This is a genomic window from Achromobacter ruhlandii (genome assembly GCF_902859695.1).
GTDB lineage: Bacteria > Pseudomonadota > Gammaproteobacteria > Burkholderiales > Burkholderiaceae_B > Achromobacter > Achromobacter ruhlandii.
The window spans coordinates 1-54,745 of the sequence record NZ_CADIJL010000021.1 but is presented as its reverse complement, the minus strand read 5'-3'; the positions used below and the strand labels follow the sequence as shown (position 1 = coordinate 54,745).

The following is a 54,745-nucleotide window of genomic DNA, read 5'->3' as shown; positions in this document are numbered from 1 at the left end:
GCGGCATTGGCCAGCACCCGGCGCGAGATGCGGTTCAGGCCGGCCACGTCGGTCACCGAGTACATCATCGCGATGTCCGACGGCCCGACGTAGGGCGCGACGTTGCCCGACGCCATGGTCGAGACCATCAGCTTGGGCACGCCGATGGGCAGCGCGCGCATCGCCGGGGTGATCAATGCGGTGCCGCCGGAGCCGCCCAGGCCCAGCAAGGCGCCGATGTCGGGGTTGGCGGCGGCATAGTGTTCGAATGCCAGCGCCATGGCAGCGATGGCGCTGCCCCGGTCGCCCGTGAACACGGCCTGCTCGCCCTGCGGGTGGCTGCGCGCCACTTCCCGTGCCTGCACTTGCGCCGCGCTGGCCGCGCCGGTGGTGGACACGTCCACCGAAACCACGTCCAGGCCTTCGCGCCTGAGCAGCTCGACCACGTACTCGGCCTCGTGGCCCTTGGTGTCGTAGGTGGCGGCCACGAAAACCCGCCGATTCGAATGCGTCATGACTCCTCCGCGGGCGGCTACACTCGGTGCGCGCCTCGATATATGTGCCGGGCGCGAGCCCTGTAGAATCAAGAAATGAGACGAAAGAATCATACTGAGACGCCTGTCTCACGTCAAACCACGAACGCCGCGCGCAAGGCGGCCGCCGCCCCGGCGCGCCTGATCGCGCCCGCCAGCCGCCAGGCCGCCGCCAGCGGCGAACCGCCGCACGGGCCGCGCGCGCGCATGCGCAAGATCCTGCTGGACGCCGCGCAGCGCCTGATGGCGCAAGGCATCACGCCGTCGGTGGCCGAGCTGGCCGAGCATGCCCAGGTGTCGCGCGCCACCGCCTACCGCTACTTTCCCAGCCAGAGCGCGTTGATCGCGGCCGTGGTCGACGAGAGCCTGGGGCCGATCCTGGCCTGGGACTCGACCGCGCCGGACGCCGCCACCCGCGTCGACGAACTGCTGCGCTTCGCCTACCCGCGCCTGCAGGCGCACGAAGCGTCGCTACGCGCCGCCATCCAGGTCTCGCTGCAGCAGCACGCCGAAGCCAGCGCCGGCCGCGCCGGCAACCAGCCGCGGCTGGTGCGCGGCCACCGCATCGACATCCTCAAGCGCGCCATCGCGCCGCTGGCCGGCACGCTCACGCCGGCGCAGCAGGATCGCGTGGCGCAGGCGCTGTCGCTGGTCTATGGCACCGAAGTGTTCCTGGTGCTCAAGGACATCTGGGGCCTGGACCAGACAGCGGTCACCGAGGTCGCGCGCTGGACCGCCAGCGCCATCATCCGGCAGGCGCTGGCCGAGGCGGCCGCCACGCCGGCGGCCGATCCGCGCAAGCGCTGACCGCCGCCGCGCCGTCGGGGCGCATCCGCCCCGTCTCTCTGTCATTCCCACGTCACCCGCGCGCTTCATAGTGCGGGCCTTCGCGGCGCCGCCTCCTCGCGGCCCGCATGACGCTGGAGCATTGAATGCAGTTCGAAGTAACCCGCCTGCGGCGGGCCCTGATGCCGTTGTCGCTGGCTTGCGTAACCCTGCTGAGCGCCTGCGGCGGCAGCGATGATGACGAAGACACGCCCGCCGTCACGCCACCGCCTCCGGTCGTGACCGACCCCGCGCCGCCGGCACGCACGGGGGCCTGGAGCGCCGGCGACCTGCATGTGCACACGATCCAGTCCGACGACGCCCAGACCACGCTGGAAAGCGTGCTGGACCAGGCCTTCGACCGCTACCAGCTGGACTGGGCCGCGCTTTCGAACCACCTGCGCATGTCCGTGCGCGACAACACCGGCGCCAACATTCCCGGCGGCTCGATCCCGTTCTCGGCCGGCATGGCGCGCTATGAAGTGCCGTTCATCAAGCAGGCGCAGGCGGCGGGCCGCTACGCCGGCAAGATCATCTTCTCGTCGTTCGAGTGGGACATGCCCACGCACGACCACGTCAACATCGGCATCGGCACCAACGACCCGCTATCCGACAAGTCGCTGCGCGCCGTGGCGGAATTCGAATATCTGTACACCAACAAGGCCGCCAACCTGTTCGATCCGCAGTTGGTATCGGACCTGGCCGGCCAGACGCGCGCCTACACCACGCACGCCGATTCGCTGACAGCGCTGAAGTGGCTGCGCGACAAGCACCCCGACAGCTACATGCTGCTGAACCACCCGTCGCGCTACGCCGGCAAGTACACCATCGGCCAGTTGCGCGAGATGCACGACCTGGCGCCGTCGATCTTCTTCGCCATCGAGGGCATGGTCGGCAACCAGATGGAACCCGACCGCGGCGGCTATGCCGAGGCCTACACGGCCGACAAGCTGCCCAACCGCACCTACGGCGGCGTCGACTACCTGGTGGCCAAGCTGGGCGGCACCTGGGACGCGCTGCTGGGCGAAGGCCGCCACATCTGGACCGTGGCCGATTCGGACTTCCATTTCCGCGTCAACGCCACCGGCCAGTACAGCAGCGGCTACGCGCCGGGCGAGTACGCCAAGACCTACGTCTGGAAGGATGGCAAGGACATGGCGGCGGTGGTCGCGGGCCTGAAGAGCGGCCGCATGTTCGGCGTCTTCGGCGACCTGATCGACGCGCTCGAATTCCAGGCGCAGGGCGCCTCGGGCACGGCCCGGATGGGCGGCGAACTGACGGCGGCCAAGGGCGAGCAGGTGGAGGTCACCATCCGCTTTCGCAGCCCCGCCAGCAACCACTACGAGTATCCGATCGAAAGCGGCAACCCCACCTACGTCAAGCCGACCGTGCACCATGTCGACCTGATCGTGGGCGATGTCGGCGCCCGCGCCGCCGCCGGCACGCCGGCATACGACAACGCCACCAATCCGAGCACCCGCGTGCTGGGCCGCTACACCAGCAAGGACTGGACCGTGGACAAGGACGGCTACAACGTCATCAAGGTCAAGCTGACCGCCGACAAGAGCCAGTATCTGCGCCTGCGCGGCACCAACCTGGCGCCGGACGTGGCGGGCGAGACCGCCAACGGCGAACCGTTGCCGGACGCCAAGGTCGATCTGGCCGATAACGCGGCCCGCTTCAACGCCATCAACGCGCGCAATTACAACGACCTGTGGTTCTATTCGAACCCGGTGTTCGTCACCGTCAAACAGTAAGACGGCCTGCGCCGGCGCGGCATTTCGAGCCGCGCCGGCCCGATCCGAGACGCGACCGGCATGGATGCTCTTTTATAAGTCACAGTTATTTTGTTGACCGGCCACCCCTCAATTGCTACATATGAGGACGCAACTGCACTTGGTTCCTGATTATTCTCATCGGAGGATTTTTATGAGCAAGCGAATTGTTGTCGTGGGGGGCGGGGTCGGCGGCACCATGCTGGCCAACCAACTGGTCCACAAGCTGTACCCCGAAGTGTCGGCAGGCAAGGTCAGCATCATGTTGCTGTCCGATTCGCCGGATCATTACTACAAGCCGGCCTTCATGTATGTGGCGTTCAACCTGTTTTTCCAGGAAGAACTCAAGCGTCCCGAACGGTCCCTGCTGCGGCCCGAGATCGATTTCCGCGTCGACAAGGTGACGCGCTTCGATTTCGATGCCCAGCAACTGCACACCCGCGGCGGCAAGCGCCACGGCTACGACTATCTCGTGATCGCGACCGGCTGCGTGCCCGCGCCGGAGCGCATCGAAGGGCTGCGGGAAGCGGGCGACCATTTCTACCAGTACGAGCCGGCGCGGCAGCTCGCCAGCCGCCTGTCCACGATCGAACGCGGCCGCGTGTTCGTCAGCGTCACCTTTCCCAAGACGCCGAATGTGCCGCACCAGTGCGGCATCGCGCCGATCGAGACCACGCTGATGCTGGACGACTATCTGCGCCGACGCGGCGTGCGCGACCGGGTGGAGATCGTCTACACCTACCCCACCACCTCGCAACTGCTGCGCAACTGCCTGTTCCTGCAAAAGCCCACCTGCGAAGTGCTGCCGGCCATCTTCGAGCAACGCGGCATCCGGTTCCAGCGCGGTTTCACGCTGGCGAAGGTGGACCCCGATCGCCGCATTGCCTACTCGGAGGAAGGCGTCGAGCAGCCGTTCGACATCCTCATGGCCACGCCGCCGATACGCGCGGTCGACGCGGTGCTGGAATCGGGCGCTTCGCAGGCGCCCGACAACGAGGGCTGGCTGCCCACCGATCACGAAACCATGCAGGTCTATGGCCTGCGCAATGTGTACGTGATCGGCGACACCGTGGACCTGCCGGTGAGCAAGGCCGGCGGCTCGTGCCACAACCAGGCGCCCGTCATCGCCAACAACATCGCCGGCGAGATCCGGCTGGGCCATCCCTGCAGCGCCTATGACGGCCGCGTCCAGGCCGTGGCGCAGATGGGCCTGAACGCGGGCATGCCGCTCTGGTATGACTACACCCACGACGTGCGGCCGACGCCGCCGACCAAGCTGGGCGGACTGCTGCGGCATGGTTTCAACCGGGGCCTGTACTGGTCCGTCGCCAGGGGAATGCTATGAACGCACCGCACGACAACAGCCTGTCCAACGCAGGCCAAGGCGACGCCCTGCTTGATGCGCCACCCGCGGCGGCTGGCAACGATGCGCTGGCGCAGCTCGCCGGCAAGCTGCAACCGCTGGCCGACAGCGGCCGGCTGGACAATCTGGTCGACCTGCTGGCGCTGGCGTCCGACCTGGTCGACCTGCTCGATGCCCCCATGGTGGAAAAGCTCGGCACGCTGTCGGAGCAGGCCACGGGCGCGGCCTGGACCCTGTCCAACGCCTGGCGCGCGGCCCACGCGCAAGGGTTGCAAGAGGCGCGCCCCCCGGGCCTGGGCGGACTGTTCCAGCTCTCGCGCGACGAGGACACGCGGCGCGGGCTGGCGCTGGTGCTGCGGACGCTGCAAGGCCTGGGCCGTCAGGTGGGCGATCAACGGCGGGACTACGCCCCTTCCTGATGCCGTTGGCGGGGCCGCCCGCGCGGCCCCCGCTGTCCAAAACAAAGCCCCGCAAGCGCTTGCCTGCGGGGCTTTTGGGGTGCGCGCCGGGGATGGACGACGCGACCGGGTTTACTGCAACGTGCGCGTGAACACGAACTTGCCGTCGCGCCAATCCACCGGCACCACGTCGCGCGGACCGAACTGGCCTTCCAGGATCAGCCGGGCGACCGGGTTCTCGATCTGCTGCTGGATGGTGCGCTTGAGCGGACGCGCCCCGAACACCGGATCGAAACCGTCGCGGGCCAGTTCGGCCAGCGCGGGCTCGGTCACTTCCAGCCGCATCTCCTGCTTTTCCAGGCGCTCGGCCAGGCGGCGCAGCTGGATGCGGGCGATGGACTCGATGTGCTGCGCTTCCAGTGCGTGGAACACCACCACTTCGTCGATGCGGTTCAGGAACTCGGGCCGCAGCGTCTGCTTGAGTTCGCCCCAGACCACTTCCTTGACCACGTCGTACGGCTGGCCGGCCAGCGTCTGGATATGCTGCGAACCCAGGTTCGACGTCATCACGATGACGGTGTTGCGGAAGTCCACCGTGCGGCCCTGGCCGTCGGTCAGGCGGCCGTCGTCCAGCACCTGCAGCAGCACGTTGAAGACGTCCGGGTGCGCCTTTTCGACTTCATCGAGCAGCACCACGCTGTACGGCTTGCGGCGCACGGCCTCGGTCAGGTAGCCGCCCTCTTCGTAGCCCACGTATCCGGGCGGCGCGCCGATCAGCCGCGCCACCGAGTGCTTCTCCATGAATTCGCTCATGTCGATGCGGATCATGTGCTCTTCGGAGTCGAACAGGAACTCGGCCAGCGCGCGCGTCAGCTCGGTCTTGCCCACGCCGGTGGGGCCCAGGAACAGGAACGAACCGTACGGGCGCGAGGGATCCGCCAGGCCCGCGCGCGAACGGCGGATGGCATCGGACACCAGGCGCACGGCCTCGTCCTGCCCAACCACGCGCTTGTGCAGGTATTCCTCCATGTGCAGCAGCTTTTCGCGTTCGCCCTGCATCATCTTGGACACCGGGATGCCGGTGGCGCGCGACACGACTTCGGCGATTTCCTCGGCGCCGACACGCGTGCGCAAGAGGCGCGGACGGCCTTCGCCGCCTTCGGCCTCCTCGGCCGCCTCGGCGGCGCCCACCTCGGCGGCCTTCAGGCGCGCTTCCAGGTCGGGCAGCTTGCCGTACTGCAGCTCGGCCAGCTTGTCGAACTGGCCCTTGCGTTGCAGCTCCGCCATTTCGGCGCGCACGCTGTCGATCTCTTCCTTGATGGCCTGGGTGCCCTGCACCGCGGCCTTCTCGGCCTTCCAGATTTCCTCGAAGTCGTTGTACTCGCGTTGCAGTTTCTCGAGCTCGTCCTCGATCACGCCCAGGCGGCGCTTGGAGGCGTCGTCGGTTTCCTTCTTGACGGCCTCGCGCTCGATCTTGAGCTGGATGATGCGGCGGTCGAGCTTGTCCATCACTTCCGGCTTGGAATCGATTTCCATGCGGATGCGGGCGCCGGCCTCGTCGATCAGGTCGATCGCCTTGTCGGGCAGGAAGCGGTCGGTGATGTAGCGGTGCGAGAGTTCGGCCGCGGCCACGATGGCCGGGTCGGTGATCTCGACGCCGTGGTGGATCTCATAGCGCTCCTGCAACCCGCGCAGGATGGCGATGGTGGACTCGACATCGGGTTCGTCGACCAGCACCTTCTGGAAGCGGCGTTCGAGCGCGGCGTCCTTTTCGATGTACTTGCGGTATTCGTCCAGCGTGGTGGCGCCGATGCAGTGCAGCTCGCCGCGCGCCAGCGCCGGCTTGAGCATGTTGCCGGCGTCCATCGCGCCCTCGGCCTTGCCGGCGCCGACCATGGTGTGCAGCTCGTCGATGAAGACGATGTTGCTGCCGTCGTCCTGCGACAGTTCCTTGAGCACGGCCTTCAGGCGCTCTTCGAATTCGCCGCGGAACTTGGCGCCGGCCAGCAGCGCGGCCAGGTCGAGCGACAGCACGCGCTTGCCGCGCAGGGTCTCGGGCACTTCGTCGTTGACGATGCGCTGCGCCAGGCCTTCGACGATGGCGGTCTTGCCCACGCCGGGCTCGCCGATCAGGACGGGGTTGTTCTTGGTGCGGCGCTGCAGAATCTGGATGGTGCGGCGGATTTCGTCGTCGCGGCCGATGACCGGGTCGAGCTTGCCCTGGCGGGCGCGCTCGGTCAGGTCGAGGGTGTACTTGGACAGCGCCTCGCGGTTGGATTCGCCTTCGGCGCCGGAGACGTTCTCGCCGCCGCGCACGGCGTCGATGGCGGCCTCCAGGGCCTTTTTCTGCAGGCCCGCGTCGCGCAGGATGCGGCCGGCCTCGCCCTTGTCGTCGGCCAGGGCCAGCAGGAACAGTTCGCTGGCGATGTAGGTGTCGCCGCGGCGCGCGGCTTCCTTGTCGGTGCGGGTCAGCACGCCCTGCAGGTCGCGGCCGACCTGGACGTTGTCATCGCCCTGCACCTGGGGCAGCGCCTTGAGCGCGGCGTCCAGGGCCGGCTGCAGCCGGTTGACGGCCACGCCGGCGCGCGCCAGCAGGCTGCCGGCGCCGCTGTCCGGGTCGGACAGCAGCGCCGCCAGCACGTGGACGGGCTCGATGTAGGGATGATCGTTGCGGGCGGCCAGACTCTGAGCGTCGGCCAGGGCTTGCTGGAACTTGGTGGTCAGTTTGTCGAATCGCATAATGGTCGTTGGTGGCTTGTTGGTGAGCCTGACCGATACGCGCCGGCGGGCTCGATGACCTGAATATGCGGCCGGATGCGAGAATTTCAATACCTCGTCGGCCGCATGGATTTGGGTCGGTTAACGCATCCGCGTACAGCAACAATCTGTCCCATGAGCATATACGTTTTTGTCTACGGCACGCTACGCGCGGGCGAAATCAATGACCTGGCGCAAGCCGCCGCGCGCCGCGGCCTGCCGCCGGCGCGCCACGTCGGCCCGGCCACGGTGCCCGGCATGCTGGTGGATTTCGGCGACTGGCCCGGATTGCTCCCGGTGACCGATGGCCGGCGGGTGCTGGGCGATATCTACGAGGTCGACCCGGCCCTGGTCGCCCTGATGGATGAGATCGAGGAATACGTCCCCGGCCGCCCCGGCTGCTTCGTGCGCCGGCCGGTGCTGGCCCGGCCGCTGGCGCCTGGCGCCGCCCCGGTGGCCTGCGACTACTACCCCATCGACCCGGCCTGGCGGGGGGCGGCGGCGGACATCGACGGGGACGACTGGATCGCCTATCGGCGCGCCCGCCCGGCCCGATCGCAACCGTAGGAATGCGCTACAAAATGCCGCGTAAGACACCCGTAGTAACAACGGACTACAATGGGTACCTGTCTTCACGCTTTAAGCCCGTCCAGGCTACCCGCCAGGTCTAGGCACTATAAAGGTCATCGTATGCAAAAACGGGTTCCCGTTGCCCCTGATGCCGCCCACTGTTCCACGTGTATGCTGGGCCACGTGTGTGTCCCGGTCGGGATGGCAGCCGCCGAAGTGGAAAAGCTGGACGAACTGGTGAAAGAACGCGTGCGCCTCGAAAAGGGCAAGACGCTGTATTCGCTGGATCATCCCCTGGACGCCGTCTACGGCGTGCGCTTCGGCAGCCTGAAAACGCAGCTCGAAGACGCCACCGGCCAGATCCAGATCACCGGTTTCCACCTGCCCGGCGAGATCGTCGGCATGGACGGCATGCTCGATGGCAAGCACGTCTCGGCCGCCGTGGCCCTGGAAGACTCCGAAGTCTGCGTGATCCGCCTGAACGAAGTCGACCGCGTGGCCACCCACCTGCCCTCGCTGCAGCAGCAGTTCCGCCGCCTGATGAGCCGCGAAATCACGCGCTCGCACCAGATGCTGGCGTCGCTGGGCTCGATGCGTTCCGAACAGCGCCTGGCCGCGTTCCTGCTGAACCTGTCGCAGCGCTATGCGTCGCTGGGCTACTCGTCGACCGAGTTCGTGCTGCGCATGAGCCGCGAGGAAATCGGCAACTTCCTGGGCCTGACCCTGGAGACGGTCAGCCGGCTGTTCTCGCGCTTCGCGCGCGACGGCCTGATCCGCATCAACCAGCGCGAAGTCCGCATCCTGGACCAGCCCGCGCTCAAGCAACTGCTGGGCCACGAGGGCTGCTGACGCCCGCCCGCGCCATGCGCCGCACAGCCGCACCCGGCGCCGCGCAGCCCCATCCGGCTCCGCGCGTGCCGCGCTCGCGCCGAGCCTGGGGCGTGGCGGCGCTGACCCTGGCGGCCCTGCTGCCCCTGGCGGCGCGCGCGCAGACGCCGCTGCCCGACCCCTACGATTACGACGAACCCGCGCCCGCCCCCAAGCGGGTGGTGGTGCCGCGCTGGCAGACGCTGGAACTGGGCAAGCCCGGCCATCGCTACAAGGTGCCGGTCTATGCTAACCGGAACCTGGCGCGCGGCGACCTGCGCGATATCAAGCAGATCGTGATCGTGTTCCATGGGGTCAAGCGCAATGCCGACGCCTATTACGAAACCGTTGCCACGCTGCTGGCGACCAACCCCGCCCGCGCCAACGACACACTGATCCTGGCGCCGCGCTTTGTCGGTTCGATCGACTCGGGCTTCGCCGGCATGGCCGCGTGGCGCAAGGCCAGTTGGGAAGACGGCGAGGACAGCGTGCAGGCCAACGGCCGGCCCGCGCCGGTCAGCTCGTTCCAGGTGATTGACGACCTGCTGCGCAGCCTGGACGACCGCAAGCGCCTGCCGATCCTGGCCGGCATCGTGCTGGCCGGGCATTCCGGCGGCGGCCAGCTGGTGCAGCGCTACGCCGTGCTGAACCAGATCGACGGCCCGTTGCGCCGCGACGGCATCGCGGTGCGCTACGTGATCGCCAACCCCTCGTCATACCTGTATCTGACCCGCGAACGCCCGCGCCCCGACGGCAAGGGCTACGCGCCCTACGAGCGCGGCATCTGCCCCACCTACAACCAGTACAAGTACGGCACCGACAAGCTGCCCGCGTACGCGCAGGAAACCGATGACACGCGCCTGTTCATCCGCTACGCGGCGCGCGACGTGACCTACCTGCTGGGCGGCGCCGACAACAACCCCGAGCACCGCCTGCTGGACAAGACCTGCGGCGCCGAGGCCCAGGGGGCGACGCGGCTGGCGCGCGGCACCGCCTACCTGCAGTACGAGCGCATCGTCGCCGCGCGCGGCAGCCGGCCGGTGACCCTGCATCGCGCCGGCTTCGAAGTGACGGGCATCGGCCACGACAACAAGGGCATGTTCCAATCGGTCTGCGGCGCGCGCGCCTTGTTTGGCGACGACGCCCAGGCGCCCGCCGGCGCGGCGGCCTGCACGGTGATCGAACCGCCGCGCAAGTAAGCGGCGATCCCCGCCGGCGGCGCGGCCGCCGACCCAGCCACGGCACCCGCGCGGCATTGCGCGGACAGTCCGCGGGCAAGGCGCCGCGGGCAATACGCACGGCGAGCCGAACGCAGGCACGGGACCGCAAGCCGCGTGCCTGCCGCCACGGCAATTCTTGACACCAAGCTGAACAAACATCCCGGACAAATGCAGGGGTGCATTTTTGTGCCGGCAGGCGCAAGATAGGCGGGTACCGTCTCCGTGGAAGACAGATATGAGCCAAGCGTATCTCGACATGCCCGACGCCAAACGCCGCATCAAGGCGATCTTCGTCGGCTCCATGGGCAACCTGGTCGAATGGTATGACTTCTACGCCTATACCGCCTTCGCCCTGTACTTCGCCCCCGCCTTCTTCCCCTCGCACGATCCCGTCGTGCAGCAGCTGAACGCCGCCACGCTGTTCGCCGCCGGCTTCATCGTGCGGCCGCTGGGGGGCTGGCTGTTCGGCCACCTGGCCGACCGGCACGGACGCCGATTATCGCTGATGGTCTCGGTGGGCATGATGTGCGTGGGGTCGCTGATCATCGCGGTCACGCCCACCTATGCCTCCATCGGCCTGGCGGCGCCGGCGCTGCTGGCGCTGGCGCGGGTCATCGAGGGCCTGAGCCTGGGCGGCGAATACGGCGCCAGCGCCACCTACCTCACCGAGATCGCCGATCCCGATCATCGCGGCTTCTATTCCAGCTTCCAGTACGTCACGCTGATCGGCGGCCAGCTCTGCGCGATCCTGGTGCTGCTGTTACTGCAGAACGTATTCCTGACGCATGAGCAGCTGGTGGAATGGGGCTGGCGCATTCCCTTCGTGATCGGCGCCATGCTGGCCATCATCACCGCCGTCATGCGGCGCGACATGCCGGAAACCGACTCCTACCGGCAGGCCAGCCAGACCAAGCCCAAGACCAGTTCCCTGCGCGGCCTGCTGCGCTATCCGCGCGAGGTCGCCATCGTGGTGGGCCTGACGGCCGGCGGTACGGCGGCGTTCTACACCTTCACCACCTACATGCAGACCTTCGTGCGGCAGACCGCCGGGTTCTCCGACATCGTCACCACCTACGTGATCGCCGCGTCGCTGATCTTCGCGCTGATCCTGCAGCCGCTGTATGGCGCGCTGTCCGACAGGATCGGCCGCAAGCCGCTGCTGGTGTTCTTCGGCATCGCCGGCGCGCTGCTTACCGTGCCGCTGCTGATGACGCTGTCGCAGACCCGCTCGCCGTTCATCGCCTTCCTGCTGATCTGCGCGGCCTGGATCTTCACGGCCGGCTACACCTCGATCAACGCCGTGGTGAAGGCCGAGCTGTTCCCCACCAATATCCGCGCCACCGGCGTGGCGGTGCCCTACGCCATCACCGTGTCGATCTTCGGCGGCACGGCGCCCGCCATCGCGCTCTGGTTCAAGCAGCAGGGTCACGAGCAGTGGTTCTACTACTACCTGGCGGGCGTGATCTTCATCTCGCTGCTGGTCTACGCGACCATGCGCGACACCAAGCATCAGTCGGCCATGCACCGGCACGACTGACGCCGCACGCGGGGAACGGCCCGCGTGCCCGGCCGCCAGTCCAAAGACGGGCCAGCGGCACGCGCCGGCGGCGTGCGACCGGGCGATGCTGCGCGGGCCGTCAGCCCGGCCGGTGCGCGCTGACGGCGTCCAGCACGCGGGCCGAATACACCATCGCGGCGCCGGCGTTCAAAGCCACCGCCACGCCCAGCGCCTCGCCGATTTCCTCGCGGGTGGCGCCGTGCTTGAGCGCCTGCGCCGAATGCACCGTGATGCAGCCGTCGCAGCGGGTCGTGACCGCCACCGCCAGCGCGATCAATTCGCGCGTCTTGGCATCCAGGTGCGCGGTCTTGGCGCCGGCGGCCGACAGCGCCTGGTAGCCCTTGAGCGTGTCGGGCGTCAGCGCGCCCAGTTCACCGATGCGGCCCATCAGTTCCTTTTGGTAATTCACCCAATCCAGCATGTCCTGCTCCTTGAAAAAAGCGGCGTGGCTGAATGCCTGACGCCATGGAGGCAGTATGCGCGGCCGGGCAGCGATGATTTAGCCGGAAAATCGCGCTTATATGCTTATTCGTATCAACCGCGACTCCGACGGTTGCCGTGCTGTGCCGGGCGGCTGGCGGCTGGCGGCTGGCGGCGGGCGGCTGGCGGCTGGCGGCGGGCGGCTGGCGGCGGGCGGCGGGAAGCGGGAAGCGGGAAGCGGGAAGCGGGAATCGGGAATCGGGAAGCGGAAAGCGGAAAGCGGAAAGCGGAAAGCGGGAAACGGGAAGCGGGAAGCGGAAAGCGGGCAGCGAGCGGAGGACGGACCACGGCCTAGCGCCGCGCACCCGTCAGCGGCCGCGGTGGCGCCGGCGGCGCCGGTTCTAGCGGCGCGGCTTGCAACGACTGGATTTCCAGCGGTGAGCGGGCCTGGGCCACGCAGGGCAGAATCCAGCCTTCTTCCTTCTCGTCGCGCGACAGGCCCGGCCATTCGATGCGGTAGGCGATCTCGCCTTCCAGCATCAGGCACATGCAGGCGCGACAAGTGCCGTTGCGGCAGGAACTGGGCAGCTTGATGCCGGCGGCCTGCGCTGCCGCCAGCAGGGTCGAATCGGCGCCGGCCTCGAACTGCATTCCGGACGGTTGCACCAGGACGGGAAAGACGGGCATGGTCGGCGGGATCGTTCGTCTAGTGAGGGCGGCGGCGCGGGCCGGCCTTCAGGGCGGGCCCGGGAAGACCGCTGTCCGCTCAGGCGGGCTGGTCCTGCCAGTCCAGCTGCCAGGCGCCGGACAGCACGTTCTGCAGCCACAGCGTGCAGGTCAGGGTCTTGGCGTCGGTGACTTCGCCCTTGGCGCAGGCCGCGTACAGGTCTTCGGGCCGGGCGCTGAAGACGTCGAGGAATTCGTCCTGGTCCAGCTGCCGGGGGCCGGCGCGCAGGCCGCGCGCAAAGTAGATGTGGATGATCTCGGTGGAATAGGCGATGGCCAGGTGCAGCGCGCCGGCGCGGGCCCACTGGGTGGCGGTGTAGCCGGTTTCTTCGAGCAGTTCGCGCTTGCCGCAGGCCAGCGGGTCTTCACCCGGATCGAGCTTGCCGGCGGGGAATTCGGTCATGACGCGGCCGATCGGATAGCGGAACTGGCGCTCGAGCAGCACGCGGCCGTCGTCGAGCAACGGGATCACCACCACCGCGCCCGGGTGCACGACGTACTCGCGCGTGGAGGTGTTGCCGTTGGGCAGCCGCACGGTGTCGTTGCGGATCTTGAGGAAGCGGCCATCGTAGGCGGCCTCGGTGGAGACGCGTTCTTCGAACAGATGGGAATCGGACTTGTCGGTCATGGCGCGGCGTGGGAAGGTGCGAGCGCCGCCACGCAAGGCGGCCGGCGCGAAGAGCTTGCAGCTTACCACCGCGCCCGTCATGGCCGCGTCATGGACCTGATGGGCGTGATGGTAATGACGGGCATCATGCCCCCTCCCCCGCGCCTGCGCATCGACGACCTGCGGACCATCGCCGATGCGGCCACCGCGGGCGCGCGACCTGCCTTCGAAGACGCGCACCGCGATCGACGCGCTGGCCGAGGGGGCCGGCGATGCCGGCAATATGACAGGGCGCGGCGCGCAGGCCCAAGCGCCGAGGATCTCGGGGCGGCAGGCTCGCCGCCCCGTGTATCAATCGAACTTGCGGCGGGCGTCCAGCGCCAGGCCGGCGCCGATGCTACCGAACAGGTCGCCTTCGACGCTGCGCGCCTGCGGCACCAGCGCCGAGACGCAATCGCGCAGGCGCGGCACGCGGCTGGAACCGCCGGTGAAGAACACCGTGTCCACGTCGGCGGGGGCGACGCCCGCGTCGCGCAGCAGGACGCCGACGGTCTGCTCGATCTTCTCGATCAGCCGCGCCACGCTAACGTCGAACGACGGCCGCGTCACGTCCACGCCCAGCTCGGGCGCGATGCGCGACAGGTCGATGCGCGCGGCCGGGCCTTCCGACAGCGCGATCTTGGCCTCTTCCACCTGCACCGCCACCCAGTGGCCGGCGCGCTGCTTGACCAGGTTCAGCAACAGGTCGATCTTGTCGCGGTCGCCGGCTTCGGCGCGGATGTAGGCGAAGTGTTCGGCCGCCTTGCGGGTGTAGGCCTGGTTGATGGTGTGCCAGCAGGCCAGGTTGCCGTATTGCGTGGACGGCACGTCCTTGCCGCTGCGCAACTGGCTGCCCAGCCCCAGCAGCGGCATGACGTGCGCCAGGCTGAGCTGCTTGTCGAAGTCCACCCCGCCAATGTGCACGCCGCCGTAGGCCAGGATGTCGTCGCGGCGATCCGGCTTGGCGGCGCGGCCCGGGCCCAGGCGGATCAGCGAGAAGTCGGAGGTGCCGCCGCCGATGTCGATGACCAGCACCAGTTCCTCGCGGTCGATCTGCGACTCGTAGTCGAAGGCCGCCGCCAGCGGCTCGAACTGGAATTCGATGTCGGTGAAGCCGACGCTGCGCGCGATCTCGCCCAGCGTGTCCTGGGCGGTCTGGTCGGCGGCGGGGTTGTCGTCGACGAAAAACACCGGCCGGCCCAGCACGGCGCGGGTGAAGTCGCGGCCGGCGGCGGTCTCGGCGCGGCGCTTGAGTTCGGCGATGAAGCGCGTCAGCAGCACGCGGAACGGGATCGAGCGGCCCTGCACCTCGGTGGAGCCGTCGATCAGCGAGCTGCCCAGCAGGCTTTTCATCGAGCGCATCAGGCGCCCGTCGTAGCCCGCCAGGTAGTCGGAGATGGCCGCGCGGCCGTAACTGACCTCGGCGTCTTCATCGTGGAAGAAGATGGCCGAGGGCAAGGTGGTCTTGCCGTCTTCGAGGGCCAGGAGCGCGCGCTGGTCGGGGCGGCTCCAGCCGACGGTGGAGTTGGAGGTGCCGAAGTCGACGCCGCATGCGGTGGAAATCATGGAAATTCGGGGGCTTGAAAGCAAAACGGCGCACAAGTGTAGCCGCAACCGCCCGAAACGCCATGTCACCCGGGGCGGCGCAGCGCCAGCGTCCCGAATGCCAGGGTGGCAACGGCCGCCAGCAGCCCGCCGCCGAAACCGGCGGCATAGCCCGCCCGGGCGGCCACCCCGGTAAGGAGAGTGACGGAGCCAGGATCCCGAGCCCCGGGCCGGCTCCAGACTGGCCGAGGGCACGGCTCGCCCCTGCCAACCGCCGAGGTCTCGATGGCGATCGCGGGAGTTTTTGCTGGCTGGACGGCCGGGGATCGCTCAAGCCCCGCGTGACGGGCCTCGCCCTGGCCGCCTCATCCGATGACGACGGTCAATACTCGGCACGCACCGTCAGCATGAAATTGCGCGGCTCGCCGTAGTAGTTGGTCCAGCTGGCATCGTTCAGGCGCTGGTAGTAGACGCGGTCGAACAGGTTGTTGGCGTTGAGCGCCACCGTGACGTGCTTGTCGACGCGGTAGGCCACGCGCATGTCGGCCAGCGCGTAGCCGCCCTGGCGCAGCGTGATGGTCTTGGCCACGTTGTAGAAGCCCGATTGCACCTGCACGCCCCCGCCCACGCTCAGGCGCCGCTCCAGCGCCGGCAGGGCGTACTCGGTCCACAGGCGGAAGAGGTGCCTGGGCGTGAAGCTGGCATAGGGTTGGCCGCTGGCGCGCGTGTCCACCAGGTACTTGGTGGTGTTGAAGGTGTAGCCCGCCGCCACCGTCCAGTAGGGCGTGATGGCGCCGGCGGCCTCGGCCTCGAAGCCGCGGCTGCGGACCTCGCCCCCGGCGACCGAGGGGCAGCGTCGGCCCGCGCACACCACCGACGGGTCGGCCTGGGCGCGGTTCTTTTGCTGGATCTGGAACAGCGCCAGGGACACGTTGAGCGCGCCGTCCATCAGTTCGCCCTTGACGCCGGCCTCGGTGTTGGTGCCCGTGACCGGATCGAGCGGCTGGCCGTCGCGATCGAGCTGGTCGATTTGCGGCATGAATACCTGCGCGTAACTGCCATACAGCGACCACTGCCGGTCCAGGTCGACGATCAGGCCGCCATAGGGCGTGAATCTGGCGTTGGTGCGCTGACTCGCTTTGGGCGCTTGCAGCCGGCTCCAGTCCATGCGCGCGCCCAGCACCAGCGTCAGCGGATCGGCCAGCGAGAAGCGGCCCATGCCGTACACGCCCTGCTCCCGGTCGCGATTGATGCTCGCGAACTTGTAGGGGCCGATGTCGTAGTCGGGCACATCGCGCGGATGCCAGTGGAACACGTCCATCGGCATGTTCAACTGAGGGCTGGTGACATCGGCATTCAGGTTCTCGTACGAAGTCCGCAGTGAATTGGCGCCGAACAGCAGCTCGTGGCGCCGCCCGAACAGTTCGACCGGACCGCTGACGTAGGCGTCGACGCTGGTCTGGCTGTTGTCGTACTTGATGCCTCCTCCCGACAGCTTGGCGCCCAGGCCCGTCGCGCGGTCGATCCCGCCGTTGACGGTGAGGTACTTCATCTCGGAATTGGAGCGGAGATGGTCGACACTGAGCCGCGCGCGCCAGCCCTGGCCGAAGCGGTGGTCCAGGTCCGCGAACACGCGCGTCGTGTTCCAGTCGGAACGGCTGCCGGCGGACTCCAGGTTGACCGAGCGCCGCAGCCCGATCGGCGCGCCGTCCTTGTAGCGCGGCAGTCCGCCCATGCTGGGCGGCGGATGCGAGCGCACGCGGCTGTGCAGCAGGCCCGCCGACAGCACGGTGTCCGGGCCCAGATCGACCTCGGCAGTGCCGTAGAACAGGCCGGTCTTCTCGTTCGCGCTTTCATAGAAGAAGCCGCGGTCGGCCATGACCCCGACGACGCGGCCGCGCACGCGGCCGCTGTCGTTCAGCGGCCCGCCCAGGTCGACTTCGGCGCGATAGTTGTCCCAACTGCCGGCGCTGAGTTCTCCGCCGAAGGCGAATTGCCGCTGCCCGCGCTTGCGCACCAGGTTGACGGTGGCCGAGGGATTGCCGGCGCCGTGCAACAGGCCGTTGGCGCCGCGCAGGATTTCGACGCGCTCGTAGATGGCCATGTCTTCCGGCGCGGCGGCGCGGTTGCCCATCATGGCCGGCACGCCGTCCTGCTCGAAGGATTCGATCTGGAAGCCGCGCGCGAAGTAGGCCGTGGTGAGGTGATGGTGCGGCTGCACCGTGATGCCGGTGGCGTGCCGCATGACGTCGTCCAGGGTGTGCAGGTTCTGCTGGCGGATCTGTTCCTGGCCGATCACGGAGATCGATTGGGGCGTCTCGCGCACGCTCAAGGGCAGCTTGCCCAGCGTAGGCTGTTGCGTGGCGCCGGCTTCGCGCTCGCCGCTGACGGTGACCGCGGGCAAGGTGGCGGCGCCCTTGGCCTCCTGGGTGCCTTCGGCCAGCGCCGGCCCCGTCGCCACCGCCAGCCAGAGCGGCCATTGACGCGCCAACCGCGCGCGCCGCGCCTTGTTCCCGAACCTAGAACGCATGGGTACTTCTCCTTCGTTAATACTGAGAATTATTCTCATACATTTTCGAGGAGAAACCGCAACGCGCAGGCGTTTGTAAGACTCTTGCCATGGAAAACACAGAAGCGCGGCCGGCACGCCATAGCGCGGCTCGCCTTCAAGCGCCCGCCCCCGCTTCAGCCCGGGGGCACGGTTCGACGCTTTACTGAGCGGGGGGCGGTTATTACCGTTTTCACCCCGCTCATGCCAACGCGGCGCGGCGCGCGGCGCGGCGCAGCGCCTGGGGCGGCTGGCCGTAGACCCGCAGGAAGGCGCGCCGCATCCGTTCGCTGTCCATGAAACCGACGCGCCGCGCCACGCTGTCGATGCTGTCGTCGCCGGCCTCGATGCAGGCACGCGCCGCCTCGGCGCGGATGCGCTCGACCGCCTTGGCGGGGGTTTCGCCGGTATCGGCCTTGAAGCTGCGCAGGAACTGGCGCGGACTGACGCAGGCCACCTCGGCCAGATGCTCCACCGTCAGGGCCGCGCCCAGGTTGGCGCGGATATGTTCGAGCACCGCGCGCATGCGCTCGCTGTCGGGCGCCAGGTCCTGCAGGGCCGAGAACTGCGACTGGCCGCCCGAGCGGCGGTGATACACCACCATTTCGCGCGCGGTGGCGGCCGCCAGTTCGGCGCCCAGGTCGGCCTCCACCATCGCCAGCGCCAGGTCGATGCCGGCGGTGATACCGGCCGAGGTCCAGGTATCGCCGTCGCGGACATGGATGCGGTCAGGCTCGACCCGCACGCCCGGATGCTCGCGCGCCAGCATTGCGGCATGGCGCCAATGGGTGGTGGCGCGGCGGCCGTCGAGCAGGCCCGCGCCCGCCAGCACCAGGGCGCCGGTGCAGACACTGGCCAGGCGCCGGCCCGCCTGGCGCTGCGCCAGCAGGCGGGCGCGCAGGGCGAGCGTGACGGCGGCGGCGCGCGCGCCCTCCCCGCCAGGCACCACCAGGGTATCGGCGGGCGTGCCGTGCCAGGACACCGTCTGTACGCCGATGCCACAGGAGCTGCGCACCGGGCCGCCGTGTTCGGAGACGACGTGCACCGCATACGCGGGGCCGGCGGCGGTCTGCGCGAAACGGCCGGCGGTCTGGAACACCGCGGCCGGGCCGGACATGTCCAGCAACTGAAAATCGGGCACCAGCAGGAAGGCGACGTGGTGGGTCATGGCGGATGGGAGTTCAGGGTTGGGGCTGGGGTGGGGTTGGGCTGGGCTGAGGTGGGGTGGGGCCGGCGTTGGGGCTAGCGTTCGGGGCTAGCGTTCGGGGTTGGCGTTCGGGGTTGGCGTTCGGGGTTGGCGTTCGGGATTGGCGTTCGGGGTTGGCGTTCGGGATTGGCGTTCGGGATTGGCGTTCGGGATTGGCGTTCGGGATTGGCGTTCGGGATTGGCGTTTTTTGAGGGAATTATGTCATTCACGCCAAAGTCTGCGTCGATACAGTGGGGACTGTCAAACCCCCGCTCTCTTTTTCTTCCCATGCCCTCCTCGCCCTCGCCCGCCACGGGCCGCCGCAACGCCCGCATCCTGGCCGTGTGCCAGGGCCTGTTCATCGCGGCCATCTCCATCGACCTGACCCTGACCGCGCTGACCGGCCACATGCTGGCGCCGGACAAGGCGCTGTCCACGCTGCCGTTCGCGCTGATCACCGTCGCCGGCGCGGTGGTCACCTGGTTCGCTTCGCTGCTGATGCAGCGCATCGGCCGCCGCAACGGTTTCGCGCTGGGCGCCCTGGCTGGCGCGGCGGGCGGCGGCATCTCGGTGTGGGCGGTGTTCCATGCCGATTTCTGGGCGTTCTGCGCGGGCACCGCGCTGGTCGGCGTGTTCCAGGCATTCGCGCAGTACTACCGGCTGGCGGCGGCGGACGCGGTGGAGCCGGCCGCCAAGAGCCGCGCGATCTCGGTGGTGATGACCGGCGGCGTCATCGCCGCGATCGCCGGGCCGGCGCTGGCGGCCTGGAGCCGCGACCTGTTCGCGCCGGTGACGTTTGCCGGCGCCTACCTGATGGTGGCTCTGCTGGCGCTGTTGTCCGCCGCCCTGTTGTTCGGCTTCTACCGCGATACCGAGGCGCCCGTGGCCGCGGGCGAAGTCCAGGGGGGACTGCCGGCGCGCCCGCTGCGCGCGGTGGCGCGCCAGCCGGTGTTCATCGCCGCCCTGGCCAACAACGTGGTGGGATCGGTGTCGATGATGTTCATCATGACGGCCGCGCCGCTGGCGGCGGTGGCGTGCAGCCACAGCATCGGCGACGGCGCCAACATCATGCAGTGGCATCTGGTCGGCATGTATGCGCCCGCCTTTTTCGCCGGCGCGCTGATCCAGCGCTTCGGCCTGCCCAGGGTGCTGGGCGCGGGCATGCTGCTGAACGTGGCCTGCGCGCTGATCGCGATGGCCTCGCCATCGCTGCCGGCGTTCTACGCGGCGCTGTTCTGCCTGGGCGTGGGATGGAATTTCATGTTCGTCGGCGGCACCACGCTGCTGGCGCAGTCGTACCGTCCCTCCGAGCGGGCCCGCGCCCAGGGCGCGGCCGAAATGCTGCGCTACGCGGCCACCGCCATGGCGACGCTGGCGGCCGGTCCGGCGCTGGACGCGTTTGGCTGGGAGGCGCTGAATGCCGCCATGCTGCCGGTGGTGCTGGCCGCCGGCCTGATGACCTGGCACTGGGCGCGCGGATCGGCCAGGGCCGCCACGGCAGCCGGCCCGGCCTGACCAGGCCCTGCCTGCAGCGGGTTGGCCTGACCGAACCCGGCCTGACGCAGCCCTGCCGGGTCAAGCCCGGCGGGCGCGGCGCCTACTGCTGCTGCTGGCGACGCTGTTCCAGTTCACGCAGGCACTGGGCGACGCCGGCCTGCATCTGGGCGTTGGAGACGGCGGCGCGGTCCGATACCTCGCGGCAGCGCACGTATTGCGCCTGGCTCTCGGGCGTGTCGCGGATCACGGCCGGCGCCGAGTTCGGGTCGGGCGTGACGGTCATGCGCAAGGTGGACGGCGGCGACAGGCTGCCGTCCTTGGAGCGCTGGCTGGGATATTGGTATTCCTGCGTGACCGGCGCCGCGTTCTGCGCCTGGGCCGCGCCGCCCAGGCAGGCCAGGGCCAGCAGGACGGCGGTGAACGGGAGTTTCTTCATGACGACCTCTCTTTGTTGAACGCGCCCGGGCCAGGTGCTCCGCCCGGTAACGCGCCGGTCTATCGTAGCCCCGCGCACGGCCGCGGGGCGTGCCAAGACGCTACGCCGCCGGCAAGATTTGTTTCTTGCGGTTTCCCCGCGCGGCTCAACGCGCCGCCGACCGCTGGCGCAAGGGCGCCAGCAGGGACGACAGGCCGTTGTGGTCGAGTTCGTGCATCAGCGCCAGCAGGCGCCCCAGTTCGCCCGGCGGAAAGCCCTTGCGCGCGAACCAGGCCAGGTATGGGCCGGGCAGGTCGGCGATCAGGCGCCCCTGGTACTTGCCGAAAGGCATGGTGCGCGTCACCAGCAACTGCAGCAGTTCCGGATCCATCGGCCGCTACCTCGCTTCGCCAAAGCCAATGTCGGCCGCCGGCACGGCGGCGATCTTCACGCCGAAGCTGGAGATCGACGACAGCGTGGCGTTGTGGTGCGCGCGGATCCGCGCGCCCGCCGCGTGCGGCTTGTCGTGGGTGGTGTGGGCGTCGGCCGCCAGCGTCACCGGATAGCCCAGCGCCGCGGCGCGGCGCACGGTGGTATCGACGCAGAACTCGCTGGCATAGCCGCACACCACCAGATGCGTGGCGCCCGCCCGCGACAAGGCATCGTCCAGGCCGGTGCGCAGGAAGGAATCGGGCGTGGTCTTGCGCACCCGCACATCGCCATCGGCGGGACGCAAACGCGTGTCGAGCTGCCAGCCGGGCTCGCCATGCGCCAGCTTGCCGCCGGGCGCTTCATGCTGCACGTAGATCACCGGCGCGCCGGCGGCGCGGGCGCGCCCGGCCAGGTCATTGATGCGCGCCAGCACGGCGCCGGCATCGGCCGGCTCGGGCGCGGTTTCGAACAGCGCGCGTTGCACATCGATCACAATCAAAGCGGAAGTCATGGTTCTCGCGAAAGGAAATGGCGGCCCGGCCACAGCGGGCGCGCGGCGTGGGAAAGCAAGCCTAGCCGCATTCGGCGCCTACCAGCGGAGGCGGCCAGATGCGCGCGTACATCCAGAAATGGCGCGGCTCGCCGCGCACCTGCCGGTAATGATGCAGCAGCCCTTCGCGGTGGAAGCGACAACGCTCCAGCACGCCGGCCGACGCCGTATTGGTATCCAGCACGGTGGCCTGCACCCGCGCCAGGCCCAGCGTCTGCAAGGCCCACGTGGACACGACTTCGCAGGCCTGCGTGGCGATGCCGCGGCGCCAGTGCGAAGGCGCCAGGTCATAGGCGATTTCGGCGCGGCGCGCGCCCGGCGCGATCTCGTTCAAACCGATGGTGCCGATCAGGCGGTCGTCGGTCTCGACGATGGCCAGCCGCACGCAATGGCTGGCGGCGGGATCGGCATAGCCCTGGATCAGCGCCGCCAGCGCGTCCGGGCCGTCCAGTTGCCAGCTGGTGTGGCGGGTTACGTTGTCGTCGCGCAGGTAGGCATGCCAATCGGCCGCGTCGGTGTCGCGCAGCGGGCGCAGGCGCAGGCCGGCGATACCCAGTTCGGGCGCGCGCCGCGGCCAGTCGGATAGAGGCAGGGACATGAAGAGGGCTACGTGGCAAAGGATGGGCCGGTGCGCTCGCGCCGGCCAGGAACAGCTTAACAGGCCCGCGCCCGTCAAAAATCCAGCCGCCCCTTCAATTCGCTGAAAGGCACCATGATGTGCTCGCGGTAGGCGGGACGCTCGCGCAGGCGGTCGTACCAGGCCCGCACGTGCGCCAGGGGCTCGTGGGCGATGTCCAGCTCGTAGTAGCGGTAGAGCGCGGTGGCGGCGGGGATGTCGGCCAGCGTCAGGGCCTGCCCGCCCAGATAGGGTTGCGTGGCCAGCACCGCGTCGAGCTGGCGCAGGCAGGCATGGGTGGCGGCCAGGCTGCGCGCGATGGCGGGCAGGTCGCGCTGCGCCTCGGGGGTGCGGTAGTAGCCCCAGAACACGCCCGACAGGAAGGCGGGCTGCAACGCCGTCTGCGCCCAGTCCATCCAGCCGTCGGCGCGCGCGCGGCGCGCCGGATCGGCCGGCCAGAAGGCCTCGGCGCCATGGCGCGCGGCCAGGTAACGCAGGATCGCGTGCGACTCCCACACCACCGTGTCGCCATCGCGCAGCAGCGGCACCCGGCCATGCGGGTTCATGCGCAGGAATTCCGGCGTATCGAGCAGGCCGAATTGGCCGCCGGCCGGAATGTGTTCGTAGGCCAGGCCCAGTTCGCCGGCCAGCCAAAGCACTTTCTGCACGTTGAACGAACTGCGCCGGCCCCAGATCGTCGGCTTGGTCATGGCCAGCCCTCCCGTCTCAGCCGGCCACGACGATGCGCGGCTCGCACAGCACCGGGAAGTTCACCGAATTGGCGATGTAGCAGAAATGGTGGGCGCGGGCGTGCAGCGCTTCGGCCAGTCCGGCATCGCCGCCCGCGGCGAGGGTGACCTCGGGCCGCAGCGTGACCGAGGCGAAGGCGCCGCCGCGCTCGGGGTCTTCGCGCATGACGCCGTGGGCGTCGTCGCGGTAGGCCGTGACGATGATGTTCTCGACCGCGCACAGGTGCAGGTACCAGAGCTTGTGGCAGGCCGATAGTGAGGCCACCAGCAGGTCCTCGGGATTCCAGCGCGCCGGGTCGCCGCGGAACGCGGGGTCGGCCGAGCCGGTGATATCGGGCTTGCCCGGCGACTGGATCACGTGGTCGCGGGCATATGCGGTGTAGCTGGCGGTGCCCTTGCCGGTATTGCCGGTCCAGGTCACGCCGACGTCGTAATGGTGTTCGCCTTTCATTGCGGCTTCCTCGCGGCGCGCCACGCCGGCGCGCAAAGATCGCTAGCGTAGCGCATGCGCCACGCGCCGGAAACGGGACGGCGGCGCGCGCTATCCCGGCATGGTGTCCGGATAGGACGGAACGCCCGGCCCATGATCGAGCCACGGCACGTCGTGCGCGGTGTGGATGTGCGCGAGCGGCCGCGCGCCGGGATCGTCGTCCAGCGTCGCCACGCGCAGGATGACCTGCGGCTGCGCCACCCAGTGCGCCATCAGGTGCGCGCCGCAGCGGGTGCAGAAGTGGCGGATCTTGCCGGGCGACGATTCATAGGCGCCCAGCGCGTCCACGCCACGGGTCCAGCGGAAATCCGCGCGCGCCACCCGGGCGGTCGAGGCGAACGCGGCCGCGTGCGCCTTGCGGCAGGTGGCGCAATGGCAATGGACGATCGGCCCGGCCAGGCGCTCCGCCTGGTAGGCCACGGCGCCGCACAGACAGCTTCCTTGCATGATGAGGCTCCTTCGCGCCCACGGCACGATGCCGCGGGCCCGCCGATGAGCGTAGCGCGTGCCTGATTGGCGCGCCGCGCCGATACGGCCAGGATGGCGGGCGGCGGCGGACATGCGCGGCCACGGCGCAAGGCCTGGCCGATCGCCGCAGCCGCGTCAGGCGCCCTGCCCTTGCCGCGCGCCCATCAGCGAGCGCGACAGGCGGCTGGCCGCGGCGAGGATCGGCTCCTTCAACTCATGCAGCACGCTTTCGCCCAGGCGCGAAATCGGCCCCGAGATGCACACCGCCCCCTGCAGCGTCCAATTGATGCCATAGACCGGCGCGGAGATGCTGGAGACCTCGGGATCGCGTTCGCCCAGCGACACCATGTAACCGGCGCGGCGCACCGACTCATAGGGTTCGCCCGGCTCGCCGGAAAAGGCGAGCAGCACGCGGCCGGGGCTGCCCAGCTCCAGCGGCAGGGCCGCGCCCACGCGCACGTGGTGCCGGATCGACCTGGGGCCTTCGACGCGCGCCATGCAGATGCGCTGTTTGCCTTCACGCACGTAGAACGTCGCGCTTTCGCCGGTCGCCGCCGACAGCTCGCGCAGGATCGGCTGGACCACCTCGACGATGTTGAAGGTGGCCTGGTAACACGCGCCCAGCCAGCCGGCGGCGCGCGCCAGGCGCCAGGTGCCGTCGGGCCGCTGCGCCAGGTAGTCGTCCATGGCCAGGGTGCGCGCCAGCCGCAGCACGGTTGAGCGATGGCAGCCGGTGCGCCGGCTCAATTCCGCCAGCGACAGATGCGGATCCTCCACGCCAAAGGCTTCGAGGATGCGCATCGCGCGGCGCACGGCCACCACGCCCTCTTCGCCCGGCGTGTCGGGGGATTCCGGGGTCAGGTCATCGTTCGTCATATGAAACATGTTCCGCTGTATGAACTCGTATTGTATTAGGCGGAACATCCTCCGACAATTCCTTCCATCAAAAACAAACATCGGAGACAAAACATGAAGCCGTTCGCACGCTTGCTGTCGGGCCTGGCCCTGATGTGCATGACCAGCCTGGGCGCCGCCCAGGGCTACCCCGACAAACCCATCCGGCTGATCGTGCCATTCCCGCCCGGGGGCGGCACCGACGTGCTGGCCCGCGAAGCGGCGATCAAGGTGGCCGGCAACACTGGCTGGAACATCGTCACGGAAAACCGCCCCGGCTCGGGCGGCAACATCGGCGTGGACGCCGTCGCCAAGTCGGCGCCGGACGGGTATTCCCTGGTGCTGGGCCAGACCAGCAACCTGGCGATCAACCCGACGCTGTACGCCAAGCTGCCCTACGACCCCGAGAAGGACCTCACCGCCATCGGCCTGGTGGCCGACGCGCCGCTGGTGATCGTGGTGCCGGCCAACTCGCCGCTCAAGACCTTCGAGGACATGATCGCGACGGCCAAGGCCAAGCCGGGGGCATTGAACTTCGCCAGTTCCGGCAATGGCACGGTGGCCCACCTGGCGGCGGTGCAGCTGCAGAACGCGGCGGGCATCCAGCTCACGCACATCCCCTACAAGGGCGCGGCGCAGGCGTCCAACGACCTGATCGGCGGGCAGATCGACATGTACCTGTCTTCCGTGCCGACGCTCATCGGCCACGTGCGCAACGGCAAGATGCGCGCGCTGGCGGTGACCTCGGCGCAGCGCGTGCCCGACATGCCCGACGTGCCCACCATCGCCGAGCGCGGTTTCCCCGGCTTCGAGGCCGTGACCTGGTTCGGTCTGGCCGCGCCGGCCGGCACGCCCAAGGACATCGTGCAGCGCCTGAATGCCGAGTTCAACAAGGCGCTCCAGACGCCGGAGCTGCGCGTCAAGTACCAGGAACAGGGCGCGCGCGTGCTTACCGACACCCCGGAAGCGTTCGCCAAGCTGATCCACGACGACCGCATCCGCTGGGGCAAGATCGTCAAGGACTCGGGCGCGAAGGTGGAGTGATCCGGCCGTGGCTGCCCTCTACGCCTACTCCAGCGGCGACGCCAGGCCGGCCACCGCCGCCCCGCCCGGGGCGTGCGACTGCCACATCCACGCGTATGACGCCCGCTACCCGGCGGTGAAGGGCGCAAGGCTGCTGCCGCCGGACGCGTCCATGGCGCAGTACCGCGCGATCCAGGCCCGCCTTGGCACCCAGCGCGCGGTGCTGGTCACGCCATCGACCTATGGCGCCGACAACCGCGCCATGCTCGATGCGTTGGCCCAACTGGGCGGGCAGGCGCGCGGCGTGGCCGTGATCGACGGCAGCGAAAGTGACGCGCAACTGCAAGCCTTGCACGACGCTGGCGTGCGCGGCATCCGGCTCAATCTCTCGCTGGGGGTGACGAGCCGTGCCGACCAGATCCTGCCGCTGGCGGCGCGGGTCGCCCCGCTGGGCTGGCATGTGCAGTTGCTGATGCCGCCCGAGCGGCTGGCGCAACTGGACAGCCTGCTGTCGGCCCTGCCGGCGCCGATCGTGTTCGATCACATGGCCCGCATCAGCCCGGCGCAGGCCGGCGCGCATCCGGCCCACGCCCTGGTGCTGCGCCTGCTCGGCCAGGGCCGCGCCTGGCTCAAGCTGTCGGGCGGCTACCTCGTCAGCCCGCGCCACAGCATCGAGGATCCCGCGCTGGACGCGCTGGCCCGCGGCTATCTCGACGCCAATCCCGAACGCATCGTCTGGGGCAGCGATTGGCCCCACGCCTCGGCGTCGGCCGGCATGCAGCCCATGCCCGACGACGCGCGCCAGCTCGACCGGCTGGCCGACTGGGCCGGCAGCGCCCGGCTGCGCCAGGTCCTGGTGCACAACCCGGCGGCCCTGTACGGCTTTGCGGCATGAATACCAGAACAACACGGAGACAACCCATGCAGACCTCTTACTCCCTCTCGCGCCGGCGCTTCCTCGCGCTTGGCGCGGCCGTGGCGGCGGGCGCGGCCTTCAGCGCGCGCGCCGCGCAGGATTGGCCCGCCGGCAAGACCATCACCTGGGTAGTGCCCTATCCGGCCGGCGGCAGCACCGACGTGCTGGGCCGCGCCATCGCGCAGCAACTGGATGCGCTGCTGGCCACGCGCGTGATCGTCGACAACCGTCCCGGCGCCACCGGCACCATTGGCGCGGCCCGCGTGGCGCGCGCCGAGCCGGACGGCCTGACGCTGCTGGGCACCTCGATCGGGCCCCAGGCGATCGCGCCGCACGTGCTCGGCAAGCTGACCTATGACCCGGTGGAGGACTTTGCCCCCGTCATCATGATCGGCACCATTCCCCATCTCCTGGTGGTGGGCAAGGACCAGCCCTTCCACACGGTCGCCGACCTGATCACGGCCGCGAAAAAGGCGCCGCAAAGCCTGGCGTATGCCTCGGGCGGCACGGGCACGATCCTGCACATGCAGGGCGAACTGCTGCAGCAAAAGAGCGGCGCGCGGTTCCTGCATGTGCCCTACAAGGGCGACACGCCCGCGCTGCAGGACACGCTGGCCGGGCAAGTGCAATTCGCCTTCATTCCCGCCGCCGCCGCGCTGCCGCATGTGCGGACGGGCGCGCTGCGCGCGCTCGCCGCTACGTCGGCGCAGCGCCTGCCGGCCTTGCCGCAGGTGCCAACCATGGCCGAGGCCGGCTTCAGCGATTTCGTGGTGGAGCAATGGCAGGCCGTGTTCGCCCCCGCCGCCACGCCCGCGCCCATCATCGCCCGGCTCAACGCCGGGATCGGACGCGCCTTGCAGAGCCCGGCGCTGACGGCGCTGGCCGAGCAGCTCGGCATCACGCTGGCCGGCGGCACGCCGCAGGCCCTGGACACCACCCGCAGGGCGGACTTCGACAAATGGGGCAAGGTCATCCGCGATGCCGGCATCAAGCCGGCCTGACCCGCCCTCCCGACTTTCTCTTCTTCACAGGAACACTCATGGCAAACCAGGACATCATCAAGGACTTCCCGCGCGTCGGCGCCGACATCGTGCGCCGCGCGGCGGCACTGCAACCGGCCATCCTGGCCGACGTGGCCGGCCGCCGCGGCGCGCTCAGTGGCCGCATCCGCCCGCTGCACCCCGGCATGAAGCTGGCCGGCACGGCGCTGACGGTGGAAGTGCGCCCCGGTGACAACCTCATGATCCATGCCGCGATTTCGCTGGCCAAGCCGGGCGACGTGCTGGTGATCGACGGCAAGGGCGACCTCAGCTCGGCGCTGATGGGCACCATCATGATGCACGCCTGCCGCAAGCTGGGCATCGCCGGCGTGGTGATGGATGGCGCGGCGCGCGACAGCGTCGAGATCATCGAAATGGACTATCCGGTGTTCGCCGCCGGCACCAACCCGAACGGCCCCACCAAGAACGTGCCCGGCCGCATCGGCCATCCCGTGTCGGTCGGCGGCGTGACCGTGTACCCCGGCGACTTCGTCATCGGCGACGCCGACGGCGTGGTGGTGGTCGAACGCGAGAAAATCGAAGGCCTGCTGCCGGCCGCCGAAAAGAAGGTGCGCGACGAGGCCGCGCGCATCGCCGCGATCCAGGCCGGCGACACCGAGGCCAAGTGGCTGGCGGCCGCGCTGCGCGCCGCCGGCGTGCTCAAGGAAGGGGAATCGCTGTGAACAAGACCGCCACAGGCAAGGCCGCCATCGTCGTGACCGCGGCCGACCTGGCCCCGGAAGCCATCGCGCTGCTGCAGGATTTCAATCTGGTGTTTGCCGGCAAGACGCCCGCCGAAGAGGAAATCGTGTCCTTGTGCCGCGAGCACAACCCGGTCGCCATCATCGTGCGCTATAGCAAGGTGGGCGCCGCCGCCATGGACGCCGCGCCCGCGTTGCGCGTGATTTCCAAGCACGGCAGCGGCACCGACACCATCGACAAGACCGCCGCCGCCCAGCGCGGCATCCAGGTCGTGGCCGCCGTGGGCGTGAACGCCGCCGCCGTGGCGGAACATGCCCTGGCGCTGCTGCTGGCCTGCGCCAAATCGGTCGTGGGCCTGGATGCGCGCATGCGCGCCGGACACTGGGACAAGTCGACGCACAAGAGCCTGGAGCTGGACGGCAAGACCATCGGCCTGGTGGGCCTGGGCGCCATCGGCCGGCGCATGGCCGCCATGGCGCACGGCATGAACATGCGCGTGATCGGCTTCGATCCCTACGCGCGCGATCTGCCCGAATACATCGCCAGCGTGCCGCTGGACGCGATCTGGCGTGAGGCCGACGTGGTGTCGCTGCATTGCCCCCTGACCGACGAGAACCGCGGCATGGTCAACGCGGCGACGCTGGCGCAATGCAAGCCCGGCGTGGTCCTGGTCAACACCGCGCGCGGCGGCCTGGTCGACGAAGACGCGTTGCTGCAGGCGGTGCGCTCGGGCCAGGTGCGCGCCGCCGGCCTGGACAGCTTCGCCGTCGAGCCCATGACGGCCGGCCACCCCTTCCAGCAGGAGCCGCGCATTCTCCTCAGCCCGCACGTCGGCGGGGTGACCAGCGCCGCCTACGTCAACATGGGCGTGGCCGCCGCGCGCAATGCCCTGGACGTGCTGGCCCGCGCGGCCGCCCCCGCCTGAGGAGCCGCGCCATGCCGCAACGATGGAAGCACGCGCCGCCGGACAGCAACTGGGGCGAATTCGGCCCCGACGACCAGCGCGGCCGCATGAACCTGGTGGACCGCGCCAAGGTGCTGCAGGGCATCGCGGAAGTCCGCGAGGGCCTGACGTTCTGCCTGTCGCTGCCGCTGGACGTGCCGGGCGGCATGGCGCTGAACCCGCGGCGCCTGCCGCCGCAACGCTACGCCACGCTGCGCGATGGCAAGAGCGCGGGCGCCCAGGGCTTTTGCTGGTCCTATGCGTCGGAAGATCCGCTGCTCACCGATGTGGTGTGCGACGACGTGCTGCTGATGAATACGCAGTATTCCACGCAGTGGGACAGCCTGGCGCACATGGGCAGCCGGTTCGATGCCGATGGCGACGGGCAGGCCGAGGCGGTGTTCTACAACGGCTTTCGGGCCGGCGCCGAAATCGTGGCGGCCGCGGAGGATCCGCAGGCCGTGGCCGACTGGGCCCGCTTTCCCGGCCCCCGCGCCGGGGCGCTCGGCATCGAGCAACTGGCCGAACATGGGGTGCAGGGCCGCGCCGTGCTGATCGACCTGGAGGCCCATGTCGGCCGCACGCGCACCGCCGTGGGCTACGACGCGCTGATGCGCATCCTGGAGGCCGACGGCGTGGCCATCGAGCCGGGCGACATGGTGTGCCTGCACACCGGCTTCGGCGACACGCTGATGTCGATGAACCGCCAGCCCGATGTCGCGCACCTGCACGCCACCGGCAGCGGCCTGGACGGCGACGATGCGCGCCTGCTGCGCTGGATTGTCGACGCGCGCCTGGCCTGCCTGATTGCCGACAATCCCGCCGTCGAGCTGGTGCGGTCGGTGGCCCTGGGGGGCGCGGCCACGCCGCTGCGCCGCCCGCGCCTGCCGCTGCATGAGCACTGCCTGTTCAAGAACGGCATCCACCTGGGTGAACTGTGGTGGCTGACGCCGCTGGCGCGCTGGCTGCGCGCCAACGGACGCCACCGCTTCCTGCTGACCGCGCCCCCGCTGCGCCTGCCGGGCGCGGCCGGCTCACCGGCCACGCCCATCGCCACGGTCTGAAACGCTGAAAAAAACCAACCAGGCGCAGCCGCCGGCACAGGCGGCGCGCTTTCCACAAGGAGACGATCTCGTGAAACTGTTCCGCCTTTTGCCCCTGGCGCTTGCGTTCTGCGCCAGCGTGGCCGCCGCCGACTACCCCGACCGCGCGCTCAAGCTGGTGGTGCCCTATTCCGCCGGCGGCGCCGCCGATGCCCAGGCCCGCCTGGTGGCCCAGAAGCTGGGCGCGCGCCTGGGCCAGACCGTGGTGGTCGAGAACAAGCCCGGCGCCAGCGGCACCATCGGCGCGGCCAGCGTGGCGCACGCCGCCGCCGACGGCTACACGCTGCTCTACGACGCCACGGCGTTCGCCATCAATCCCTCGCTCTACAAGAAACTCAGCTATGACAGCCGGCGGGATTTCCTGCCGATCTCGCTGATCAGCCTGACGCCCAACCTCCTGGTGGTGCCGACGCAGTCGCCCTACCAGCGCATCGAGGACCTCACGGCCGCCGCGCGCAAGGGCCATCTGACGTTCGGCACGCCCGGCCAGGGCACCGCGCAACACATCGCCGCCGCCTGGTACGCGCAGGGCAACAAGCTGGAGCTCACCCACGTCCCCTACAAGGGCGGCGCGCCGGCGCTGACCGACCTGATGGGCGGCCAGATCGATATGATGTTCAGCAACATGGCGGCGTCCTACCCGCTGGTCAAGAGCGGCAAGCTGCGCGCGCTGGCGGTGACATCGCCCGAGCGCATCGCGGCGCTGCCCGACCTGCCCACCGTCGCGGAGAGCGGCGTGCCGCAGTATTCGGTGTACGAGTGGAATGGCGTGCTGGCGCCGGCCGGCGTGCCGCCCGAGGTGGCCGCGCGCATCGAGCAGGCGCTGCGCGCCACGCTGCAGGACCCGGCGCTGCGCCACAGCCTGCAGGAACTCGGCGCGCAGCCGGTGGGCTCGACCGCCGCCGAATTCCGCGCCTTCATCGACGACCAGATGGAACGTTCGGCCCGCATCCTGGCCGACGCCGGCATCCACAAGGAATGACGCGGCGAGCCAGGGCTCAAGGCCGAATGACACTCCCACCATAAAAACAGAGGAAGACAAATGAATCACCGCAATCGAACCCGCCCCTTCCTGCGCCGCGCCGCGCTGCTTGCCGTGGCCGCCGTGCCGCTGCTGGCGGGCACCGCCGCTCACGCCGCCGACGCCTGGCCTAGCCGCCCCGTGCGGATCGTGGTGCCCTACGGCCCGGGCGGCGCGGTCGACGTGGCCACGCGCAAGGTCGCGCAGATGCTGTCGACGCAGACCGGCCAGAGTTTCGTGGTGGAGAACAAGCCCGGCGCGACCGGCACCATCGGCGTCAGCCAGGTGGCCCGCGCGCCGGCCGATGGCTACACGCTGGTGGCCAACGACACCACCTATTCGCTGCTGCCGCACATCTTCAAGCAACTGCCCTTCGATCCGGCGGCGGACCTGCAGCCGGTCACGGCCTTCATCTTCGCGCCCATGGCGCTGGCGGTGGTGGCCGACAGCCCGTATCGCACGCTCGACGACCTGCTGGCGCGGGCGCGCGCCAAGCCCGACTCGGTGACGTACGGCTCGGGCGGCGCCGGCACCACGCCGCACTTTGCCGCCGAAGGGCTGGCGCGGGCGACGGGCGTGAAATTCATGCACGTGCCGTTCAAGGGCGCCGCCGAAGCCACGCAGGCGGTGCTGGGCAAGGTGATCGACTTCCAGTTCGCCTCGACCACCGGCCTGATGGGGCCGGCGCAGGGCGGACAGTTGCGCCTGCTGGCCGTGAGCGGCGCCAAGCGGCTGGCGGTGCTTCCCGACGTGCCGACATTCGCGCAGGCTGGCGTGAAGGATTTCGGCGTGGTCAACTGGACCGGCCTGTGGGCGCCCAAGGGCACGCCGCCGGAAGTCACCGAGCGCCTGCAACGCGAGGTCGCCAAGGCCATGGCGTCGGAGGAAATGCAGACTTTCGCCACCAAGATGGGCGCCGAGCCGCGCGCCGCCGACGCGGCGGAGTTCGGCCGGATCCTGGCCGACAGCAACGTGATGTGGGGCAACGTGGCCCGCAGCATCGGCTACGACGCCAAATAGACACCGAGGAGACGCCATGTTTTTCCTGCAACCGCCCGAGGTGGCGCCCTTCGAAGCATGGAGCGCCATGCCCGACCCTTTCCGCCGCCTCCAGCGCAGCGACTGGGCCGACGCCAACCGCGCCGGCGCGCCGGTCGATTCGTTCCTGGAAGGCCCGGTGTTCGACCGCCACGGCAATCTGTACGTCACCGACATCCCCTGGGGCCGGGTATTCCGCATCGGGCCCGACCGTCAGTGGACCCTGGTGACCGAATACGACGGCGAACCGAACGGCATGAAGTTCCTGGACGACGACCGACTGCTGATCACGGACTACAAGAATGGCCTGATGGTCCTGGACGTGGGCAGCGGCCAGGTCACGCCCTACCTGGCCCGGCGCAACAGCGAACGCTTCAAGGGCGTGAACGACCTGACCTTCGATGCGCAGGGCAATATCTACTTCACCGACCAGGGCCAGAGCGGCCTGCACGATCCCAGCGGCCGACTGTACCGCTTGCGTCCCGGCGGCCAGCTCGACTGCCTGCTCGACAACATCCCCAGCCCCAATGGCGTGGCGCTGTCGCCGGACGGCAAGGTGCTGTACCTGGCGGTGACGCGCGGCAACTGCGTCTGGCGCGTGCCGCTGATGGCGGACGGCAGCGTCAGCAAGGTGAGCCAGTTCTTCACCTCGTACGGCCCCAGCGGCCCGGACGGCCTGGCGGTGGATCGCGAAGGCAACCTGCTGGTCTGCAATCCGGGGCTGGGCTACGTGTGGCTGCTCAACCCTCGCGCCGAACCGCTGATCGTCTGGCGCAGCCCCAAGGGCATGTCGACCACCAACCTGGCCTTTGGCGGCGAGGATGGCCGCACGCTGTTCTGCACCGAGTCGGTGACGGGCACCATCCTGACCGCGCGCGCGCCCCATCCGGGCCTGCTGGCCGTGGCCCCGCGCTGACGCGCTCCGGGTCCCGGGCCCGGCGGGATTGCGCGCCTGCGCGGCGGGCCCGCCGCGCTTGCCTTTACATCCCGTTTCAGCAAGGATGGGCGTGCGTCCGTATCGTGGGCGCACCGCAACACAGGAGCTCGCCATGATGAAAACCACCTTGACCTGCACCCTGACAGTCGCCCTGCTTGCCGGCTGCGCCCCTTCCCGACACACGGCCGCCGTGCCCGTGGACAACCACACGGCGCGCGACTCGCTGGACTGGCCCGGCAGCTACGAGGGCACCCTGCCCTGCGCCGACTGCCCCGGCATCCGCACCCGGCTGACGCTGATGAAGGACGGCCGCTACGAGCGCACCACGCAATACCTGGATCGCCAGCCGCAGCCTGAAGCGGTGGCCGGCACCTTCAGTTGGGAATCCGACGGCAGCACCATCCGGCTGGACGCCTCCGGCGACAGCCAGCGCTACTTCGTCGCCGAGAACCAGGTGATCATGCTGTACCGCGACGGCACCCGCCCCACCGGTCCGCTGGCGCCGCACTACGTGCTGCGCCGCGCGCAATAGCGCGGCGTCATCGGCCCCGCGCCGGCGGCGGGCCCCGCGCCCTGCCGTCGGCGCCGCCAGCGGCATGCAAGCGCCCCGCTTGCGGCTATTCTTTGGGCTGCACATGCCGCGCCGCCGCGACACCGGCGGCGTCCCCCCGAGGAAGGAAGATCCATGAAGACCGATCACGAACTGCTCGACGCGTTTGCCCCGACGGGCACGCTGCGCGCCTCCATCAACCTGGGCAACCCGATCCTGGCCAACAGCCATCCCGACACCGGCGCGCCCCGCGGCGTGTCGGTCGACCTGGCCACCGAGCTGGCGCGCCGGCTGGATGTAAGGCTGGAACTGGTGGTGTTCAAGTCCGCCGGCGAATCGGTCAACGCGGTCGCCGCCGAGCAGGCCGACGTGGGCTTTTTCGCCATCGATCCGCTGCGCGGCGAGCAGATCGCCTTCACCGCGCCCTATGTGGTGATCGAGGGCGCTTACCTGGTGCGCGACGATTCGCCCATCACCCGCATGGAAGAGGTGGACCGCGCCGGCCAGCGCGTGGTGGTCGGCAAGGGCAGCGCCTATGACCTGTACCTGACGCGCGAAATCAAGCACGCCGAGCTGTTCCGCGCGCCCACCTCGCCCGCGGTGGTCGACACCTTCGTCAAGGAAAACATGGAAGTGGCCGCCGGCGTCAAACAGCAACTGCAAGCCGACGCCCAGCGCCTGGGCGGCCTGCGCCTGCTGGACGGCCACTTCATGCTGATCCGCCAGGCCATGGGCGTGCCCAAGCGCCGTGGCGCCAAGGCCAGCGCCTACCTGGCCGCCTTTGTCGAAGCCATGAAGAAAAGCGGTTTCGTCGCCGAGGCGCTGGCGCGCCACAAGATCCAGGGCGCCGCCGTGGCGCCGCTGGAAGCCGCCCCGCGGTAAGAAAAAGCGAGGCGGCAGCCTCGCTTGATTGCACGCCGCGCGCGCCTTGCAGGCGGCGGGATCACGCGCCACGCCACCGCTTGGCGAGCCGTCGATGACGCCCCGGCATGCGGGCCGTCATCGACGGGAATCGCCACCGGCGTCAGTGGCTGATCATCCAGGGCCGCGCACCGGCGAAGGACTTGGCGCCGTCGGCCGTGGCGCGGGTCCTGCCGGACTTGCGTCCGCCCGCGCAACAACCGCAATTCATGCCGTGCCCGGCACGCGAGCTGCGCGGCTCGTTGGCGCTGCGCTCGTTGGCGGCATGGGCACGGTTGACGGCCGACGACAGCGCCGAGATCGCGGGCGCGCCACCAACGATGCGATTCGACGCCGCGCCGCAGCGCGGACAGTCGGCTGGATCGCGCCATTGCGCCAGCGGCCGCAGCGCCGCGAACTCGCCGCAGTCGGCACAAGCGTAGTCATACATGGGCATGTCGGTCTCCCTGCGCGAACGCTTCAGCGGTCGCGCGACAAGGGCATGTCGACGCCGCCCTTGATGTGCTTGACCGGCCCCGATGCCGAGGGCTGGATGTCGAAATCGAAGATCTCGGTCGGCAGCCACAGCGTGGCGCAGGAGTTGGGGATGTCCACCACCCCGCTGATGTGCCCCTGCACCGGCGCCGTGCCTAGGATCGAGTACGCCTGCGCGCCCGAATAGCCGAACTTCTTCAGGTATTCGATGGCGTTCAGGCAGGCCTGGCGGTAGGCCACGTTCACGTCCAGGTAGTGCTGCTTGCCGCCCTCGTCCACCGAGATGCCCTCGAAGATCAGGAAGTCCTTGTAGGCCGGCGTGATCGGGCTGGGCTTGAAGATCGGGTTGCGGATGGCGTACTTGTCCATGCCGCCCTTGATCAACGTGACGCGCATGTGCACCCAGCCGGCCATCTCGATGGCGCCGCAGAAGGTGATCTCGCCGTCGCCCTGCGAGAAATGCAGGTCGCCCACCGACAGGCCGCCGCCCTTGACGTAGACCGGAAAGAACACCCGCGCCCCGCGCGACAGGTCCTTGATGTCGCAGTTGCCGCCATGCTCGCGCGGCGGCACGGTGCGCGCGCCCTCGGCCGCCGCGCGCTCGCGCTCGGCCCCTTGCAGCGCGCCCATGTGCGCCGTCTTGGGCGCGGGCGGATTGGCCAGCGGCGGCACGCGGTTCGGGTTGGTGTCGATCAGCGCCTGCTCGCGCTGGTTCCAGGTGTCCAGCAGCTTCTTGTCGGGCAGGCAGCCGATCAGGCCGGGATGGATCAGGCCGGCGAAGCTGACGCCCGGGATGTGGCGCGACGAGGTGAACATGCCGTGGAAATCCCAGATGGATTTCTGCGCATGGGGGAAATGGTCGGTGAGAAAACCGCCGCCGTTGTTCTTGCTGAAAAAGCCATTGAAGCCCCACAGGCTATCGGGCTTGGCGCCGATGTCCAGCAGGTCCACCACCAGCAGGTCGCCGGGCTCGGCGCCTTCGACGCCGACGGGGCCGGACAGGAAGTGCACGGTGGACAGGTCGACGTCGCGCACGTCGTCGGCGCTGTCGTCGTTCTTGATGGCGCCGCCGGTCCAGTCGTAGGTTTCCAGGATGAAATCATCGCCGGGCTTGACCCAGACGGCCATCGGGATATCCGGATGCCAGCGGTTGTGGATCTGCTTGTTCTCGTACGGGGACTGGGTCAGGTCGACCTGGATGAGGGTATCGGTCATTCTCTTTCATCTCCAACGCAACGTGTTGATAAAACAGAACTTCAGCCGTGACCTGTACCGCTCAGGGTGGAAACCGGCGGTGCAGGCCATCAAGCTGTCTTGCACGGTAGGCCAGTTTCGGCCGGCCGTAAAGACAACGCTCAAGAAAATGGAACTCCCGCGGGAATCGTGGTTACTCAGATGGATTCAACCCAAGGAGCGAGACATGACGCAAACGAGAATGGACCTTCATCGTTGGCTGGAGGAAATTGGAGGGGAGTTCGGCTGGTCGCCGGTGCTGACGGAAGCAGGTGACTGCGCGTTTCAGGTCGACGAAGGCGTCGACCTCCTGGTGGAATCCCACCCCTTGATAGACAAACACCTGGCCCTGACCGCCACGCTGGGCGCCGCCGACCAGGACATGCCCAGCCGGATGCTGCTCGCCTGCCTGGGGTTGAACGCCACCTTCCAGGTGGATGGCAAGTTCTCCATCGGGTACCGGGCCACCGCCAAGTGCCTGACGCTGCACTCCCGGTTCGCGCCCGAAGCCGCCGACTGGAATGCCGAAGCCTTCGTGCTCGCCTTGACGCACTTCAGCCTGGTTGCAGCGCAAATCGCCCACGGCCTGAAAACCGGAGAGATGTACGCCTTCGGCGGCGCCGCATCCGACGCGCAAGTCGACGCGCCGGTAGCGTCCGCTGCCCCTAATTACGCCTGAAATTCAGTCCCATACAGTCGAAGGAGGTTTCCATGACCATTACCCCGGCGATGAACCTGGTCAAAGACGTGGCCAGCACGACAGTCGGTACCGCAAAGACGGCATCGGCCCCCGAAGGCAGCCTGCAGAAGTATTCCGGTGCGATTTCGACGCTTCTGGCTGGTGTCGGCTCGCTGCTGAACGGCCTGGAGGTCCATCAACAAAAGGTGGGCCCCTTCAAACCCGTCATTCGCGACAGCCTGGCGGGCGTTTCGAGCTTGAAGAATACCCTCGGCGCATTTCCGGCCATCGCCACGATCTTCATCGGCGCCAAGAAGGACGACAAACCCATGGTGACGTTGGGTGCGCTCAATCTCATCTGCGCGAGTGGCTTCTACAATGTGGCGGCGAACTTCGCGACGGACTACTCCAAGGGAATGCTCAACAAGAACATGGCCCATATGGTCAAGAATCTGCCTCCGGTCATGAAGTTCGGGGTGGGCCTGGTCTCGCTGGCCTATTCCACCTACGCGATGATCCCGAACATGCAGCCTCTGACGGCGAAGGCAACAGACAAGTCGAGCAATCACGTGTAACGCACAACGCAATCGCGCATCGGGCGGCGCCAAAGGATCGCCGCCCCCTATCCACCACTGTTGAGGTTGCGCGCAACCTCCGCTTACATTTTGTCCAACCAGAGGACCATCTGGCGCCAATGCGGCTCAATGCGGCGTCTAGACTACCGCGCAGGTGTGGGTCGAAATCGTGTAGACGGCGGCGCGGCATGCGCTCTGGCGACCTTATGCGCGCTGCTGTTCCTGGCGATGACGCTGTGGCTGCTGCACGGCTCGCGCGCCTTCGCCCGCGACCTGCGCTCGGAGATGATCGTGTTCTCCTTCCTGGTGGGCGGCATCTGCACGCTCAACGCGGCGAACTTCGCGCTGATCCTGGATGGCAGCATGCCGGCCTAGGACATACAGAGCCAATTCCAGACGGAGTTCCACATCTGAGTGTCATTCCTGGGCACGGCGCTGCCGCCGACCTTGGTCTGCCTGATCCTGCGCCGCCTCACGGATGAACTGCGCACGATGGCCACGCGCGATCCGCTCACCAGCCTGATGAACCGACGCAGCCTGATGGACGATCTGGAGGCGCACTTCCGCCAGCGCGACATCGGCTATCCGCATCTACGATCGTGGACATCGATCGCTTCAAGCAGATCAACGATACCTAGGGCCACCAGACCGGCTACCTGATCCTCAGTCTGGTGGCGCGGGTGCTGCAGGACACGGTGCGCCAGGGTGATCTGGTGTGCCGTCTTGGCGGGGAAGAGTTCGTGGTTGTGGCGCTAGACAGCGATCGCAAGGGCACCATGCAATTGGCGGAACGGCTGCGCGAGGCGATCACCCACGCCGGTGCCCGGCGACCGCGCGCGGGGGCCGATCCGCTGCACCGCGACCATCGGGGTGTCGCACGGCTTTGCCGGAACGTAGGCGCTGAACGACATCATGCAGCAGGCGGATGCCGCGCTGTATCGCGGCAAGATGTCCGGACGCAATGGCGTGGAATGAGCGGATGAGGCGGCCATGCCGGTCGCGCAAGCACAACCAGCCTGAGGCACCGCCCGCCCGGCCCGCCCGGGGCGGCGACGGCGCGCGCTCCTTTCATGGAGTACCGACCTTTCGGAAGAAGCAATAGACGTGCCGGTACGCATCATCGACCAGATGGCGCGCGCTTGCCACGCCTTCGATACCGGGAACGAACTCCCGAAACCCGCCCTGCACCTCCACCGGGAAGGGGGTGCGCTCGGGCAGATCGTTGTAACCCAGCACCAGCAGGCCCTCGGCCTTGAGCACGGCGTGGCACTGCGTCAACAGGCGACGGAGGTCCGACGGCGTGTCGATACCGAAGCCGAGCAACCCATTTGCAATCACCACGTCGAAGCAGTTCGCGCCATAGTGCGCGGCCATCTCGAGCGCGTCGCCTCGCCAATGCCGCCCCGACCGGCCATAAACCTCGCTGCGTGGCGAGATATCCAACGAATGGAAGTTGGCGCGCAGCAGCCTGGGGTAGTGCCAATTATGCTTGTCCAGGCCGATGAACAGCAGCTCCGATGCCTTGGATTGCACCGCCGCCTGGTGATTCAGGTAGCCAAACACCTGTTTTTCGAGAAAGGCCCGGCTTGGGATGTCAATCCTGAAATCGATCCCGCAGCGCTCGGCCAAGGACGGCGACAGCCTGAAAAGCATCCGTTTGCCAACGTATTTCAACTTGCGCATGACTTTCCCTTTGGTTCGAGGGAAAGCAATATGCTGCGTAGACACGCGCTTGCCTATTGGACCAGTCTGATATGTTGCGCATCGGATTCCGTCGGATGCGGCAGTTATGATGCGCCATTGCATTTCGCGGCCACGCCGCGCCGGAAAACCGTTACCCATGTTCCTGCCCCGCCCCCTGTCCGCCCTGCTCCTGCTTGCCTGTGCCCTGCCGCTGGGCGCCGCCCACGCGGCCAAGGAATGCGTGGCGCGGTTCGACGCCAGCGCCGCCCGCTACCAGGAGGCGGTGAACGTGCAGAAGGGACGCGAGACCGCCAACTGGCAGGAGCTGAACGCGCCGCTGTGCCAGGGTCGGCTGGACCTGCTGGACATGGAGTTCGAGCTGGTCGATGACTACGAGCAATGCGTGCGCGACGGCGGGGAATTTCCCGAGAAGACCGTGCGCGCGATGAAGGACCGGCCCGACAACCTGGCCGCGCTCAAGACCGCCTGGATCAATACCTGCGGCCCCTACATGAAGGAATGAAGGGAGGGTCGCGCAGCGCGGGCCAGGCCCCCGCGATGCGCGGCCGCCGACCGCCTCAGGCCACCGCCGAGGCGGGCCGCGGGAAGAAGATGGCCCGCGCGGGGTCGAAGTCGTAGCGGTCTTCGAACTCGGTCGCGTCGGCGGCCAATGCCAGCACCGAATCGAGGATGAAGTCGGCCTTGGCCTCGGACAGCAGCACGCTGAAATTCAGGCGGACAAAGCCCGGCTTTTCGATTTCGCGGCCATCGAGGATGGCCTGGCGCATGCGCGCCGATTCGGCCTCGTCGATCTCCAGCAGGTTGTGCACGTAAGGCCCGGCGCAGGCGCAGCCGCCGCGGGCCTGGATGCCGAAGCGATCGCTCAGCATGCGCGTGACCAGTTGCTGGTGCACGTAGCCGCCCTGGCCGTCGCGCACGCGGAAGGAGAAGATCGGCAGACGCGGGGCGGTCAACGAGCCCAGCAGTTCCAGGCGGGGATCGCCCTGCCAGCGGGCCAGCGCGCGCCGCACGAAGGCGGCGTTGCGCCGCGCCATCAGGTCGTTGCCCAGCGCTTCCTTGACCAGCAGCACCAGCGCGGCGCGGATGTCGCCGACCACGTTGGGCGTGCCCGCCTCTTCGCGCGCTTCCAGGCTGGCGCTGTAGTCGTGGTGGCTGGGCGAGACGAACTTGACGGTGCCCCCGCCCGGGAAGGTGGGCGTGGTCGGCACGACCGCGTCGCGACGCACGATCAGGATGCCGGACGCGCCGGGCCCGCCGATGAACTTGTGCGGCGAGAACACGATGGCGTCGATCGGCGCATCGGCCGCGGGCGTCATGCGGATGTCCAGGTACGGCGCGCCGCCGGCGTAGTCCCAGATCATCCGGGCGCCGGCGCGCTTCACGCGGCGGGTGATGGCCTCGACGTCGGCGACGATGCCGGTGACGTTGGAGGCGGCCGACAGCGCGCAGATGACCAGCGTGCCGTCCGGCGCCCGCAGCGCGGCGTCGAGTTCGCCCAGGTCCGGGCCGCCCTGCGGGCTTTCCGCCAGCACGACGATGTCGGCGCCGCATTCGCGCCACGGCAGGATGTTGGAATGATGCTCGTAGGGGCCGATGACGACCCGCACCTTGCGCCCCGCCGCCAGGGCGGCCGGCACGCCGAACAGGTGCACCAGGCGGTTGATGCCCATGGTGGCGCCCGAGCCGGAGAAGATCACGGCGTGCTCGTCGCCCGCGCCGCAGCAGCGGCCGACCACGGCGCGCGCCTCGCGCCGCAGGCGCGTGATGAAGCCGCCGCAGAAGGAGGCCTCGGTATGCGAGTTGGCGTAGTACGGCAGCACGTGTTCCAGGACGAAGCGCTCGACCTGCATGAGCGCGCGGCCCGAGGCGACGTAGTCGGCGTAGACCAGCGGCTTGAGGCCAAAGGGGCCTTCGATGACGGCGTCCTTGCCGATCAGGCCGTCGGCCAGGCTGGCGATGATGTCGGGGGATTGCAGGGATTGCTGGAACTGGCGCAACGGCCCTGTGGTGGCCGGGGTCGCGGGGGTAGACATGATGAGGATTCGAAGAAACGGCTGGCGGGAAAATTATCGGAATATCATACGATGGAAGGAATTTTGAAACCTCACCTAAATTTTCCTTAAAATCTCCAAAAACAGATCATTTGAACTGGATTATGGAAAAAATTGACAAGTTTGATCTGAATATCATTTCCTGCCTGCAACGCGAAGGCTCGCTGTCGCAGCGCGAGCTGGCCGACCGGGTCGGCCTGTCGCAGAACGCCTGCTGGCGCCGACTGCAGCGGCTGAACGCCTGCGGCATCATCCGCGGCACCCGCGCCGAGGTGAACCTGGCCGAACTCGGGTTGGACCTGACGGTGTTCGTCATGATCCGCACCAGCCATCACGCCAAGGAATGGGCCGACGGCTTTCGCAAGCACGTGGAACGCCTGCCCGAAGTGACCGGCTTCTACCGCATCGGCGGCGACTGGGACTACCTGATCCAGGTGGTCTGCCGCGGCATCGCCGGGTACGACCGCTTCTACCAAAAGCTCATCACCGACTTCGAACTGTCCACCGTGACGGGCTTTTTCAGCATGGAAGCCATCATCGAGAACCGCCCGCCCGACCTGGGGCTGTTGCAGGAATCGACGGGCGCGACATAGCGAGGGTCCGCGCGCCATCGCACGGCGGCGCGCATCCGCTCGCGCTGGGCAACCCGCACGGCGCGTGACGCGGCATGGCGCGCGAGGGGGAAGCCGGATTGCACGGCGGCCTCGGCGTCCCGACGATCCTGGCGCGACGCCGCCGCCGGAATAACTTGCGGTCATGAACCCCGGGGGCGACTTATATCCACGGGTTATCCCGGATGCCTGCATATCCACAAATCGTCAATAATTCGCCAACGTTTTATTGTCGATCCGTCCCCATCTGCCTCCCATGCCTGTTTCCGTCCGGGACGCCATTGTTTCCTCCTCCCATCTCGCCTCGTCCGCCCCGGAGCTGTCCGAGGTGGAGTTCGGCCTGATCATCGCCTCGCACGCCTTCAATCGCTGGATGGTCCGCTGCATGGCCTGTGCCGGGCTGCCCGAGCTGACCTCGCTGGACATCCTGGTGCTGAACCATGTGTTCCATCGCGGCCGCGGCAAGAAACTGGCGGACATCTGCTTCACGCTCAATGTCGAAGACACCCACCTGGTGAACTATTCGCTCAAGAAGCTGGAGCGGCTGGGCGTGGTGCAAAGCGCTAAGACCGGCAAGGAAGTGATCTACACCACCACCGATGCCGGCGCCGCCGCGATCCAGCGCTACGCCGAAGTGCGCGAGCAATGCCTGGTGAAACCCTTCATCGACTCCCCCGCCGCGGACGATGCCAGCCACCAGTTGGCCAATACCCTGCGCGCCCTGTCGGGCCTGTACGACCAGGCCGCCCGCGCCGCCACCTCGCTGTGAGAATCCACGTTGTCTAGCCTTCCCGCCTCCTCCGCCCAGCCGCTGCTCTCCGTGCGCGGCGTCTCGGTGGACTTCAATACTGAAAACGGCGTGTTCCGCGCCGTCGAGAACCTGGACTTCGACGTGCGGCCGGGCAAGACGCTGGCCATCGTCGGCGAGTCCGGCTCGGGCAAGTCGGTGACGTCCATGGCCATCATGCGGCTGACGGACTACAACAACGGCCGCATCGCCACCGGCCAGATCCTGTTCCGCGACAGCGACGACCGCGAGGTCGACCTGACCGCCGCGTCCGACGAGCGGATGCGCGCGATCCGCGGCAACGACATCGCCATGATCTTCCAGGAGCCGATGACCTCGCTGAACCCGGTGTTCACCATCGGCGACCAGATCATCGAGGCCATCATGCTGCACCAGCAGCTGTCGCGCTCGGCCGCCCGCAAGGCGGCGCGCGCGCTACTGGAGAAGGTGCGCCTGCCGGACGCCGAACAGCTGCTGGACCGCTACCCGCACCAGTTGTCGGGCGGCATGCGCCAGCGCGTGATGATCGCGATGGCGCTGTCGTGCCAGCCCCGCCTGCTGATCGCCGACGAACCGACCACCGCGCTGGACGTGACCATCCAGGCGCAGATCCTGAACACCATCCGCGAACTGCAGCGCGACCTGGGCACGGCCGTGATCTTCATCACCCACGACATGGGCGTGGTGGCCGAGATGGCCGATGACGTGGTGGTGATGCTGCGCGGCAGGAAGGTCGAGCAGGGCCCGGTGGAAGAGATCTTCCGCGCGCCCAGGCATCCCTATACCCGCGCCCTGCTGGCCGCCGTGCCGCGCCTGGGCAGCCTGACCGGCCGCGACCTGCCGCTGCGCACGCCGCAGACGGTGCTGGAAGGCGACACGCTGCGCGAAGTCGGCGAGACCCGCGAGCAGGACACGGCGCGCTACGACGAGCCGGTGCTGCGCGTCGAGAAGCTGACCACGCGCTTTGACGTCGGCCACAATCTGTTCGGCCGCGTCACCCACCGCGTGCACGCTGTCGAGGAAGTGAGCTTCGACGTCTACCCCGGCGAGACGCTGGCGCTGGTGGGCGAATCGGGCAGCGGCAAGTCGACCATCGGCAAGACCCTGCAGCAGCTGGTGGCGCCGACCTCGGGCGCGGTGCGCTACAACGGCCAGGACATCTTCTCGATGGACGCCGCCGGCCGCCAGCGCCTGCGCCAGGAAATCCAGTACATCTTCCAGGATCCGTATGCCTCGCTGGACCCGCGCAAGACCGTGGCCTTCAGCATCGCCGAGCCGATCCGCACCCACCGCCTGCTGACCGACGAGGCCGCCATCGCGCGCCGCGTCGGCGAGCTGCTGGAACAGGTGGGCCTGAAACCCGAGCACGCGCGCCGCTATCCGCACGAGTTCTCGGGCGGCCAGCGCCAGCGCGTCTGCATCGCGCGCGCCCTGGCCAGCGACCCCAAGCTGATCATCGCCGACGAATCGGTGTCGGCGCTGGACGTGTCGATCCAGGCGCAGATCCTGAACCTGCTGATGGATCTGCAGAAAGACCGCGGCCTGTCGTACCTGTTCATCACCCACGACATGGCGGTGGTGGAGAAGGTCAGCCACCGCGTGGCGGTGCTGTACCTGGGCCAGATCGTCGAGTTGGGCACGCGCCGCCAGATCTTCGAATCGCCGCAACACGCCTACACCCGCAAGCTGCTGGCCGCCGTGCCGGTGGCCGAGCCCGGCCGCCACATCGACACCTCGCTGATCGAGGGCGAGATCCCCAGCCCGGTGCGGCGCGTGGGCGACGAGCCGGCGATCATTCCCCTGGTTGAATTCGCGCCCGGCCACCGCGTGGCCCGCGCCGCCTGAACCTTCCGTTTTCTACACGTCGGCCCGGCCGATTTCCCGTCCCTGGAGTTGAACATGCTCTCCCTACGCAAAACCTTCACCGCCACCGCCCTGGCCCTGGCGCTGGGCGGCGCGCTGCCCGCGGTCCTGTCGACCGCCCAGGCCGCCGGCACGCTCAACGTCGCCATCAACCAGGATCCGGGCAGCTGGGATCCGATCGACACCTTCGTGACGTTCTGGGGCTCGGTCGGCAGCAACCTGTACGACGGCCTGACCATGCGCGGCGCCGACCTGAAGCTGCAACCCGGCCTGGCCACCAAGTGGGAATACCTGGACGACAACAAGCGCCTGCGCTTCACGCTGCGCCAGGGCGTCAAGTTCCACAACGGCGAGCCGTTCAACGCCGAGGCGGTCAAGTTCACGTTCGAGCGCCTGCTGGGCGCGGAAGGCGCCAAGGGCCCGCAGAAGTCGAACTACGACTCGATCGGCGAGGTCAAGGTGGTGGACGAGTACACCGTCGACTTCATCCTCAAGCAACCCGATCCGGTGCTGCTGACCAAGCTGGCCGGCTACGGCGCCATGATCGTGCCGCCCAAGTACATCCAGGAAAAGGGCGAGGAGAACTTCAACACCCACCCGGTCGGCACCGGCCCGTTCAAGTTCGAGAGCTACCAGCCCAAGGTCAACGTGACCCTGGCGCGCAATGACGACTACTGGGGCGGCAAGCCCAAGCTGGACAAGGTGGTGTACCGCTTCATCAGCGAGCCCGGCACCCAGGTCGCCGAACTGCAGGCCGGGCGCGTGGACATCGCCACGCTGATCCCGCTGGGCCTGATCGAGACGGTCAAGAAGTCCGGCAACGCCGACGTCATCTCGACCGGCGGCCCGGTCGCCTTCGCGCTGCGCTACAACACCAAGAACGGCATCACCCAGAACCGCGACGTGCGCCGCGCGCTGATCATGGCGGTGGACCGCGACACCATCGTCAAGCAGTTGCTGCTGGGCCAGGCCAAGACCATCGCCAGCTTCCAGGGTCCGCAGTCGTTCGGCTACAACCCCGAGCAAAAGCCCCTGCCCTTCAACCCCGCCGAAGCCAAGAAGCTGCTGGCCGGCGCCGGCATCAAACCGGGCGCGACGGTGCAGATCGACGTGCGCGGCAGCGATTCGAACTTCCGCGAAGTGGCCCAGGCGGTGTCGGGCTATCTGCAGGCGGTGGGCGTGCGCGCCACCATCAAGCCGTATGAGACCGGCGTGCTGCTCAACGACATCATCCCCGGCGGCAAGACCGGCGAGATGTGGCAGAACCAGTGGGGCGGCTGGACCTACGACTACGACAACACGGCCTACCTGATGTACCACTCGGGCCAGAAGTGGAATCCGTACGACAACGATCCCAAGCTGAACGCCATGCTGGAAGCGCAGCGCACCGTCTATGACGTGAAGAAGCGCGAAGCCATGCTGCAGGAGATCGCCGGCTACGTGGCCGACCAGGCGCTGGAACTGCCGCTGTACAGCCTGAACACCATCGTCGGCGTGAACAAGCGCGTGAAGAACCTGGAAGTGCCGGGCGACATCCGCTTCCGGTTCGTCGATACGACCGTCGAATAGAGCCCACCCCCGAAGCGCTGCGCGCTTCCCCCTCGAGGGGGCATGCCAGGGGACCGGCAAAGCCGGCTCCCCGGCATCCCGCCAGGGGGCGGTGCTCGATTGGGCATCGTGATGTCTGTGTGGCACTTGAAGCATTTGACGCATTAACCCTACTGATTCGCCGGGGCGAAAGCCCTGGCGGAGCCTCATGACCGGATTTCTGATTAAACGCGTGTTGCAGGCGGTCTTCGTGATCGTGGCCGTGACGCTGCTCGTCTCCTACGCCGTGCGCCTGACCGGCGACCCCGCGCTGATGCTCAGCCAGGGCTCGGGCAGCGTCACCGAGCAGGATTTGGCCAACATCCGCCAGGCGCTGGGCCTGAACCGGCCGTTCCACGAGCAATACCTGAGCTACATGCAGGGCCTGCTGCATGGCGACTTCGGCCGCAGCTTCATGGGCGGCACCTCGGTCGCCAAGCTGATCGGCGACGCGTTGCCGGCCACGCTGATGCTGGCGTTCACCTCGCTGATCGCCTCGATCCTGATTTCGCTGCCGCTGGGCATCCAGGCCGCCATCAAGCGCGGCAAGCCCACCGACCAGGCGATCCGCATCCTGTCGCTGGTGGGGCTGTCGTTCCCCAACTTCTGGCTGGCGCTGATGCTGGTGCTGCTGCTGTCGATCACCTTCCCGCTGCTGCCGCCGTCGGGCTGGAGCGGTCCGGCCAGCCTGGTGCTGCCGTCGCTGACCATGGCGATCATCCTGTCGGCCACCAACATCCGCCTGGTGCGCACCACCATGCTGGAGACGCTGTCGGCCCAGTACATCATGGTGGCGCGCAGCAAGGGCCTGAAGGAGCGCATCGTGCTGTACAAGCACGCGCTGCGCAATTGCGCCATTCCCCTCATCACCTACCTGGGGCTGCAGTTCGGCGGCCTGATCGGCGGCATCGTCGTCATCGAGATGGTGTTCAACTGGCCCGGCCTGGGCACGCTGGCGTTCGACGCCATCTCCGGCCGCGACTACCCGGTGCTGCAAGGCACGGTCACCGTGCTGGCCGCCGTCATCGTCCTGGTCAACCTGATCGTCGACATCGCCTACGGCATCGTCGATCCCCGTATCCGCACGCGGTGAGCCCCATGCAGACCACTACTTCCCCCGCCGCCCCCAAGGCCGTCAAGCCGCGCAGCCGCTACCGCTCGCTGGAATTCGTGCTGGGCGCCGCGCTGACCGGCGTCATGATCGTGCTGGTGCTGGCCTCGGGCTGGCTGTTTCCCGATGGCGGCGAGTCCATGGACCTGACCGCCCGCCTGATGGCGCCCTTCAACAGCGCGGCCCACCTGTTCGGCACCGACCCGCTGGGCCGCGACGTGCTGGCGCGCGTCATCGTCGGCGGCAAGATCTCGCTGCTGGTGGGCTTCGCGTCCGTGCTGGGCGGCGCCCTGCTCGGCATCATCATGGGCCTGATCGCCGGCTACTACCGCGGCTTCTGGGACATGATCGTGATGCGCTTCGCCGACGTGCAGCTGGCGCTGCCGTTCATCCTGGTGGCCATCACCTTCATCGCCATCCTCGGCGGCGGCCTGTTCAACGTGATCTTCTTCATGATCATCTCGCAGTGGGTGCAGTACGCGCGCCTGGTGCGGGCCCAGGTGCTGGCGCTGCGCGAACGCGAGTTCGTGCTGGCGGCGCGCGCCTTCGGCGTGCGCGACCTGGCCATGATCCGCCATCACATCGTGCCCAACCTGCTGGGCCCGCTGGTGATCCTGATGACGCTGAACGTCGCCAACAACATCCTGCTGGAAAGCAGCCTGACCTTCCTGGGCCTGGGCGTGGATCCCATGATCCCGAGCTGGGGCGGTATGCTGGCCGATGGCCGCACCTACATGCAGACGGCGTGGTGGGTGAGCGTGTTCCCCGGCTTGGCGATCATGCTGACCGTGTTGGGCCTGAACCTGCTGGGCGACTGGCTGCGCGATCGCCTGGACCCCACCGGCAAGGTGTAAATGTATGCCCCCGCCCTGGGGCGGCCTGCTCCGGCAGGCAATTGAGGACTACTGACGATGGCATTGCTGGAAAAGACATTCGACCGCACGCTGGACGCCTGGATCCATGCCTACAAGGCCCCGGCGTGGCGTGGCGCGGCGGTGGAAGGCTGGCTGTTCGAAGGCGTCGACGCGCGCCGCGAGGCCGAGGCGCGGCTGGCGCAGGCCGGCGTGACGGCGCGCTTTCGCAGCGCCTACAAGCCGCTGCTGCACTACTTCCTGGAAGAAGTCGAACGCGACGGCCTGGTGGCGGTCGACCTGCGCTACCCGCGGCATGAGCACGCGCTGCCCAAGCGCTTCACGCTCGAAGCCTATCCGCTGGTGGCGCTGCTGCAAGGCGTGCGCGTGACGATGAAGCCCGGCGCGTCCGACCTGCACTACGACGTCACCCTCGTCTATGCCGACGGCCGACGCCGTGAAGAGCGCGTGTTCGCGCCCAACCAGCTCGGCCAGGCGCAGGACGGCACGCCCGAGCTATCGCCCACCGGCTGGCTGCGCGTGCGCGACGCCGAGGGCGCCGTGCAGACCGACGCGGCCCAGGCCACCGAGTACCAGCAGGCCTTCCGCAGCATCGTCGACACGGTGCGCAACCATCCCTGGGGCGCGCACGAACCGTACTTCGACCGGCTGGAGATCCGCGTCGACCTGCCCGGCATGGATTTCGCGCTGCCGGTCGACGAGGAAATCGTCAGCACCTTCGAGGCGCTGCACGAGGACCTGTACTTCACGCTGCTGGAACACTTCCAGCACCACTCCGGCCGCCCCTCCGGCGACCGCGGCCTGCAGCCCGGCCAGATCATTCCCGACATCCGCCGCCACGACGGCGCGGCGCGCGTGCTGGTGACGCTGGAACCCTTCGCGCCGCCGGCGCCGGTGGCGCCCGTGGCGCTGGACGCGCCGCTGGCCGAGCTGCGCCAGCCGCTGGCGGCCGGGCAGATCGCCGGCTGCATGGCCGCGCTCGGCGGCGACGCCTTCCAGGCCGTGTCGCGCCAGGGCCGCCCGGTGCTGGGCACCTATCTGCGCGGCCCCGGCCCGGCGGTCTTCATTTCGGGCGCGCAGCATGCCAACGAGACCTCCGGCGTGGTCGGCGCGCTGCGCGCCGCGCAGGCGCTCAAGGCGCGCGGCGACGCCCACTTCGCGCTGATCGCCGCCGAAAATCCGGACGGCTACGCGCTCTTTAACCGCCTGCGCGAACAGCATCCGCGCCACATGCTGCACGCCTCGCGCTACAGCGCGCTGGGCGACGACATTGCCTACCGCGAACACGCGCCGTTCTTCGAACGCGAGGGCCGCCACCAGGCGCACGCCATCAGCGGCGCGCAACTGCACATCAACCTGCACGGCTACCCGGCCCATGAGTGGACCCGTCCCCTGTCGGGCTACCTGCCGCGCAATTTCGAGCTGTGGACCATCCCCAAGGGCTTCTTCCTGGTGCTGCGCCACCACCCCGGCTGGCGCGAACGCGCCCGCCGCCTGATCGAGGGCGTGACGGCGAGGCTGGCCCGCAACGTGCCCGGCCTGGTCGAATTCAATGCGCGCCAGCTTGAACTATTCCACGCGCACGCGCTCGAAACCGGATTCGATGTGCTGAACGGCATCCCCGTGCAGGTCACGGAGACCGACCGGGAAGCGCTGCCGATGGCGCTGATCTCCGAGTTTCCGGATGAAACCGTGTACGGGGACCGCTTCGTTTTCGCGCATACTGTGCAAATGGAAACCGTCCTGGCGGCGACCGACATCCACCGCTCCGGACATTAGCAAGCGCCCGACATGAACATCCGAGAACGCAACCACGGCGACGACCTCGCCCTGGTGGACATCTGGCTCCGTTCGGTGCGCGCCACCCATACGTTCCTGTCCGAAAAGGAAATCCAGGCCATGTACCCGCAGGTGCTCAACACCTACCTGCCGTCGGTGCGGGTCTGGGTCTGCGAGGACGATGCCGGCGAGGTCGCCGGTTTCATGGGCCTGAACGGCAACAAGGTCGAAATGCTGTTCGTCGACGCCAACAAGCGCGGCAAGGGCGCCGGGCGGCGCCTGCTGAATTTCGCGCTGTCGCTGCACGGCAGCCTGCGGGTCGACGTCAATGAACAGAATCCGCAGGCGCATGGGTTCTACAAGCACTATGGCTTTGAAGACGTGGGCCGTTCGGAAACCGATGCCGCGGGGCGGCCGCGGCCGATCATCCATATGAAGCTGGCGGGCTGAGGCGGACGTCAGGGTCAACGCCCCTGGGGCGGCACCAGGAACGTCCTGCGCCGGCCCTGGGCCACGACCATCCTTACCAGCCGGCGAGAGGGCTCCGACGCGGGTAAGGCCGCACGGACACCGGTCCGATGAGCGTGCTGGATATATCACTCGACTGACGGCTTACCTGATTGCCTTTCCCGCAGGAGTGGAGAATGCTCTACACATGCGCCATGGGTGCGGTGTGCTACGCTGCACTTATCGTGTAACACATGAGAACCGCACCATGAGCGACGCTACCTTTACCTTTCGAGTGGATGAGGCCTTGAAAAACGAGTTCGCCATGGCCGCCAAGGCCCGAGACCGCACCGGCGCGCAGCTTCTGCGTGACTTCATGCGGGAGTACGTGCAGCAACAACAGGAAGCGGCCCAGCATGACGCCTGGTTCCGCCGCGAGGTGCAAGCGGGCCTGGATTCCGCCAACGCCGGCCGCCTGGCGCCGGCCGCCGAGGTCGAAACCAAATTCGCGGCCCGTCGCGCCGCGACCCGTCGCCGGCTTGAAACATCCAAGTGAGGGCATTGCGCTGGACGCCCGAAGCGATCCGGGACCGGGAAGCGATTTACGATTTCATCGAGGCCGATAACCCCGTTGCGGCGCTGATGCTTGATGAACAGCTTGAAGAGCAGGCGGGACGCCTGATCGATCATCCCGGCCTGGGTCGCCCGGGCCGTGTCGCTGGCACCCGGGAGCTGGTGGCGCACCCGAACTATCTATTGATCTACGACGTAAAGAACGATGCGGTGCGCATGCTGCGCGTGCTGCATGCGGCCCGGCAGTGGCCAACGCCGGATCCATCGCCGGGCAACCGTTGAATCCCGCGGTACGGCAAGGCCGGACCAACTGGCGGTTCCGCGCCCCCTACCCCGCCTCGCCATGCCGAGCCCGCCACGCCTTGAGCGCGGCGCGGTATTCGTCCATGGCTTCGTTGTAGGTGTCGTAGACGCAGGGGATACAGCCGCTGTTGCAGCATTCCTCGGGCGCGGGGGCCTCGGGAGGCACGGGCGGCGGATCGTCGTCGGCGGGCGGAGTGGTGTTCGGGGTATCGGGGGTATTCGCGGGACTCATGACCGCATGTTAGCGCCGATCGGCGCCGCTTCGTCCGCCAGCGCCCGCCACTGCTGGCGCCGGATTTCGTAGCGCAGCTTGCGCGCCTCGCCTTCGCCGGCGGTCTCGATCCAGCGCATCCCGCATTTTTCCATCACGCGCAGCGATGCGGCGTTGGCCTGTATCGCCACGGCGCTCAGCGCGTCCACCGGCAGGCGTTCGAATCCCAGCGCCAGCAAGGCGCGGGTGATTTCCGAGGCGTGGCCCCGGCCCCAACAGGTGGGCATGAACGCATAGGCGATCTCGACCCGCTCGATCTTGCCCGACAGCGCCAGCTTGAGGCCGGCTCGGCCGGCCAGCGCGCCGCTGTCGCGCTCGCTCAGCACGTACATGCCGTAGCCATGTTCGGCCCAATGCAGCATGTTGTGCTCGACGTAGCGCCGGCTGGCCGTGGCGTCGCGGGTGCCGCCCATGGTTGCCATCAGGGCGGCGTCGGCGTGCATCGCGGTGATGAAGGGCAGATGGGTCGACGACATGCGCTCGGCGCGCAGGCGCCGGGTGACGAAGGATTCGGGCAGCAAGGCGGACGGCATGATCTCGAAGCATGGACACACACGGTGCCTTGCATCATATCCATGCCCGTCCCTGCATGCCATCGCACTTTCGCTCCGTGGACACACCGCTGGCGTCGCGGTACGCGGCGCAAAGCGCGGCAATCGCGGCGGGTGCCGGTCGCGTCGGCGCGGCGGCCTGGGCAGGCCTTTCCCGCTAACCGCGCTTCAGGCCCAGGAAGCTCCAGTGCACGTCGGCGCGGTCCAGCATGTCTTCGCGCCTGACGAGGTGATGCGCCGACAGGCCATGCCCGGCCGCCAGCGCGATGGTCTCTTCGGCCGACACGTCGAACATGCGGCGGCCGGGCGGCACCGGACCGTGGCGCAGCGACATCAGGATCTGGCCGCCGGGCGCCAGCAAGGCCGCCAGCGCCGCCATGCCACGGGCACGCTCGTCCGCGTCCAGGTGCATCCAGACGGCGGTCAGCATGATCACGTCGAACTCGCGCCCTTGCAGGCCTGCAAGTTCGGGCAAGGCGTCATCGACCCATTCCAGGTTGGGCAGCGCGTGGCGCCGCTGGCCCTCGCGCCGCAGCTCGGGCGTGGGCTCGGCCGCCACCACCTGGTGGCCCATGCGGGCCAGCGCGGCGGCGTCTCGGCCCGAACCGGCGCCGATGTCGGCGATGCGCGACGGCGTCGCCGGGATCAGGTGCGCCACGTCGCGATGCACATCCGCGAAAGCGATGCTCTCGTACTGCTCGGCCAGGGCCGCGGCGTTTTCGCCGTAGCCCTGGGTGCCCGAGACCACGGCCCCGCTGCCGTCGACAGTTTGCGCGGAATCGGCGGCGCTCATTTGGCCTTGAGCGCGTCGTAGATGCGCTTGCCGACGCGGCCATCCTGCGGCAGGTTGCGCTTTTCCTGTTCGGCGCGCACCGCGTCGCGGGTCTTGGCGCCGGGAATGCCATCGGCGGTGCCGACGTCATAGCCGCGGGCGTTGAGCATCTCCTGCACTTCCTTGATCTGCGCGCGCGACAGGCCGGGGTCATCCGTCGGCCAGGCCGTGGCCAGCGCCGGGCCGCCCTGCAGGCGGTTCAGCAACAGCGAGACCGCCAGCCCGTAGCGGCGCGACTGGTTGTAGTGCAGGATCGCATCGAAATTGACGGTGGCCAGGAACACCGGTCCCTTGGCGCCAGTGGGCGCGAACAGGTAGGCCTGCTGGTCGTTGCCGCCGGCCAGCTTGAGCGCGGAGCCGTCGCCCTGCTTGAGGCCCGCCTGGGCCCACTGCGCGATGCTGCGGCGGTCCTGCGAGCCGACGTATTCGGCGTCGGGCGCGGGCGGAATGGCGGCGGCCACGTCGGCCGGCACGCGCACCTCCACCACCGCCGGCAGGCCGTGGGTCCACTTGGCGCGGCGCTTGCGCAGGTGATTGGCGGTCGAGGCCAGGGCGTCGGGCAGCGAGTTGTACAGATCGATCTTGCCGTCGCCATCGCCGTCGGCCGCCAGCTCGTAGAACGAGGTGGGAATGAACTGCGTCATGCCGAAGGCGCCGCTCCAGGAGCCGACAAAGTTGTCGGCCGGCACCACGCCGTCGCGCAGCAGGCGCACGGAGGCGTAGGCGTTCTTTTCCCAGAGCGTCTTGTTCTCGGTGCAGGCGCGCGTCAGCCAGGCATTGAGCACGTCGGTCTTGCCGACCTGGCGGCCGTAGTTGGTCTCGATGCCGAAGATGGCGACCAGCGTGGCCGGGTCCACCTGGTACTGCTGGCTGATGTCGCCCAGCTGCTTGCCGTACTTGGCGAGCACCGCGCGGCCATCGGCCACGCGCTCGTCGTCAACCGTCTTGGCGATGTAGTCCCACCAGGTTTCGCGGCCCTCGGGCTGGCCCTGGGCGGACGCCACGGTGGTGGGCAGCAGCTTGGCCTTGGCGGTGTACTTGTCCCAGTCGGCCAGGGTCAGGCCGTTGGCGGTGGCGCCCTTGCGCAGCTTGGAGATACACGCCTTGGTGTCGAGTTCGGTCGGGATGATGACCGTGGGCGCGGCGGGGGTGGCGGTGGCGGCCGGTGCGGCGGTTGCGGCGGGCGCGGGGGTCGCGGCCGGCGAGGCAGGCGCATGGGC

Annotated in this window: 60 protein-coding genes (1 of these 60 cut by a window edge); 36 read left to right on the top strand and 24 right to left on the bottom strand. The window is 68.5% G+C overall.

Annotated elements, in window-relative coordinates; all coding sequences use genetic code 11:
* Positions 1-494: the 5' portion of a Tm-1-like ATP-binding domain-containing protein gene (locus tag HV742_RS21980; protein ID WP_049073059.1), read on the bottom strand. The gene continues 718 nt to the left of window position 1, outside the view; 494 of the gene's 1,212 nt are visible here — the first part of the coding sequence; the start codon lies at positions 492-494; the stop codon falls past the left edge of the window.
* Positions 495-653: 159 nt separating this feature from the next.
* On the opposite strand from HV742_RS21980, the gene HV742_RS21975 reads away from it, so the two are divergent.
* From HV742_RS21975 to HV742_RS21960, 4 genes are all read left to right on the top strand, one after another.
* Positions 654-1,319: a TetR/AcrR family transcriptional regulator gene (locus tag HV742_RS21975; protein ID WP_254601214.1), complete on the top strand. Its 666-nt coding sequence runs from the start codon at positions 654-656 to the stop codon at positions 1,317-1,319.
* A 125-nt stretch (positions 1,320-1,444) separates the two neighbouring features.
* Entirely contained in the window at positions 1,445-3,094 is a 1,650-nt protein-coding gene (locus HV742_RS21970) for a CehA/McbA family metallohydrolase domain-containing protein (RefSeq protein WP_175146349.1), read from the top strand.
* 172 nt (positions 3,095-3,266) lie between these two features.
* Positions 3,267-4,457 carry an NAD(P)/FAD-dependent oxidoreductase gene (locus HV742_RS21965; protein ID WP_054415895.1) on the top strand — a complete coding sequence of 397 codons (1,191 nt, stop codon included), beginning with the start codon at positions 3,267-3,269 and terminating at the stop codon, positions 4,455-4,457.
* The gene (locus tag HV742_RS21960; RefSeq protein WP_175146348.1) at positions 4,454-4,894 is read left to right on the top strand and encodes a DUF1641 domain-containing protein; all 441 of its coding nucleotides are present in this window, start codon (positions 4,454-4,456) and stop codon (positions 4,892-4,894) included. The genes HV742_RS21965 and HV742_RS21960 overlap by 4 nt, the downstream gene beginning before the upstream one ends.
* 111 nt (positions 4,895-5,005) lie before the next feature.
* Here the strand turns inward: HV742_RS21960 and clpB are convergent, their stop codons facing one another.
* Positions 5,006-7,612, bottom strand: coding sequence for an ATP-dependent chaperone ClpB (gene clpB / locus HV742_RS21955; RefSeq protein WP_049073056.1), 2,607 nt, complete (start codon positions 7,610-7,612; stop codon positions 5,006-5,008).
* A 153-nt stretch (positions 7,613-7,765) separates the two neighbouring features.
* On the opposite strand from clpB, the gene HV742_RS21950 reads away from it, so the two are divergent.
* The 4 genes from HV742_RS21950 (at position 7,766) to HV742_RS21935 (ending at position 11,824) form a co-directional block, all read left to right on the top strand.
* Positions 7,766-8,197, top strand: coding sequence for a gamma-glutamylcyclotransferase family protein (locus tag HV742_RS21950; protein ID WP_054415898.1), 432 nt, complete (start codon positions 7,766-7,768; stop codon positions 8,195-8,197).
* Positions 8,198-8,320: 123 nt separating this feature from the next.
* Positions 8,321-9,049 (top strand): helix-turn-helix domain-containing protein, encoded by a 729-nt coding sequence (locus HV742_RS21945; protein WP_049073054.1) that lies wholly within the window; start codon positions 8,321-8,323, stop codon positions 9,047-9,049.
* Positions 9,050-9,063: 14 nt separating this feature from the next.
* A complete protein-coding gene (locus tag HV742_RS21940) occupies positions 9,064-10,266 on the top strand; it encodes a hypothetical protein (RefSeq protein WP_437340567.1) in 1,203 nt (400 codons plus the stop codon).
* A 256-nt stretch (positions 10,267-10,522) separates the two neighbouring features.
* The gene (locus HV742_RS21935) at positions 10,523-11,824 is read left to right on the top strand and encodes an MFS transporter (RefSeq protein WP_049073052.1); all 1,302 of its coding nucleotides are present in this window, start codon (positions 10,523-10,525) and stop codon (positions 11,822-11,824) included.
* A gap of 100 nt (positions 11,825-11,924) precedes the next feature.
* Here HV742_RS21935 and HV742_RS21930 read toward each other — a convergent pair whose 3' ends face one another.
* The 6 genes from HV742_RS21930 to HV742_RS21905 form a co-directional block, all read right to left on the bottom strand.
* On the bottom strand, positions 11,925-12,266 hold the full coding sequence (locus HV742_RS21930; RefSeq protein WP_049073051.1) for a carboxymuconolactone decarboxylase family protein: 342 nt from the start codon (positions 12,264-12,266) through the stop codon (positions 11,925-11,927).
* A gap of 350 nt (positions 12,267-12,616) precedes the next feature.
* Entirely contained in the window at positions 12,617-12,952 is a 336-nt protein-coding gene (locus HV742_RS21925) for a 2Fe-2S iron-sulfur cluster-binding protein (RefSeq protein WP_175146347.1), read from the bottom strand.
* A gap of 79 nt (positions 12,953-13,031) precedes the next feature.
* The gene (locus HV742_RS21920; protein ID WP_049077675.1) at positions 13,032-13,619 is read right to left on the bottom strand and encodes an NUDIX domain-containing protein; all 588 of its coding nucleotides are present in this window, start codon (positions 13,617-13,619) and stop codon (positions 13,032-13,034) included.
* Between the two features lie 330 nt (positions 13,620-13,949).
* Positions 13,950-15,203 (bottom strand): Hsp70 family protein, encoded by a 1,254-nt coding sequence (locus tag HV742_RS21915; protein ID WP_175146346.1) that lies wholly within the window; start codon positions 15,201-15,203, stop codon positions 13,950-13,952.
* Between the two features lie 361 nt (positions 15,204-15,564).
* On the bottom strand, positions 15,565-17,712 hold the full coding sequence (locus HV742_RS21910; RefSeq protein WP_175146345.1) for a TonB-dependent siderophore receptor: 2,148 nt from the start codon (positions 17,710-17,712) through the stop codon (positions 15,565-15,567).
* 220 nt (positions 17,713-17,932) lie between these two features.
* Positions 17,933-18,898 (bottom strand): GlxA family transcriptional regulator, encoded by a 966-nt coding sequence (locus tag HV742_RS21905; protein WP_175146344.1) that lies wholly within the window; start codon positions 18,896-18,898, stop codon positions 17,933-17,935.
* Positions 18,899-19,205: 307 nt separating this feature from the next.
* Between HV742_RS21905 and HV742_RS21900 the strand changes: the two genes are divergently transcribed.
* A complete protein-coding gene (locus HV742_RS21900; protein ID WP_175146343.1) occupies positions 19,206-20,432 on the top strand; it encodes an MFS transporter in 1,227 nt (408 codons plus the stop codon).
* An 82-nt stretch (positions 20,433-20,514) separates the two neighbouring features.
* Here the strand turns inward: HV742_RS21900 and HV742_RS21895 are convergent, their stop codons facing one another.
* The 8 genes from HV742_RS21895 to HV742_RS21860 form a co-directional block, all read right to left on the bottom strand.
* Positions 20,515-20,850 carry a hypothetical protein gene (locus tag HV742_RS21895; RefSeq protein ID WP_059271545.1) on the bottom strand — a complete coding sequence of 112 codons (336 nt, stop codon included), beginning with the start codon at positions 20,848-20,850 and terminating at the stop codon, positions 20,515-20,517.
* A 145-nt stretch (positions 20,851-20,995) separates the two neighbouring features.
* Entirely contained in the window at positions 20,996-21,220 is a 225-nt protein-coding gene (locus tag HV742_RS21890; protein WP_049073045.1) for a DUF3820 family protein, read from the bottom strand.
* Between the two features lie 6 nt (positions 21,221-21,226).
* Positions 21,227-21,772 carry a cysteine hydrolase family protein gene (locus HV742_RS21885; RefSeq protein WP_175146342.1) on the bottom strand — a complete coding sequence of 182 codons (546 nt, stop codon included), beginning with the start codon at positions 21,770-21,772 and terminating at the stop codon, positions 21,227-21,229.
* Between the two features lie 61 nt (positions 21,773-21,833).
* Complete coding sequence (locus HV742_RS21880; RefSeq protein WP_175146341.1) at positions 21,834-22,409, bottom strand: GNAT family N-acetyltransferase; 576 nt, start codon at positions 22,407-22,409, stop codon at positions 21,834-21,836.
* Between the two features lie 74 nt (positions 22,410-22,483).
* Positions 22,484-23,137 (bottom strand): glutathione S-transferase family protein, encoded by a 654-nt coding sequence (locus HV742_RS21875; protein ID WP_063580093.1) that lies wholly within the window; start codon positions 23,135-23,137, stop codon positions 22,484-22,486.
* Positions 23,138-23,153: 16 nt separating this feature from the next.
* Positions 23,154-23,627: an OsmC family protein gene (locus HV742_RS21870; RefSeq protein ID WP_175146340.1), complete on the bottom strand. Its 474-nt coding sequence runs from the start codon at positions 23,625-23,627 to the stop codon at positions 23,154-23,156.
* Positions 23,628-23,717: 90 nt separating this feature from the next.
* Positions 23,718-24,113, bottom strand: coding sequence for a GFA family protein (locus HV742_RS21865; protein WP_064527794.1), 396 nt, complete (start codon positions 24,111-24,113; stop codon positions 23,718-23,720).
* A 156-nt stretch (positions 24,114-24,269) separates the two neighbouring features.
* The gene (locus HV742_RS21860; protein WP_175146339.1) at positions 24,270-25,019 is read right to left on the bottom strand and encodes an IclR family transcriptional regulator; all 750 of its coding nucleotides are present in this window, start codon (positions 25,017-25,019) and stop codon (positions 24,270-24,272) included.
* Positions 25,020-25,103: 84 nt separating this feature from the next.
* On the opposite strand from HV742_RS21860, the gene HV742_RS21855 reads away from it, so the two are divergent.
* From HV742_RS21855 to HV742_RS21805, 11 genes are all read left to right on the top strand, one after another.
* Positions 25,104-26,072: a Bug family tripartite tricarboxylate transporter substrate binding protein gene (locus HV742_RS21855; protein ID WP_175146338.1), complete on the top strand. Its 969-nt coding sequence runs from the start codon at positions 25,104-25,106 to the stop codon at positions 26,070-26,072.
* A 7-nt stretch (positions 26,073-26,079) separates the two neighbouring features.
* A complete protein-coding gene (locus HV742_RS21850) occupies positions 26,080-26,946 on the top strand; it encodes an amidohydrolase family protein (RefSeq protein ID WP_100507993.1) in 867 nt (288 codons plus the stop codon).
* A 26-nt stretch (positions 26,947-26,972) separates the two neighbouring features.
* On the top strand, positions 26,973-27,968 hold the full coding sequence (locus tag HV742_RS21845) for a Bug family tripartite tricarboxylate transporter substrate binding protein (protein ID WP_175146337.1): 996 nt from the start codon (positions 26,973-26,975) through the stop codon (positions 27,966-27,968).
* Positions 27,969-28,006: 38 nt separating this feature from the next.
* Positions 28,007-28,690 (top strand): RraA family protein, encoded by a 684-nt coding sequence (locus HV742_RS21840; protein WP_175146336.1) that lies wholly within the window; start codon positions 28,007-28,009, stop codon positions 28,688-28,690.
* Positions 28,687-29,634, top strand: coding sequence for an NAD(P)-dependent oxidoreductase (locus tag HV742_RS21835; RefSeq protein ID WP_254601212.1), 948 nt, complete (start codon positions 28,687-28,689; stop codon positions 29,632-29,634). Before HV742_RS21840 ends, HV742_RS21835 begins: the two co-directional genes overlap by 4 nt.
* 11 nt (positions 29,635-29,645) lie before the next feature.
* Positions 29,646-30,716, top strand: coding sequence for a cyclase family protein (locus HV742_RS21830; RefSeq protein WP_175146335.1), 1,071 nt, complete (start codon positions 29,646-29,648; stop codon positions 30,714-30,716).
* A 70-nt stretch (positions 30,717-30,786) separates the two neighbouring features.
* Positions 30,787-31,737: a Bug family tripartite tricarboxylate transporter substrate binding protein gene (locus HV742_RS21825; protein ID WP_175146334.1), complete on the top strand. Its 951-nt coding sequence runs from the start codon at positions 30,787-30,789 to the stop codon at positions 31,735-31,737.
* A gap of 60 nt (positions 31,738-31,797) precedes the next feature.
* Complete coding sequence (locus tag HV742_RS21820) at positions 31,798-32,796, top strand: Bug family tripartite tricarboxylate transporter substrate binding protein (protein ID WP_175146333.1); 999 nt, start codon at positions 31,798-31,800, stop codon at positions 32,794-32,796.
* 16 nt (positions 32,797-32,812) lie between these two features.
* Positions 32,813-33,730 (top strand): SMP-30/gluconolactonase/LRE family protein, encoded by a 918-nt coding sequence (locus tag HV742_RS21815; protein WP_068981133.1) that lies wholly within the window; start codon positions 32,813-32,815, stop codon positions 33,728-33,730.
* Between the two features lie 133 nt (positions 33,731-33,863).
* Positions 33,864-34,283, top strand: a complete 420-nt coding sequence (locus tag HV742_RS21810; protein ID WP_054415938.1) for a copper resistance protein NlpE — start codon at positions 33,864-33,866, stop codon at positions 34,281-34,283.
* Between the two features lie 153 nt (positions 34,284-34,436).
* Entirely contained in the window at positions 34,437-35,183 is a 747-nt protein-coding gene (locus HV742_RS21805) for an ABC transporter substrate-binding protein (RefSeq protein WP_175146332.1), read from the top strand.
* A 142-nt stretch (positions 35,184-35,325) separates the two neighbouring features.
* Here HV742_RS21805 and HV742_RS21800 read toward each other — a convergent pair whose 3' ends face one another.
* Together HV742_RS21800 and fmdA are read right to left on the bottom strand one after the other, a co-directional pair.
* Complete coding sequence (locus tag HV742_RS21800; RefSeq protein ID WP_100507985.1) at positions 35,326-35,658, bottom strand: zinc ribbon domain-containing protein; 333 nt, start codon at positions 35,656-35,658, stop codon at positions 35,326-35,328.
* A gap of 23 nt (positions 35,659-35,681) precedes the next feature.
* The gene (gene fmdA, locus HV742_RS21795; RefSeq protein ID WP_059271574.1) at positions 35,682-36,911 is read right to left on the bottom strand and encodes a formamidase; all 1,230 of its coding nucleotides are present in this window, start codon (positions 36,909-36,911) and stop codon (positions 35,682-35,684) included.
* A gap of 220 nt (positions 36,912-37,131) precedes the next feature.
* Between fmdA and HV742_RS21790 the strand changes: the two genes are divergently transcribed.
* From HV742_RS21790 to HV742_RS32325, 5 genes are all read left to right on the top strand, one after another.
* Positions 37,132-37,608: a type III secretion system chaperone gene (locus HV742_RS21790; RefSeq protein WP_175146331.1), complete on the top strand. Its 477-nt coding sequence runs from the start codon at positions 37,132-37,134 to the stop codon at positions 37,606-37,608.
* Between the two features lie 32 nt (positions 37,609-37,640).
* Positions 37,641-38,183 carry a hypothetical protein gene (locus HV742_RS21785; protein ID WP_157810431.1) on the top strand — a complete coding sequence of 181 codons (543 nt, stop codon included), beginning with the start codon at positions 37,641-37,643 and terminating at the stop codon, positions 38,181-38,183.
* A 156-nt stretch (positions 38,184-38,339) separates the two neighbouring features.
* A complete protein-coding gene (locus tag HV742_RS32335; RefSeq protein WP_254601211.1) occupies positions 38,340-38,558 on the top strand; it encodes a hypothetical protein in 219 nt (72 codons plus the stop codon).
* A gap of 39 nt (positions 38,559-38,597) precedes the next feature.
* Positions 38,598-38,843, top strand: a complete 246-nt coding sequence (locus HV742_RS32330; protein WP_254601210.1) for a GGDEF domain-containing protein — start codon at positions 38,598-38,600, stop codon at positions 38,841-38,843.
* Positions 38,844-38,854: 11 nt separating this feature from the next.
* On the top strand, positions 38,855-39,166 hold the full coding sequence (locus HV742_RS32325; protein ID WP_367647962.1) for a diguanylate cyclase: 312 nt from the start codon (positions 38,855-38,857) through the stop codon (positions 39,164-39,166).
* A gap of 85 nt (positions 39,167-39,251) precedes the next feature.
* Here the strand turns inward: HV742_RS32325 and HV742_RS21775 are convergent, their stop codons facing one another.
* A complete protein-coding gene (locus HV742_RS21775; RefSeq protein ID WP_175146330.1) occupies positions 39,252-39,866 on the bottom strand; it encodes a class I SAM-dependent methyltransferase in 615 nt (204 codons plus the stop codon).
* Between the two features lie 157 nt (positions 39,867-40,023).
* Between HV742_RS21775 and HV742_RS21770 the strand changes: the two genes are divergently transcribed.
* A complete protein-coding gene (locus HV742_RS21770) occupies positions 40,024-40,389 on the top strand; it encodes a hypothetical protein (protein WP_063580081.1) in 366 nt (121 codons plus the stop codon).
* Positions 40,390-40,444: 55 nt separating this feature from the next.
* Here HV742_RS21770 and HV742_RS21765 read toward each other — a convergent pair whose 3' ends face one another.
* Entirely contained in the window at positions 40,445-41,920 is a 1,476-nt protein-coding gene (locus tag HV742_RS21765; protein WP_175146329.1) for an aminotransferase class V-fold PLP-dependent enzyme, read from the bottom strand.
* A 122-nt stretch (positions 41,921-42,042) separates the two neighbouring features.
* Between HV742_RS21765 and HV742_RS21760 the strand changes: the two genes are divergently transcribed.
* From HV742_RS21760 to HV742_RS21715, 10 genes are all read left to right on the top strand, one after another.
* The gene (locus tag HV742_RS21760) at positions 42,043-42,531 is read left to right on the top strand and encodes an Lrp/AsnC family transcriptional regulator (protein ID WP_217482414.1); all 489 of its coding nucleotides are present in this window, start codon (positions 42,043-42,045) and stop codon (positions 42,529-42,531) included.
* A gap of 274 nt (positions 42,532-42,805) precedes the next feature.
* The gene (locus HV742_RS21755) at positions 42,806-43,318 is read left to right on the top strand and encodes a winged helix DNA-binding protein (protein WP_054415947.1); all 513 of its coding nucleotides are present in this window, start codon (positions 42,806-42,808) and stop codon (positions 43,316-43,318) included.
* A 9-nt stretch (positions 43,319-43,327) separates the two neighbouring features.
* Complete coding sequence (locus HV742_RS21750) at positions 43,328-45,181, top strand: ABC transporter ATP-binding protein (RefSeq protein ID WP_367647961.1); 1,854 nt, start codon at positions 43,328-43,330, stop codon at positions 45,179-45,181.
* Positions 45,182-45,235: 54 nt separating this feature from the next.
* Positions 45,236-46,768 (top strand): ABC transporter substrate-binding protein, encoded by a 1,533-nt coding sequence (locus HV742_RS21745; protein WP_020928525.1) that lies wholly within the window; start codon positions 45,236-45,238, stop codon positions 46,766-46,768.
* A gap of 187 nt (positions 46,769-46,955) precedes the next feature.
* On the top strand, positions 46,956-47,879 hold the full coding sequence (locus HV742_RS21740) for an ABC transporter permease (protein ID WP_006385014.1): 924 nt from the start codon (positions 46,956-46,958) through the stop codon (positions 47,877-47,879).
* Between the two features lie 5 nt (positions 47,880-47,884).
* Positions 47,885-48,751, top strand: coding sequence for an ABC transporter permease (locus HV742_RS21735; protein ID WP_175146328.1), 867 nt, complete (start codon positions 47,885-47,887; stop codon positions 48,749-48,751).
* A gap of 57 nt (positions 48,752-48,808) precedes the next feature.
* Positions 48,809-50,548, top strand: coding sequence for a M14 family metallopeptidase (locus HV742_RS21730; RefSeq protein ID WP_068952645.1), 1,740 nt, complete (start codon positions 48,809-48,811; stop codon positions 50,546-50,548).
* Positions 50,549-50,560: 12 nt separating this feature from the next.
* Positions 50,561-50,998 (top strand): acetyltransferase, encoded by a 438-nt coding sequence (locus HV742_RS21725; protein ID WP_054415951.1) that lies wholly within the window; start codon positions 50,561-50,563, stop codon positions 50,996-50,998.
* Positions 50,999-51,263: 265 nt separating this feature from the next.
* The gene (locus HV742_RS21720; protein WP_068952646.1) at positions 51,264-51,551 is read left to right on the top strand and encodes a CopG family ribbon-helix-helix protein; all 288 of its coding nucleotides are present in this window, start codon (positions 51,264-51,266) and stop codon (positions 51,549-51,551) included.
* Positions 51,548-51,850: a type II toxin-antitoxin system RelE/ParE family toxin gene (locus tag HV742_RS21715; RefSeq protein WP_175146327.1), complete on the top strand. Its 303-nt coding sequence runs from the start codon at positions 51,548-51,550 to the stop codon at positions 51,848-51,850. Before HV742_RS21720 ends, HV742_RS21715 begins: the two co-directional genes overlap by 4 nt.
* Before the next feature lie 46 nt (positions 51,851-51,896).
* Here the strand turns inward: HV742_RS21715 and HV742_RS21710 are convergent, their stop codons facing one another.
* From HV742_RS21710 to HV742_RS21695, 4 genes are all read right to left on the bottom strand, one after another.
* Complete coding sequence (locus HV742_RS21710; RefSeq protein ID WP_053514712.1) at positions 51,897-52,103, bottom strand: oxidoreductase-like domain-containing protein; 207 nt, start codon at positions 52,101-52,103, stop codon at positions 51,897-51,899.
* On the bottom strand, positions 52,100-52,675 hold the full coding sequence (locus HV742_RS21705; protein ID WP_175146326.1) for a GNAT family N-acetyltransferase: 576 nt from the start codon (positions 52,673-52,675) through the stop codon (positions 52,100-52,102). Before HV742_RS21705 ends, HV742_RS21710 begins: the two co-directional genes overlap by 4 nt.
* A 175-nt stretch (positions 52,676-52,850) precedes the next feature.
* Positions 52,851-53,486 (bottom strand): class I SAM-dependent methyltransferase, encoded by a 636-nt coding sequence (locus HV742_RS21700; RefSeq protein ID WP_059271593.1) that lies wholly within the window; start codon positions 53,484-53,486, stop codon positions 52,851-52,853.
* Positions 53,483-54,745 (bottom strand): lytic murein transglycosylase (locus HV742_RS21695; protein ID WP_175146325.1); only part of this gene is annotated, 1,263 nt, incomplete at its 5' end. The genes HV742_RS21695 and HV742_RS21700, both read right to left, overlap by 4 nt.

Coding starts and splice junctions, on each gene's coding strand:
- HV742_RS21940 (WP_437340567.1), top strand. CDS start 9,064: ATGCGCCGCACAGCCGCACCCGGCGCCGCGCAGCCCCATCCGGCTCCG.
- HV742_RS21845 (WP_175146337.1), top strand. CDS start 26,973: ATGCAGACCTCTTACTCCCTCTCGCGCCGGCGCTTCCTCGCGCTTGGC.
- HV742_RS21935 (WP_049073052.1), top strand. CDS start 10,523: ATGAGCCAAGCGTATCTCGACATGCCCGACGCCAAACGCCGCATCAAG.
- HV742_RS21870 (WP_175146340.1), bottom strand. CDS start 23,627: ATGAAAGGCGAACACCATTACGACGTCGGCGTGACCTGGACCGGCAAT.
- HV742_RS21770 (WP_063580081.1), top strand. CDS start 40,024: ATGTTCCTGCCCCGCCCCCTGTCCGCCCTGCTCCTGCTTGCCTGTGCC.
- HV742_RS21705 (WP_175146326.1), bottom strand. CDS start 52,675: ATGCCGTCCGCCTTGCTGCCCGAATCCTTCGTCACCCGGCGCCTGCGC.
- HV742_RS21800 (WP_100507985.1), bottom strand. CDS start 35,658: ATGCCCATGTATGACTACGCTTGTGCCGACTGCGGCGAGTTCGCGGCG.
- HV742_RS21905 (WP_175146344.1), bottom strand. CDS start 18,898: ATGACCCACCACGTCGCCTTCCTGCTGGTGCCCGATTTTCAGTTGCTG.
- HV742_RS21735 (WP_175146328.1), top strand. CDS start 47,885: ATGCAGACCACTACTTCCCCCGCCGCCCCCAAGGCCGTCAAGCCGCGC.
- HV742_RS21740 (WP_006385014.1), top strand. CDS start 46,956: ATGACCGGATTTCTGATTAAACGCGTGTTGCAGGCGGTCTTCGTGATC.
- HV742_RS21910 (WP_175146345.1), bottom strand. CDS start 17,712: ATGCGTTCTAGGTTCGGGAACAAGGCGCGGCGCGCGCGGTTGGCGCGT.
- HV742_RS21950 (WP_054415898.1), top strand. CDS start 7,766: ATGAGCATATACGTTTTTGTCTACGGCACGCTACGCGCGGGCGAAATC.
- HV742_RS21865 (WP_064527794.1), bottom strand. CDS start 24,113: ATGCAAGGAAGCTGTCTGTGCGGCGCCGTGGCCTACCAGGCGGAGCGC.
- HV742_RS21810 (WP_054415938.1), top strand. CDS start 33,864: ATGATGAAAACCACCTTGACCTGCACCCTGACAGTCGCCCTGCTTGCC.
- HV742_RS21890 (WP_049073045.1), bottom strand. CDS start 21,220: ATGGATCCGGAACTGCTGCAGTTGCTGGTGACGCGCACCATGCCTTTC.
- HV742_RS21725 (WP_054415951.1), top strand. CDS start 50,561: ATGAACATCCGAGAACGCAACCACGGCGACGACCTCGCCCTGGTGGAC.
- HV742_RS21885 (WP_175146342.1), bottom strand. CDS start 21,772: ATGACTTCCGCTTTGATTGTGATCGATGTGCAACGCGCGCTGTTCGAA.
- HV742_RS21700 (WP_059271593.1), bottom strand. CDS start 53,486: ATGAGCGCCGCCGATTCCGCGCAAACTGTCGACGGCAGCGGGGCCGTG.
- HV742_RS21855 (WP_175146338.1), top strand. CDS start 25,104: ATGAAGCCGTTCGCACGCTTGCTGTCGGGCCTGGCCCTGATGTGCATG.
- HV742_RS21895 (WP_059271545.1), bottom strand. CDS start 20,850: ATGAAGAAACTCCCGTTCACCGCCGTCCTGCTGGCCCTGGCCTGCCTG.
- HV742_RS21915 (WP_175146346.1), bottom strand. CDS start 15,203: ATGATTTCCACCGCATGCGGCGTCGACTTCGGCACCTCCAACTCCACC.
- HV742_RS21745 (WP_020928525.1), top strand. CDS start 45,236: ATGCTCTCCCTACGCAAAACCTTCACCGCCACCGCCCTGGCCCTGGCG.
- HV742_RS21840 (WP_175146336.1), top strand. CDS start 28,007: ATGGCAAACCAGGACATCATCAAGGACTTCCCGCGCGTCGGCGCCGAC.
- fmdA (WP_059271574.1), bottom strand. CDS start 36,911: ATGACCGATACCCTCATCCAGGTCGACCTGACCCAGTCCCCGTACGAG.
- HV742_RS21730 (WP_068952645.1), top strand. CDS start 48,809: ATGGCATTGCTGGAAAAGACATTCGACCGCACGCTGGACGCCTGGATC.
- HV742_RS21790 (WP_175146331.1), top strand. CDS start 37,132: ATGGACCTTCATCGTTGGCTGGAGGAAATTGGAGGGGAGTTCGGCTGG.
- HV742_RS21710 (WP_053514712.1), bottom strand. CDS start 52,103: ATGAGTCCCGCGAATACCCCCGATACCCCGAACACCACTCCGCCCGCC.
- HV742_RS21760 (WP_217482414.1), top strand. CDS start 42,043: ATGGAAAAAATTGACAAGTTTGATCTGAATATCATTTCCTGCCTGCAA.
- HV742_RS21930 (WP_049073051.1), bottom strand. CDS start 12,266: ATGCTGGATTGGGTGAATTACCAAAAGGAACTGATGGGCCGCATCGGT.
- HV742_RS21720 (WP_068952646.1), top strand. CDS start 51,264: ATGAGCGACGCTACCTTTACCTTTCGAGTGGATGAGGCCTTGAAAAAC.
- HV742_RS21830 (WP_175146335.1), top strand. CDS start 29,646: ATGCCGCAACGATGGAAGCACGCGCCGCCGGACAGCAACTGGGGCGAA.
- HV742_RS21900 (WP_175146343.1), top strand. CDS start 19,206: ATGCCCTCCTCGCCCTCGCCCGCCACGGGCCGCCGCAACGCCCGCATC.
- HV742_RS21820 (WP_175146333.1), top strand. CDS start 31,798: ATGAATCACCGCAATCGAACCCGCCCCTTCCTGCGCCGCGCCGCGCTG.
- HV742_RS21970 (WP_175146349.1), top strand. CDS start 1,445: ATGCAGTTCGAAGTAACCCGCCTGCGGCGGGCCCTGATGCCGTTGTCG.
- HV742_RS21815 (WP_068981133.1), top strand. CDS start 32,813: ATGTTTTTCCTGCAACCGCCCGAGGTGGCGCCCTTCGAAGCATGGAGC.
- HV742_RS21920 (WP_049077675.1), bottom strand. CDS start 13,619: ATGACCGACAAGTCCGATTCCCATCTGTTCGAAGAACGCGTCTCCACC.
- HV742_RS21755 (WP_054415947.1), top strand. CDS start 42,806: ATGCCTGTTTCCGTCCGGGACGCCATTGTTTCCTCCTCCCATCTCGCC.
- HV742_RS21945 (WP_049073054.1), top strand. CDS start 8,321: ATGCAAAAACGGGTTCCCGTTGCCCCTGATGCCGCCCACTGTTCCACG.
- HV742_RS21960 (WP_175146348.1), top strand. CDS start 4,454: ATGAACGCACCGCACGACAACAGCCTGTCCAACGCAGGCCAAGGCGAC.
- HV742_RS21775 (WP_175146330.1), bottom strand. CDS start 39,866: ATGCGCAAGTTGAAATACGTTGGCAAACGGATGCTTTTCAGGCTGTCG.
- HV742_RS21785 (WP_157810431.1), top strand. CDS start 37,641: ATGACCATTACCCCGGCGATGAACCTGGTCAAAGACGTGGCCAGCACG.
- HV742_RS21765 (WP_175146329.1), bottom strand. CDS start 41,920: ATGTCTACCCCCGCGACCCCGGCCACCACAGGGCCGTTGCGCCAGTTC.
- HV742_RS21860 (WP_175146339.1), bottom strand. CDS start 25,019: ATGTTTCATATGACGAACGATGACCTGACCCCGGAATCCCCCGACACG.
- HV742_RS21965 (WP_054415895.1), top strand. CDS start 3,267: ATGAGCAAGCGAATTGTTGTCGTGGGGGGCGGGGTCGGCGGCACCATG.
- HV742_RS21805 (WP_175146332.1), top strand. CDS start 34,437: ATGAAGACCGATCACGAACTGCTCGACGCGTTTGCCCCGACGGGCACG.
- HV742_RS21925 (WP_175146347.1), bottom strand. CDS start 12,952: ATGCCCGTCTTTCCCGTCCTGGTGCAACCGTCCGGAATGCAGTTCGAG.
- clpB (WP_049073056.1), bottom strand. CDS start 7,612: ATGCGATTCGACAAACTGACCACCAAGTTCCAGCAAGCCCTGGCCGAC.
- HV742_RS21875 (WP_063580093.1), bottom strand. CDS start 23,137: ATGACCAAGCCGACGATCTGGGGCCGGCGCAGTTCGTTCAACGTGCAG.
- HV742_RS21880 (WP_175146341.1), bottom strand. CDS start 22,409: ATGTCCCTGCCTCTATCCGACTGGCCGCGGCGCGCGCCCGAACTGGGT.